Origin of the sequence: Pseudomonas sp. UYIF39, from assembly GCF_029963765.1 — a bacterium.
In the GTDB taxonomy this organism is placed as follows: Bacteria; Pseudomonadota; Gammaproteobacteria; order Pseudomonadales; family Pseudomonadaceae; genus Aquipseudomonas.
In genome coordinates this window covers 1-55939 of sequence record NZ_JALBYU010000032.1, presented here as the reverse complement: position 1 = coordinate 55939, position 55939 = coordinate 1, and the positions used below count along the sequence as shown (strand labels likewise).

Genomic DNA, 55939 nt, shown 5'->3' with positions numbered 1-55939 from the left:
GTCATTGCAAAATGACGTGGCCGTCAACGCACTCCACTGCGACAGGTTCCAGGTGGGCTCCCTTGCATGGACCATCAATGCAGTGTCCATCTTCAAAACGAAAGACCGCACTGTGGTGAGCACACATCAAATACTTGCCCCTGTAGGTGCAAAATTCATTGGGACGGTAATCGAGTGGCACTGAAAAGTGGGGACATCGATTAATGTAGACCCGTACCTCCTCACCTTGGCGTACAGCGACCAACCCCGCAGCATGGAACTGCGTGTGTTCGGGCAGCCCCAGCGCACAGCCGTCTACGATGTCTTCCAATCGACATAGCGTAATGACAGCCATCACCTCCCCCTCGACTCTGGGTTACCGAGACTCCAATTCCAGGGTCTGATTTCTATGTTGGCGAACAATCCAGCCCGTACGTAAGGATCGTCGTTAACGAATGCCTCTACTTCAACAAGGCTCGCTGCTTCAATGACAAGCAGGGTCCCATTCATAGCAACGCCAGTTTCGTCGAGAGTTGGACCACCCAGTCGCACAACTACACGATGCGCATCGGTAGCCCGTAGATGCGCGCGATGGTCCGGCCGTAGACGTTGGCGTAACGCTAAGGAGTCCGGATGGTCGGTTGCGAATACCGCAAAAAATTGGCCCATGCGTCACACGGATTCCATGACGAATTCATAACTAGCACGTCTAAACGGCAATTGGATATCCAACCCAGCAGATAGGTCGTCGTGCGTAAACCGTTCCTCGTAGATAACCTGCAATGACTGTTTAACGCCAAACACTGCGTCGGATTCGAGATACGGATCATCGTGATTGAAGAGGTGCGTGACCAGCTTCTTATAGCCCGGTACCTCGATCATGAAATGCAAGTGTGCTGGCCGCCAAGGGTGACGCTTGGCTGCATTTAGCATCCGACCGACCGGGCCGTCGGTTGGAATTGGATAGCAGACAGGAACGATGGTGCGAATAGCGAAATAACCGTTGGAATCTGTCCGATACCGACCGCGGAGATTTCCAAATGGCTGCGCCGCATCTTGACCTGAGTACATTCCATTTTCAGCCGTCTGCCAAACGTCGAGTATTGCATTGGGAAGAGCATTTCCGCGGGTGTCGACAACCCTCCCACGAACCAGTGCAGCCTCTCCAGGGGTGAACGCCATGTTCTCGCCAAAGGCGCGCTCCGGCATCCCATCGATGTAAAACGGTCCGAACACAGTCGTATCGGTCGCGTTAGCACTGTGCCGGTGGTTAATGGCATCCACCAGCATGGAGACGCCGAGCGTGTCCGATAGAAGGATGAATTCTTGCCGCACATGACCGTCACATTTGTGGCCGGTTTCAGTCAAGAACTTGATGCCCTCAAACCACTCTTTCTCCGTGAGTTCGACCTCACTAACGAAAGCATGCAAGTGATGTGTCAGGCTTTGCATGATTTGCCTGAAACGCGCGTCAGGCGCGTCGTTAAAACTCTGTATTGCCTTTTCGGAGATCAAGCGCTCCGATGCTTTTTCGTCATTGGTCATTGTTGTTATTTCCGACGGAATTGACGCGATGCGACTGAGCAACCGAAACGCAGGATCGCTTCGGTTGGCTTGGGAGGCAACGATAAATCAGCTTGGTGCGGAGCCGTTCAGAGCGCGGCGCAGCAGCTCTTCAATCGGCCCTTGCTCGAATGGCCGCGGGTTATAGTAAGGGCTTGCACAGGCAATTTTTGCCGCTTCAGCCGGCCCCGTTTCTGGAAGCCCAATTTCAGCAAGCGACAACGGAATTCCGAGCTTCTGGTTCAGTTCGTACAGCAACCCACCCACTTCACTGGCGTCGCTGCCGCCTAAGGCTCGAGCAGCTCTTTGGAGTGGTCCCGCTGCTGCTTCCCTGTTGTAATTCGCAGCATGAGGCAACACGATTGCGTGTGCCTGAGCGTGCGGTAAATTAAACGTACCGCCCAATGTATGGCAAAGCTTGTGGTGCAAAGCCATGCCAACCGAGCCCAAGCAAATTCCAGCCAACCACGCCCCATACAGAGCTTGGCTTCGTGCCTCTAAATCATTCGGATCATTGACGACGCGTGGTAACGCCTGAGCCAGCGAGCGGATCGATTCTTCAGCCATGAAACCAATGATTGGATTGGCGTCTTCGGCATATAGCGCCTCTACGGCGTGGGCCATAGCGTTCATACCAGAACAGGCGGATATCTGCGCCGGAAGGGACAAGGTTAATTCCGGGTCATATATGACGGTCTTAGGTAGGACACGAGGATCACGACCTGTCTTTTTTAGCCGGTTTTCGGTGATGCCATAAATGGGCGTCATTTCCGAACCGGCGTAGGTCGTTGGAATCGCCACAATCGGCAATCCCGAGTCCATTGCGATAGCTTTACCCAGCCCAATCGTCGAACCACCACCAACAGCGACGCAGCAGTCAGCGTGAAGCCTGGACGCTTCGCCACGCGCTGCTTGCGCCATTTCTAACGGCACATGCATCACTGCTCTTGAATAAACGTCTGCTGCTCGATCTCCGAGCAGTTGCGCTACCTGCTCCCCAAGCCCGCGCTGCTCAGGTGTGGTTAAAATCAAGGCACGCTTGGCACCGAGGCGGTCAATTTCCTCAGCCAACGTAGATAGTTTGCCTGCGCCAAACACGACGCGCGTCGGGAGACTCTGGTAAACGAAGGAATTCATGATCAGCCTCAGCGCTTGAAATGGGGAGCTATTTTGGCGTCGACGTTAACCCAAACAGATCGGGCCTCCGTGTAATCGTGGATCGCTTCGAAGCCCATCTCGCGACCATAGCCCGACTGACCAACGCCACCAAACGGACTGCCTGGGCTGACACGCTTGTAGCAATTAATCCAGCACATGCCGGCATGGATGGCGTCCGCCATCTTGTGCGCACGTGTAAGGTTCTGAGTCCACAACCCGCTACCCAAGCCGTATTCAGTGCTGTTTGCGATAGCGAGCGCTTCTTCATCATTGCTAAAACGCACAACGGTGACGAAAGGACCAAATACTTCTTCTTGGCAAACGCGGTCTTGGTAAGAGGCCTCGACTACTGTTGGCTCAACATAAAAGCCGTTAGCCAAGCGTTCGTCATCGGGAGCTTTACCGCCAGCCAGGATTTTGCCGCCCTGCTCTTTTGCAACTTCGACGTACGACAGTACCCGATCTCGGTGAAGTGCCGATGTGAGGGGGCCCATTTCGGTCTCTGGATCCATCGGGTCGCCCAACCGAATGGATTTCGCCAGCGCGATGAAACGCTCGAGAAACTGGTCGGCAATGTCCTTGTGCAAGATCAACCGAGACCCAGCAATGCACGCTTGACCTTGGTTATGGAAAATCGCCCAAGCTGCGCCATTTACGGCCGCGTCCAAATTGGCATCTTCGAACACGATATTCGCGCCCTTCCCGCCCAACTCAAGCTGGATACGCTTAAGGTTGCCTTTGGATGCTTCGACGATTCTGCGGCCTGTCGCCGTTGAGCCGGTAAATGCGATTTTACCTACGTCCAAGTGCTCGGCCAGCGCTTGTCCGGCGGTGTGACCGTAGCCTGGAACAACGTTTACGACACCTTTAGGAAAACCGACTTCTGTCATCAGCTCCACAATGCGCAGAGTGGAGAGCGGAGTGATCTCGGAAGGTTTGATAACGACAGTGTTGCCGGCCGCGAGAGCTGGACCCATTTTCCAGCTGGTGAACATCAGCGGGAAGTTCCAAGGCACGATCTGACCCACGACGCCAATTGGCTTACGTTGGACGTAATTCAGAAAGCCGGCCTCAACTGGAATAACGGATCCTTCGATCTTGTCCGCCATACCTCCAAAATAGCGAAAGCATGCCGCTGTCCGCGGGACATCAAGGCCACGCGAATCACGAATTGGGTGTCCCGTATTGAGCGACTCGAGTTGTGCCAACTCTTCGCTGCACTCTTCGATTTTGTCTGCGAGCTTAAGCAGAAGGCGCCCGCGTTCTGCGGCACCCAATGCAGCCCAAGCAGGGAAAGCGCGTTTGGCAGCGGCGACAGCGAGGTCAACATCAGCCGCTTCCGCAGCAGCAATTTTGGTGATCAATGAGCCGTCATGGGGCGACACGACGTCGATGGTTCCGCCCGCAACTGCGTCAACGAATTGGCCGTCGATATAGAGCTGATTTTGCATAATGTATTCCTCGCGCTGTGCCGATGGCGCAGCCTGGCAACTGGATTCTTTTGCGCTAAGCCCGATGCGAACCGGGCTGTTCACGCGTGTCTTAGAATTCGATTGGGTACGGCTTCAGTTCGCCGCTCTCGTACCGTTGCGGCAGGTTCGGCGTCGCGTTTTCCCACACCAAGAGCATCGAACGTTTTGTTGAGTACCCTTGGTGACGGATATCTGCCGGCATAGCGCAAATGTCGCCGGCACGCATGGTGATGCGAGCGCGCGGATTGCCATCGTCTTTATCGCCGACATCCCAAATGATTTCGTCTGACAGTTGCAAGAACCACTCAACACGGTCGTTGCCATGGAAAACGGGCAGAATGAATTCTTCAGTGGTTGGGCAAAACAGACTTGCCTTACAGACCGAGGTAACACTCGGGTTCCAGGTTACGTCGGACCGCGACAGGTACTTGAACAGGCTGAAGGCATGCAATTCGCCTTCAAATCCTTCGGCCGCGTGAACTTCCGGCTCATCTTGGGAGACATCGATGAATTGGCGATTTACCGGCAGATCGTTGCGCAGCGGCGAGTCATCCGGCAGGCCCGGCATGCGCTTTGTGGCGATGCGGAAGCGTTCGATGGCTTCAATGTTATTGCCGTTTTTTCGGCCGAACGCCGTGCCGGTTTCTTCCGGTGCTGCAAACGGGTCAAAGGTGGCGTTGACCCAGTCGCGCAGAATGGCTTTGAACGTTGCCATGATTAAAGGCGTTTCAAAATTCTCGGTGTAATTGACTCCAGCGGCTTTGAGCGTCCCATTGAACGTGCCGGCATACAGGTCAACCTTGCCATAATAGTTGCGAGTGCCGATGACGTGGTCGAAGTTGACCCAGCCGTAGAAGAACCCCCAAGCGACATCGCGCATCATGGCACGAAGAAATGCGTCGATTGGGATCAGGTGCGATCGAGTCTGCCCCTTGGCTGGCCAGGTGATGCGAGCAAAGTACTCATCTCGCGAAAGTTCGAAGGCACCGAGTTGGAACGAGCGGTAACCCGTTACGGCATGGGGTTCGCTGGCTTTGACTTCATCGTCGGCAAAGGTTGCGCCATCAGCGGCGTTTTCAAGCATGGCCATGAATGTATTCCTCTTGTTGCTTTTGTATGGAGGTGGCAGCAGAGCTGAACAGCTCAACCAAATTGGTCACTTGATGCAGATGTCTGCCCATTTCTCGATAGACAGAGGACCTTTGATTGTCTGTTGCAAGATCACGCCTGGACGATCTGCTTCAAATCGATAGGCGACACCGGCTGGCAAAATGCACTGATGGCCGCGCTTGAGCAGGACGTAGCCCATAGGCTTGCCCTCAGGAATCTCGCCCGCCAGTTGAGTGCCTTCGCCGGTGACCAGTGGCGTGCTGAGCTTCAGGAAATCGACCCGGACTTCACCGTCCATAACCACAGCGAACTCGTCGTGCGCGGCCGTGTACCAAGGCGATTGCCCTTCAGCGCGCAGAGTCTCAATCACGTAATCGAGGTTCAGTCCGACGACTACTTTTTCGTAAGGAAGGGATTTTTGCGCCACCTCGAAAATGTTCGAGAAAGCGTAATGGCTGGCTTGCCCGCTGATGAGTTCTACTGAACCTTTGCTGTAGTTCTCAAGCGAACCAAAAAACGTTTGGATTGCAGCGCTGCTCATGGTTCTCACCGTCTTGTTGTTGTAGTAACAGTGAGCCAACAGTACGACGCTGCTTGACTTGGAACAATTGGAGGTCTGACGACAACAGTGTTTGCGAAACGCAAACACTCATCCGACAATGCGCCGCTAGTGCACCCAGCCTCGTTCAAGCAATGGCTGGTCCCAACAAGGCTCCTCGCCAAATTTCCCCACTAAAAAATCGATCAAGGTTCGCACTTTGAGGGCCCTGCGCTGAGTCGCTGGGTAGACCGCGGAAAAATTGAACGACGAAAGGGCATACTCCGGCAAGACTGGAATCAGCTTGCCGCTGAGCAAGTCTTCGCTTGCCACAAGAGTCGGGAGGCAGACAATACATACGCCCGTCGACGCATAATCGCGAAGCATATGCACCGAATTTGATCGCACCTGACCAGGCAGACTCAGCTCTACCTGCTCGCCATCTTTCGTGAATATCCAACGGTTTCGCGAGGGGTAGCCTTCATACAAAGCAATCTTGTGCTGGAGAAGCTGTTGAGGGTGCGTGGGTACACCGAAATTTTCAGCGTATTCCGGCGAGATGCAGAACAATCGACGGACGCTAAAAAGCTTGCGTTCAATTAACGTCTCGGCCATTGGAGGGAACATCTGAAACGCCACGTCAAAGCCCTCCTCGATGGGATCCACCACCCGGTCGTTGACGATTACATCAACCTCAATATCGGGGTACAACCGGGTGAATTCAGCCAGCATTCTGCCGAAATGACTGATGGCGAATCCTGGGAGCATTTGCACGCGGAGTTTTCCTATCGGCTTGGCTCGCTGCTCTCTCATATGCTCAGTGAGTGAATTGAAGCTCGCCACCATATCTGCGCACTCTTTGTAGTACGTTTCGCCTACTTCAGAGAGGCGGACATGGCGAGTGCTGCGATGGAACAGCGGTGCGTTTACAAACTGTTCCAGTTGTTGGATGCGGTGGGTAATTACCGAGCGAGTTACGCCCAACTGCTGTGCAGCCCTGGCGAAATTCCCGGTTTCGGCAACTCGCACAAAAGCTTCGACACTGAGTAAACGATCCATAACGCGGGCTCTCTGGGAATCTTTGTTTTTATTGGAGTGTCGAGGTTAACGTGTCGGCATCCAGCACTCCACTGCCCGCCGATCGTTAACCGCTATGCGAAGCAGAAAGCCGTCGCTGCATCGGGAAAATTTGCCATCCGAATCGCTCATTGATCAACCCCCATACACCCTGCGGCGCTTTAAGCATCATGACCACCGCGACCAGCCCCAGAATGATCATGTACACCGCACCGTATTGCGCCAGGCATCCACGCAACACGAAGTAAATCGCCGTGCCGATCAAGGGCCCTTCCAGCGTGCCGATGCCCCCGATGATGACGATGAAAATCACCACTGCCGTCCAGTCCTGAAGATTGAACGCCGCATCCGGGGAGATACGCAGTTTTTGCAGGAAGATCAGTGCCCCGACCACACCTGTACTCCCCGCGGCCAGCACGTACACCATTAGTTTGGTGCGGAAGGTGTCGACGCCGAGGCTGCCGGATGCCGGCTCGGAATCGCGGATCGAAGCAAGTGCCAGACCCTGTCGCGAGCGCAGCAAAAAGAACACCACTGCCACCGCGGCAATGGCGATGGCCAGCGCAGTGAAGTAAATCAGCATCTCCCGCTCGTCCCGATCAGTACCGATCTGCCTCACAATTGTCGCCGGCAAGCTCTGCCCGGAACCGCCGCCAAGACTGCTCATCTGTGCGAGGCCAAGACGGAATACCTCAGCAACGACCCAAGTGCCAATGGCAAAGTAGGCCCCGCGCAGTCGGAACACAATCAATGCGGTAGGAACCGCCAGCACCGCAACCACTACGCCGGAAAGCAAAACCGCAAACAATGGCGGCACACCAAACCGGGTGGACAGCATGAACAACAGGTATCCTCCCAGGCCCACAAAAGCCTGCTGCCCGACGGACACCATGCCCGCGTAACCCGCCAACAAGTTCCACATCTGCGCCAGCGCCAGGTAATAAGCGAACTCCACCACTAGCCGCAGACTTGAACGGTCCGCCCAAAACGGCGCACTGATCAGAATCAAAACGCAGATCCCTAGCAACGACAGACCAATAAGACTGCTGGTGGTTGTACGTTGCACACGAAAGTCGAGCGCGGAATTATTTAAGACATTCATCAATCGACACTCCGGGGAAACAGGCCACGCGGGCGCACGACCAAGATCAGCAGAAACACAAGGTGACCAGCAAGGATTTGCCAGCCGGGATCGATTTTTGCCCCCAGCGCTTGGGCAACACCAAGAATTACTCCGCCGGCCAGGGTGCCCCACAGACTACCCAAGCCACCGATGATCACTGCTTCGAAGCCGTACAACAGCCGCGCCGGTCCCACCGTTGGGTCAAAGCTCGTGCGGATCGCTAAGAACACTCCGGCAATCGAAACTACGGCCATCGCGAGCGCCATTGCCAAGCCAAAAATATGTGCGTTGTTCACGCCCATTAGTCGTGCGGTGTTCTGGTCATCCGACGTTGCGCGAAATGCCCGCCCTACGGCGGTTTTGAAAAACAGTAATTGGAGTCCGCCGATGATCAGCAACGCGCTGCAAAAAACAATGAGTGGCATGACACCCACATTGAGGCTTCCGAAGCCCACGCTTGCTACTTCAAGGTCGCCCTGCGAGAGCTTTTGGCTGTCCGCGCTGAAAAATTCGAGGAGCACGTTCTGCACAATAATCGACAGCCCGAAGGTCACTAGCAGCGGTGGCAAGATGTCTTGACCGAGCGTTCTGTTGAGCAGCAGACGTTGAAGCAAATATCCGAATACGAACATGAGCGGTACGACGATGAGCAGGCTAGCGAGCGGACTGAGTCCTAGATGGTTGACAACCATGAGTGCGAGGTACGAAGCCAGCACGATGAAGTCGCCATGCGCAATATTGACTAGGCGCATGATGCCAAACATCAGGGAAAGGCCCACGGCAAACATCGCGTAAAGGCCACCGAGCAACATGCCCTGGATAAGTGTATTGAGCCATTCCATAACTAGATCCCGAAATACGCGGCTTTGATCTGAGCTTTATCCGCTTCCCCTGGACGTCCGGTCAGGGAGACGCGCCCCTCCTGGAAGCAATAGAAGCGGTCGCATACACTCAGTGCTTGATTGATATCCTGCTCGACGAGAACCAACGTAGTGCCGTCAGCTTTGATTGAGGGTAATGCTGCGTATATGTCCTTGATCGTGGTCGGGGCCAGTCCCAAGCTGATCTCGTCACACAGCAGCAGTTGCGGGTTCGCCATCAAACCTCGGCCTATTGCGACCATCTGCTGCTGGCCGCCAGAGAGTGCTGTACCAGGACGGTTGCGCATTTGATCCAATACCGGGAATAGCTGATAAATGCGTGCAAGATTCCAAGGCCCGGGACGTTTGCTGTAAGCACCAATCAGCAAATTTTCCTCAACGCTGAGCGAAGGAAACAACTTTCGGCCTTCCGGCACCAAGGCGATGCCCCGCTCTACAACCTGATTGGCAGCCATGTTGCCAATGGCCTCGCCGTTGAAGCGAATGGAGTCGAGTTGATTACTGATCAGCCCCGCCAGCGAGCGTAGGAAGGTCGACTTGCCAGCACCGTTAGAGCCGATGATGGCCACGGTTTCCCCGGCATCAAGGGTCAGACTGATGTCGAACAGCGCTTGGAAGTCGCCGTAGCCGGCACAAAGTTTTTCGATGGTTAGCATGCGTCAGCTCCCGATGCCCATGTAGATGTCCTGAACCCGAGGATCGGCCATCACGCTCCGCGGTTCGCCCTCAGCCAGCTTCGCGCCGAAGTTGATCACCGTTAGGCGACTGACCACCGCTAGCAAGGCGTGTACGATGTGCTCGACCCAGATGATGGCAACGCCCGACTTATGAATTCCCTGGATGGTCTCCACCAGCGCCAAGCATTCCGGCTCAGTCAGCCCGCCGGCGATTTCGTCGAGCAGCAACAAACGCGGCTGGGTCGACAACGCGCGGGCCATTTCCAGACGTTTGCGGTCGAGGAGAGTTAGTGAACCGGCAAGCACATTGGCCTTGCGCATCAGCCCGGTCAGCTCCAGGGTTTGTGCACACCATTGGCTGGCTTCCTTATCCGGCAACCCGGCACCGAAAGTCGCACCCACCAGCAGGTTCTCGAATACGGTCATTTTCACGAACGGATGGGGAATCTGGTGAGAGCGGCCGATGCCTTGCTGGCAGCGCTTGAAAACCGGCACGCGGGTGACGTCGCGGCCCTCGAAATGGATCGAGCCCTTGTCCGCTGCCACGCCGCCGGCGATCAGGTTGAACAGCGTACTCTTGCCCGCGCCGTTGGGGCCGATGATGCCCAGAGCTTCTCCCGGTTGCAGGTTCAGGCTCATGGCGTCTGTAACCTTCACCGAGCCGTAGCTCTTGTGCACGTCACTGATTTTCAGAAGTGGCTCTTGCATGGTGCACCCTTGTCCAGTCGCGCGATCAATAGGTAATTGCCTGCATCTCGCCGCCCAGCGGAATCGCCGGCGCGGTCGTGTTGCTGGTGATCACCAAGTCGTACTTATTGTCTTGGCCCAAACGCCACTGGCCGCTGACCAGCGGGGTCTTGGCAACGTTCTTGACCGGCCCGCCATTCCAACTGATCGGCCCGACCACGGTGTTGAGGTTGGTCTTGAGCAAGGCATCCCGAACCGCGTGGGCATCACCGACCTGTTCTGTGCGTTTGAGGATGTCCACCGCCAGTTCGAACAGTGCGTGCACAAAACCCAGCGGCTGTGTCCATTGTTTGCCGGTGGCTTGGGTGAAACCCTGGGCCAGTTGCCCCGCACTTGCGCCAGTCAACGAAGAGCTGAACGGGTGCGTCGGGCTCCACCAGATTTCCGTGGACAGGTTGTTGCCGGCCTTCCCCAGCGCCTCGACCGCAGTCGGGAACAAGAGAGCTTTACCCACCGAGACTGCCTTGGGCTTGAAGCCTTGCTGCCGAGCTTGGGTCCAGAAAGTACTGAGGTCAGGTGGAATCACCACACCGGTGACGATCTCGACTTCCGCTTTTTTAAATGCTGCAATTTGCGCGGAGAAATCGTCGGTCAGACTTTGGAAGCGACCTGGGTCGACCAGTTGAAAGCCCTTTTGTGCGAGTACCGGCGGGAAGCCCAACTTCGGATCGCCCCATGCGTTGCCGTCGCCATCATTGGGGAACAGGCCGCCGACCACCTTGTTAGTGGGCATCGCGCCCCACATGGCGGTGTAGGTGCCGATCACATCTTCCAAACCCCAGAAGAAATGGTAGGTCCACTCGAAACCCTGATCCGGTTTGCCGCCCCTGGTGAAGAACCATGGCTGCCATGGCGCCACTGTGGAAATGCACGGAATTTCGTTGATTTCGCACTGATCGGACACGGGGTTGGTGGTTTCCGGCGTCGACGACACCAACATCAGGTCGACCTGGTCCGACAGGATCAACTCGCTGGCCACCTCTGCCGCGCGATTGGGGTTGGACTGGCTGTCCTTGACGATCACTTCCAGGCGATAAGCTTTGCCGGCAACAGTGATGGTGTTTTTCAGCGTTTGCTTGAGCGATTCGATGATGTAATTGTCCGCTGCGGCAAAGGGCGCCAGCGGGCCGGTCTGCGGACTGACATAGCCGAGTTTGATCACCCGCTCGCCGCCGATGGCGAAGTTGAACGGCAGACTCGCCAGTGCCACGCCACCGGCGGCGACACCGGTACCGCGGAGGAAATCGCGCCGGGAAACGTCGCGGCCAAACAGGTTTTTATCGTTGTTGTCTGTCATGTGAAGGCTCCAGCCTGGACGAACAGGATCGCAACGTGTGGCGGGGCCATCACGCAGGGTCAGGGGAAAACCGGAAGAGTCGGGTCAGAAGAACAGCGTTACGTCGAAGGACGCCACCACCTGCGAGTCCTTTTGCCCATCGGCATAGGCATCGCGGCCGGGGCCGGAATGGAAGTCGTAACGTAGCTCCGGACGCAGGCGCACGTTGGGGGTCGGGGTCCACGCCAAGTTGGTGGTGACGCCGTAGAAACTGCCCCATGTCGGGTCGGGAATCCCGGTGTCGGGGTCGATGTTGGCCATCATCACGTGGACCGGCGCATCGGTGTAGAACCATTCGGCGCGGCTGTTCCACATCAGGTTTTCGCTGAGTTTGTGGTACCAGTTCAGGTCGGTACCGTACCAGGTGGCGTCATTCTTGTTGGCGAAGCCGGCGAAAGCCCCCTGCTCCTGCTTGCCGTAGTTCAGTTCCAAGGCCACACGGTTGTTCGGGTCGAGCACTTGCGACAAGGTCAGGTAGGAGGCCAAGCGTTTGTAGTCATCGTCCTTAGTCCCGGCCGGCAGCGGCGAGCCGCAACTGCACTCGGCAAAGCTGTCGCCGGCGCCGTTACCGTAGATGTTTTCCCAGTCAATCCAAGTGCTGAAATCAGCCGAGCGCCAGCGCACGTTGGCGATCACGTCCGGGTCGTGGTTGGGGTCTTGCAGGTTGTTCCAGCCCTGAACCACACCCAGTTCGAAGCCCAGCATGCTTTCCCCGGGCGCCGAGGGCAATTTGAAGGAATACAACGCGCCGGCATGTTTCGCCGGGCCGTGCATGAAGGAATAGGTGTGAGAGTAGAAGTCAGTTGGTGCGGGGGAAGGCAAGGCAAAGCCAATCTCATTTTCCAGTGGTGTGTGGAAAATCCCGATCATCAGATCCGAACCGCCTAGTACCGGAAAATAGAAGTCTACGTAGGCCTGAGCGATTGTGAAGGCTTCGTCTTCGGCCTTGTTGTCGCGATTAACCCCAAAGTCCTCGTCCCAGCCGTAGGTCTTGAAATAGCGCGCATCCTTGCCGTAAAGGGTCGTGACGTTAAACCCCCAGTCAGCTTCTTGCGGCATCGGACCGGGAAACGGACCTACACGACCGACCACATTGCTTTTAGCTTTCTTTTCTACGGCCAACGCGAACTGATTGAGGTTTACACCCTCGTCGGACGTAAAGAAGCTCTGTTTGCTGACGTCATCCGTGCCGTTATTGTTGTAGCTCATACCCGCCTGAGCCCAACCGTAGACCTTGATTCCATGGTCACGCTCCATACTGTCGCCGAATATCCCGCGAGCCAGTGAGCCCATTGGATCGTCGGCGGCCGAAGCCGTCGTGGGAAACAATACGCCGCCACCCATAACGGGAGCGAACAGGGTTGCCGCACAGAACCATGCACGAATGTTCATACCTGCCTTCCTCTTATTTTTATTAGATGCCATACCCCGACTGGGGCATCAGTCCGAACGCAAGGTGAAACGCGATGAACTCGCTCTTGATAAGTCTTGGCTTGGACTCCACCCGATCGTTGGCGAATCGTGGTGTTCGGCGCATTGGAGGCTACAAGCCCGCTACTGCACCAACAATTCCATTCTCGGCGACTTCAGTGTTTGCGTAATCAGAACAATCGCGCACATAGGCTCGGATTCTGGAACCCCGCGCGAAGCTGCCGCGGTAACGAAGAATACGAAAGCGTGGGTGAAAACGATGACTAAGTGGAAGGCTTCTGGCTGAATACGAGCCTGTCTCACTCTCAAGCGGTTCCTGAATACCTAGGTCCGCGAGCGAAGCAGCCGTCATTGCGACGAAGCTTCAACAGCACTGTCCGTCAGCCCGACAGTTATGACAAATTCCGCAGGTTGGGCATTTATGCTCGACTGACGGGGCAGGTCGTCATCCGTCAGAAACTCCAACACCCTTGCTGAGCTTATGAGAGTAAAGCTTCCGTCCGCGCCGGCATTTGCCTTTCTCAACGTCATATTTCCAAGGATGAAATTCATGTCTGAAGACGAAAAACACGGATCGTACAAACCGATACCAACCTCAGTTCCGCCTACCTGCAACCTCTCTATCAGGGGCATGCCCTAGGACGCCCCGTGGAGGGAGGCATTCCAAAAGGTGATTCTGCAACTGATCGTCAACTGCGGTGGATTTATGGATTTATCGCAGTTGGATGGAGTGACGATAGGCTTCGATTACGATAATGCTCTAGCTTCGGTCGACTTGGGATACGAGTTGATCAGCTAATCCAGCCACTCGGCTTCTTCGTAAATTGGGACAACCTTTGACCGGCTTCGCCGAAGCTGACCAGCGGGTTCGAGGGTGGTTGCCGATCGTTCTCATGAAAGTCGACACCCAATTACGCACCCAATTACACCCATTTCGAGCCTAAGGATGGGTGGAAATCAACCCGTGATGCTCTTCCTTAGATCTTTGAACATCGCTCTGCCCTCCTTCGCAGCTGTCCGCCCATCACGTGGACCTTCAATTTTACCCTGACCAGCCACGTCGTCTTCCATGCATGCCCCAAGGGCGCACCAAGCGGCACGTATGTTTAGTAAATCATCCAGGCTGTACAGGTCGTCGCCTTTGAGGCCGGTACGGTGCTGATGCCTCAAAATTCTTGAAGAGATTTCCAAGATCGAGCTAATGATGGACTGTGCATCTACTCCATCAATTGGCCCTTTCGGGAACGCTAGGTCACTTTTCTGGCCAGACATTGCGCTCTTGATTAAGCCCGTCTGCACTTCTATCACCGGTTTGATGATCCCGCTGAATTCGCCAACTTTGGCCGATTGATCACCGAAATCGGACCGAGTCTTCAGGACTGGCGTGCCGCCAAGTTTTCCTGATGCTGCTGCCTCGATGAATGCCTTGTGAATTCTGCTGATCTGTTTCGCTCTCCAGAACTCAAACTCAGCCGCTTGTTCTGCTGAAATTTCTGGATGCGTGATGGTCTCGAAAAGATCAAACGAGGCGATTTGCTCAGTTGAGCTTTTGCGGACGCCCTTGAGGGGTTTCTGATCCGCGTCGAACGCGACAACAGCAATTGAGACTGATTTGACAACTACAACTCTGTCACAGTTTTGAGTCATGCGAATATACATTGATTGCTACTCCTTATTATCGTTCTTATGTTTTTATTATAACATACTAAAAATTATATCTAAAGCACACTTATTAAAACGCAAATAAATCATGATACTTTTAATATTGCGTTATTTTGTGACGCCTGATTATCTCTGAAGCCTCTTTGCTTTTTTTGAAGTCAGCGAACTCATCTTCAAAGGTGCAGTAAAAAAGGCTTACCGCGTTTAACCCATTCGTCATGAAGCAGCGGGTGCCATCTTTGCGAGGTTTTTCCCAAGCGATTTCTGTACCGCGTCTTTGAAGATGAAGAGAAATGCATGACCAGATTGGTCATAAACGGCTTCGTATTTCCCCGGCTCATCTTTTTCGAATGCGCCCTTAAACTCTACCAGAATGTTTGTGCCAGAAATGGCGAATCCGGTGTATATCGGTGTTTAGGTGTGCAGTCGATTGTTACTGGTTCGTACACAAGATTCACGAGTTCTGTAAGAAACATCCGAACTTCAAGCCACCTTTAATAAGGCTCGGAGGTTTTTGGAAGCTTTACAGCATCTTCAGGTACAGGAGGGACAGAACAATTTACTCTAGTATTCATTAAAATTTTTAATAATTTTTGCCTTCTAACTGCCATCGTAAATCCCAGTAGGGCACCGCGCCCGAGAGATTTAATGTTCTTAGGATCTGGATCAATTGGTGGCAACTATTATGAATGGTTAACTTAAATGGCTATAACAAAATTAAAACTATTTGACGGCCATACTTTATCTATATATTTACGTAAAAGTATTGAATAAAGCGTTTAGTGGATTCATAATAGAAGAATGAAACGGAAGTCCTAAAATTCCATTTGGTCATGATTCTGACGGTTCGGAAAGACGAGCAAAGGACCTACTTTTCTACAGATTTCCTATGTTTCATTGGCGCATAGCTCAGCTGGTCTAGAGCACTCGGCTGATAATCGAGAGGTCACTGGCTCGAATCCAGTAGCGCCACCACATACAAGTTTTTCTCGAATATACCTGAACGCTGATAAACCCCGTTGTAACCTCTTGACTCCGGGGTTTTGTTTTATTTGGGGGCAAAGAAACCAAAAAATCAGACCCACCGATCACTATTTCCGGCTTAACAATTTCTTATAAGTCAAGCCCGAGAATCGCTTCTTTTTCACTCTCGTAACACATTTTGGCGAGGCTCGATAATTGCTTTTTGGTTTGCACTAAGACACTCTCTTCCCAGTTCTCGTCCAGAACGAACTGACCGGTCGAGTCCACCACGACTGGTGTACTTAGCCGTAAGGCTGTCTGAGGATAATCGGCGACAATTGCATCTTGGTCGAAATGCACAGCCATCCCACGAAAAAGCGTGTCCATGATGTCCTGAATAAGATTGAACATTTCAGTGAGCAATTTAGCGACGCGCTCTCTTTCGATCTCAAGCTCGACCTCACTACGTGTTTTCTTACGCGTGGTGAATGAAATACCGAAGTTAAAACCCAAAAATAGCTGAGTACGGTCATTGAAGCAGTGAATGTTTGTACACTTGGAATGCTTGCTAAGGTAGGTTTTCAAACGCTCATTCGGCTTGCTGATCTTTACGTATGCGCGGAACAACACACCATCATTACGAACGGACTGCGCGTCTGGAGATGCTGTTGGCATACCTATGCCAAGCTTTGCGTTATCACGGGAGGACAGGTACGCAACACCGTTGCGCTGTAAGGACTGAAAAGTCAGCTTCGTAGCCATAATTGTGCTGCCGCTAATCCATCGACCGTCCTGCCTATCGAGTCTGTAGCTTACCCCCTCCACAACACCGTTTTCATCACGAACACGAATTTGGATGCCACGCTCTGCGAATCTATCAACAAGTTGTGACATATTTACCGGGCGGTTGTTCGCTTTAAAGATAGCCTTTGAAATACCTCTAATGATATGAGCCTGATCCATTTCAGGGTCACCTACACAGGGTTCTTTTGTCCACCCGTCACTGACAGGTACCGCCAAGTTGTATAGTTGTTCAATCTCCCTGACGGCATCCATTCCTTTAAATCTGTCGTTGCTATCGCTCACCAGCTCGAAGTGTGCCCCAAGAGCACTGCGCGAACTCAGGGGATCAGCTTCAACCAACCGAACTCTTGAGCTAACGATATGAGCGTGCTCACAATCTGTGTCTCGATGTATGACTGCGACGTATTTTGTCGTTTCATCGTACCCAAGATCACTCATGTACTTTCTCACGGCCTCTGTCCATTCTGCTGTCGTTAATGCCTCACCTTTCGATAAAGATAAAATGTAGTGACCACAGAGTTTCTTGCTTTCACCTTTATAGAGACGAGTATAACTTTCAAATTCGTGAATGAACGGCTCAACATCAACAAAAACCTTTCTCTCTCCCTCATCCATTATCTCGTAGTAGGGATTTTTTGATATCAGGTTTCCACCGATGAACTCAACATGCTTTCGTTTGTCGAAATCCTGGGCTCGTGCCGCAAACTCATAGACAATTCGGTTCCTAAAAGTCGGAGAGAATTCTTTACCCTTGCTTATCATTTTGATGCTCCATTTATTGTTATTGTTTTTTGGATTGATTCGTTCAGTTTGATTATTTTTCTCCGAGCGGAATCAGAGAGCACAAATGCTGCTGACGGCATGCTGGGATGGCTGCACAGATCATTCAAAGCATGTATATCGCTTGCTAGACCGCTTAGATAGGCTGAAATGACAGCTGATTTTGCGTCTAGACCAATATCCTTCTGCTTAATAAGTGCTAATGCTGCAAGCCTCAAAAATTGCGAGAGATAAGCATAACCGAATTTTTTGGCTGCTCCCTTGAGTTCTGCTGCTTCTTCCGGAGTTAAATACACTTCGGAAACTATAGTTCTGGGATTATCTTTTTTAGGGCGACCACCCTTGGATTTAACCTTTTCCATTAATTCACCTTTTATTATTTTTATTGGTGTTTTTGATTTTGGCGCAGAACCCGAAGGGTTTGAGCACAAGCCCGTTTCGATACCGTGCCAGACCGAGGAACGAGGTTTGGTACGGGGGAGAAACATAGCTTGCAATTCAAATCATTGAATATATTATATCATTTTAGTGTTGAATTTTTGAGACCTCATTAATTACTTTAACTGTTTACAGGTAAGGTATCCGACTTTGAACATGCCCTAAGCATGCGAAGATTTGCAGAACATAACGCTTGCTATGTGGATGTGCGCGTTTTAACCACCTGACACTAAAACGACTCAGTTGATTGGTCCGTCAAACTCAAATACTTTTGAATAAAGAAAATTAAACGTGAAGTGCATTCCGTTAAACCTTAATTTGCATGGAATAATGTTGAGTTCATAGATGAGTTTGCATGCACTCACAGTAAAATCTCTACGTGCTGAGCAGCTCCCCATTTTTTCTTTAGCAACCTTGGAGTGATGCGACCAGGCCGGGTAACCACTTATTAATATCGCGTGCTTCAGAATGCTAATGGCAAACGTTTCCGCGACTCAAGAGACTTGCCGTTAATTCACGCTGAGTCCAAACCGCCGCGTAAGCAATTTTGCCTTCTATTCCACTTCACTAGATAAAAACGGTGAATGTCTTTTTACACAGCCTGGGCTGGAATGACGCTATCAAAACCCAGATTGACCAGATCGGGTTCGTCGACTACCCGCACAAGGTTGGTATCAGTGATGAAGTCGTCGAGGCTCTAGGAAAGTAAGGTGCTTTGACCTCAACGTTCACTTTGATTCTCGATGTTCACTTTGAATAAAGCGCTTCATAGGCGATCCCTGCGATGAAGCACTGAGAAATCATTGACTGGTTCGCGGAGGTATTTTTACACGCTTTTGATCGTTAACGGCCAGTCCTGACAGACAGCCAATATCAGTCACGCTGACGTGGGGTTACTCCGGCTTGAACAACCAGCGCCACGGCCCAGCGCTTTGCCTAATGAGGAAAGTCTCCCCCTTTACACATCGCAGCAATAGTGACCTCAGATTGTCAGAGCACCCCGCCTCGCGGGAAATGATCCATTGGCGGTAGCTATCCCTTCTAGCCCACTGAGACCAATAGATTTGAGTAACTGTCAGCATTGATGACGACATCTACAAAACCGCACTTGAGATGGTCGCCCCTGGTATGCAGGAAGCAGGCACTTTCTACGAAACCCCAAAAGTTTTTATGAGAGTGCAGACTGGCAATCGGCTGGCCGACCTTGGCGGCAAGATGCCATTTATTGAGGAAGTATCACGCAGGAGCAGCGAATCGGATTCGTAATAGGTGCCTTCTCGCTTACACAGCTGTGTAATCACGGTCTGATTCAACATCCCATCATCGCGAACGCACAACCATTACACAGCTGTGTAATCAGGGGCTGTATCAAGATCCCGTCATCGCGAAACACACAACCATTACACAGCTGTGTAATCAGGTGCTGATCCAAGCCCCCGTCATCGCGAAACGCACAACCATTACACAGCTGTGTAATCAGGCGCTTATCCAAGACCCCGTCATCGCAAAACGCACAACCATTACACAGCTGTGCAATCAGGCGCTGATCCAAGACCCCGTCATCGCGAAACGCACAACCATTGCACAGCTGTGTAATCAGGCGCTAATCCAAGACCCCGTCATCGCAAAACGAACAACGCAAGACCCCGTCATCGCGAAACGAACAACGATTACACAGCTGTGTAATCAGGCGCTAATCCAAGACCCCGTCATCGCAAAACGAACAACGATTACACAGCTGTGTAATCAGGCGCTAATCCAAGACCCCGTCATCGCAAAACGAACAACGGTTACACAGCTGTGTAACCAGGGGCCGATTCAAGACCCCGTCATCGCGATACGCACAACCATTACACCGCTGTGTAACCAGGGGCCGATTCCAGACCCCGTCTTCGCGAAACGCACAACCATTACACAGCTGCGAAATCAGGTTCAGCCCCCCCTTTTTTAACGAAAACCTGCCCTTCAAACCATCCAAATCTCAATGACACCTGGAAACTAAAATTTTTTGCCTTCCTAAGTGGTCAAATACGACCAAGCCCGCCGGGAGTTTTAGAAAAAACAATACCAAAACAACGCTTGACAAAAAAATAATTTCATTGACGGCAATATGAGAGCGGCTTATTATGGGAAACCTCAAGCAAATGAGGTGAGTCATATGCCAGTACAAAAAAGCCTTTCCAGCATCCAGCAAAACCACACTTCAAAACTCAATTTACCCAAAGACTTTTAGTCATCTTCAGTCCTTAATCGACCAAATTTTCGTGTTTACGTGAATGCGAGAATCAGGCTCTTTTCGGCTTTTTCAGCCCGCCTAGGGTATTTATAACTTGGCTCTTTCAAGGGCAGTCGCTTGTCTATAATTTAAGATCAGATTGGCATATTCCTGCAACACACTTACCTAACCAGCCACATTTAAACCACTTTAAAAAATTGCCGCTTGGCATATCCATACGACACTCCTATCAGGACATTCCATGACCATGATGACGGCTGAAGAAATTTTTGCACGTTGCAACATGCGTAAAGTGCTCAACGACGCTGACAAAAAACCCGAATGGATCATTCAAGGCCTCATTGAGCGTGGAGAGCAGTGGATAATATCCGGCGCCCCAAAGACAGGAAAATCAAGACTCGCCCTTCAACTCGCTGTAGCAGCAAGTTTGAATTCAGAGTGCATTGGATTCAAAGCAAACGGCCATCAAAAAGTGCTCTATATGGACATGGAAATGTCAGAACGTAGTTGCGGTAGCCGGGCCCTACGGCTTCATGGTAACGATCGTGAAAAAATGTCCAACAACGCCAATCTTTTCATATGTAAAGACTTCATGAACATAAACGTACTTAACTCAGATGATCTAGCCAAGGTCACCCCCTATATCAATACAATCAAGCCGGATCTGATCGTATGGGACGTACTCACCAGGTGCCACATTGCCAAAGAAAATGACAACGGCGAAATGGCCCAGGTAATGCTCGCGTTTCGAAAATTGTGCGCAGGGGTTGCACACATAGTGGTCCACCACGACAAAAAACCTCAATTTCAGGGTGGCGCCATGGGTGCTGGTGCCATGCGTGGCGCGTCCGCAATCCACGGCGAAGTAAATGGTGTTCTCTCAATCGTACGTCCAAACGAAGCAAAAAACGATTATCGGCTGAGTCTTTCCGGTCGCGATGTCAATCTGCCAGAACGAATGCATTTGGTAGGTAATGACGACTTGTCTTTTTCGGCGGTGTTGCCACCACAAAAGGTCTCTATTGAATCAAAATTGTCAGATGCTTTCGGAGCTGAGAACACGCTGACAAAGACCGTTCTGATAGATGCATTGAAAGGGAGTCAGTCGATCAAGACTGTTGAAAGGCTGCTCAAAGAAGGCGTCGAGAAAGGTCTGCTGACTAGCCAACGCGTAGGCAAAGCGGTCGAGTACACGTATCTCAAATCGAATCAGGTCTGTGCTGTTTAGGGGCGGGACAGACTGGATATTCGCCACGATCCTCTTGGCATGAATGTCGTCTGATGTTGGCTTATAAAATACTGTCAATGGACATACGACACATCTCCCCTAAAGAGCAGATTGTCTAAGGTCCCCCCTCTCTAAAACTCTCCCCCCGTTATTAATTAGGGACGGGACAAAAAAAACAAAAAAACCTTTTTATTGTTTACAAAAAAAACCGTACTTCAGGTGCCGGAACGGATCCAGATGACAGCTGTGACAGAACCCATTAGCTCAAGCAACTTATCAGTAAAGGAACCAATATAGTATTTAAACAAATCCAAATTGAAGGTCCTAAAGCCCATCACCAATAGGTGATCCCATAGAATCACCCCACTGGCTAAATTCCGGCAGAGCCGGCTCTGGCGGAGAGGGTCGAAAAAATTTGGATAGACAGAGTGCTAAAGTCAATGATGAGCGGCGAGGTGACCAAGGGAGCGGCAGCACAGACCTGCAACCCTTACACTCAAGAAAGCTCAAATCTGCGCGTTTACGCTCAGTCAAAAAACAAACCCCGACCTGTATGCGCAAATAGAGGTTTCGGAAATTAATCTTGACGATGATCGACTCTCACAAAGAGAAACTCTGCACGACCACCGACGACCAACTACCGCTCCTACAGCAGCGTACCCAACGGCTCTCGCAAGCTTGTACGCTTCTCTTTAACGCAAGCAGTGCTACTGCCCCGGCGGCACATCTGCGACGCGCTTCAAGCTCAACCACATACCGGGTTTCGATTATCCTGGTGCCTCCGTTGCGCGACGGTTTGACGCCGGCCCTGCCTCTATCGTGCGGCAACCGCGGCGTCGAATGCACGCTGAAGGTCCACTGACGAAAAAGGCTGGGGGATGTGTTCCTGATTAAAGGTGCCACGGGGCATGAAGGGCTTGTGATTGGCGCCGCGATAGGGATTCACGTTGCCATTGTGGAAACACACCTGGTAGTTGGGCTGGATCCCCTGCCCCATTTCACCGAACTGCACGGTCGCGCCTTCAACGGATCGCAGGTTTTTCATCACCTTGCGCAAAAAAATACGATCCAGCGAAGCGAGGGTGTCGACATTCCATTGGAGAGGGTTCATCGCGTGTTTCCTATTGAGGGGGGGTGAGCAAGCGTTGGATTGGCTAATTAAACGGTGAACAAGGGTGGTTAAGCCTGCGTCGACGGCGTCAGTAGCTGCGCTTCGATTTGAAACGCCTCCGCCACCGACAGGCCGTTCATGATGTTTTCGATAATGGCTTCGCGCAGAGCGCGAATGCCGCTCGGGTAAACATTCAGCGGGTCGTGGTAGTGGCCGGCCATCAGTTGTTTCGCTTGCTCACGGGGCACACGCTGAACGGGCGTGACCGCTTTTTCACTATGCTGGCCGTACCGGTCAAAGGCCTGATCGGCCGTGGACCAGTCAAAGGCAAAACAGCGTTGTTGTTCGGCAGCGCAATCGTGCTGCCACATGGCACTGCCCGGGTACTGATCGCCGGCGCTGACGATGATCAGGGTCAAACGCGGCAGGTCGCGCTCTGCCACGAAGTCATAGATCACCCAGAGAATGCGCCCCATCCGCACTGGAATTAGGTTGGCCACCCGCTGATCATCCGGGTAACGGGCTTGGGCGCGCTCGATCAGCTGGCCGTAGGTCAGGGTCTGCTGGGCGCTGGCCAGTTCGATGAGCAGCGGGTACAGCAGTCGGGCGAGCTGGACATCCAGCAATGTACGGGCCATGGCGTGTTCCTTTGAGGGTATGAGGTGGGCCGCCCGGTTCGTCCGCGCTTTAGCGTGGGCGGGCCACCTGGCTGAAAGCGACGCTGGAGTTTGTCGTGCGAGCTTGTGATGCGGGCAGATTAGCGTGTCGCACCCTGCTCCGTCAGAATCTAGGCTATGCGAACGTGGTCGCAGTCGACCCGCCGGGAGGGGCCAATCCATGACCACAAGAAAATCTACTCACAGGATCAGCCTGAACAGGAAGTAAAACTCGCTTCAATCAATTGGCATGCCGTAGCATTTCATTTGGCTTTTAGCGCGGGATCAGCAGCAAGCTCATGGATGAAAAATGCGCCCTGCTGCAAAATCGTCGGCAATCTCACGGCTGCACCTGATCCATCTCAGCGAGGAATCGTTCACGACGTGTTTGCTTGCGCTTGCCGGCGTACCCAAAGTCGGAAAAGCTCATCTGGCTCATGGGGGGCCCGGGGCAGGTGGTGAAGGCATATTTCAGCACATCTGCAAACTTGTTCGGAGATTCCCTAAGCATTGCGCCAACGTGGCCTGCATGGATGCTTGGGACTTACTTCGCTCACTTGCAACGAACGTCTCGTCAAGCCATCGCGTAGGTACATTGGGCACCCGATGCACCTGTTTCGCACCTCCGCACCGCCTGTACCGCCGGCGCCACAGCCCATGGATGAGCGGCTAGCTGTGGTGCTGGCCTTCGAGCGCGACCCGTCCAATCACATCGTCGTCCCTGACCACATCCGCCACTGGCATCCGCTGGTTTTCGCGGCGCAGCAAACGCTGAAAAAGCCGGTGATTGATCAACGCGAGATGCCTAGCACGAACTCACACAGACTCGATGCAGCCAAAATGCACAACGATTCGCGGTAGTTTTCATGTGCCCTATGTGTGCCCTAAATTCAGGCCTTCCTTCACACACAAAAAAGCCGATCCATCTGATCGGCTTAAGTGTCTGATTTTACTCAGCAAATATGGTCGGGACGGAGTGATTCGAACACTCGACCCCTAGCACCCCATGCTAGTGCGCTACCGGACTGCGCTACGCCCCGACTAGGCGTTAAATCCGTTCCTCTTCTCGAAGAACGCTCAAGAATATATCGCAAGCTTTTGAAAACTGGAAGTATTTAAAAGCAGGAATTTATTTCTTGAGTACCACCAGAACATCCTCCAGCTCGGCGATCATCTGGCGGATCATTTGCTTGTATTGGGTCGTGTCGTCTTTGGCTTCATCGCCGGACAAACGCAGACGTGCGCCGCCGATGGTGAACCCCTGATCGTAAAGAAGCGCGCGGATCTGCCGGATCATCAGCACGTCTTGTCGCTGATAATACCGGCGATTTCCGCGGCGTTTGACGGGGTTGAGTTGAGGAAACTCCTGCTCCCAGTAACGCAGCACGTGCGGTTTTACCGCACACAGCTCGCTGACTTCACCAATGGTGAAGTAGCGTTTGCCTGGGATGACGGGTAGCTCGTCGTTATGACTTGGTTCCAGCATAAGCCTCAACTCGGGCCTTCAACTTCTGCCCTGGACGAAAGGTGACCACACGGCGAGCCGTGATCGGAATTTCTTCACCCGTTTTTGGATTGCGGCCAGGCCGCTGGCGTTTGTCCCGAAGGTCGAAATTGCCGAAACCGGACAATTTGACTTGTTCGTTGTCTTCAAGAGCGTGCCTGATTTCTTCAAAAAACAGTTCGACCAATTCCTTGGCTTCCCGTTTATTCAGGCCCAGCTCCTCATACAGACGTTCCGCCATCTCAGCTTTCGTCAGAGCCCCCATACGTCACTTCCTTAACGTGGCGTTCAACCTTTGTTCGAGCGAGGTGAGGATGTTTTGCGTCGTGGTATTCACCTCATCGTCATTAAGAGTGCGCGATGGATGCTGCCAGGTCAAGCCGACTGCAAGGCTTTTTCTATCAGGATCAATGCCTTTACCCTGATACACGTCAAATAGCCTGAGGTCTGTCAGCCATTCGCCTGCATTTTCACGGATTACGTCCAGCACTGCACTGGCCGCGACGTCCTTGGACGCAATCAGTGCCAGGTCACGACGCACTTCAGGAAAACGCGATAACTCCTGGAATTTAGGCATTTTACCCAATGCCACTTCGGCCAGAACCAGCTCGAAAACGAAGACCGGACGGTCGAGACCGAGGGTTTTCGACAATTCAGGGTGGATAGCACCGACGAAACCGACCAAGCGACCTTCACGTTCGATGCGCGCGGTTTGACCCGGATGCAACGCAGGGTGTTTGCCCGGTACGAAAGTGAATGGATCCAATGCACCGGCGAAGCCCAGCACCGCTTCCACGTCGGCTTTGACGTCGAAGAAGTCCACCACATCGCGACCTTGTGCCCAGCCTTCCGGCAGACGACTACCGCAAACAACACCCGCCAGCATCGGCTCTTGCTTCAGGCCTTCCAACTGACCGACAAAACGCAGGCCGCTTTCGAACAAACGAACGCGATCCTGCTGACGGTTCAGGTTGTGCTGAAGCGCCTTGACCAGGCCTGGCCACAAGGACGAGCGCATGGCCGCCATGTCGTTCGAGATTGGGTTAGCCAGCAGCAGCGGCTCGACACCCGGATGAAACAACTCGAATTGTTTCGGATCGATGAAGCTGTAGGTAATCGCTTCCTGGTAACCACGAGCCACCAGCAGGCGACGCAGCTCAGGCAGATCGCTACGCGCTTCAGCCTTGGCCTGCGGCGCCAGACGAGCTTGCGGGTAGCGAACCGGCAGACGGTTGTAACCATACAGACGAGCCAGTTCTTCGATCAGATCGACTTCCAGGCTGATGTCGAAGCGATGGCTTGGAACTTCAACGCGCCACTGCCCTGCCCCATCGGCAGAAATCTTCAGACCCAAGCCGCTGAGCAGCTGCTCGACTTCGGCCGAATCCATTTCCATACCCAGCATCTGAGTGATGCGTTGCGCACGCAGAGTAACTGGCGCAATCGACGGCAGGTACTGCTCGCTGACGGTTTCGATGATCGGACCCGCTTCGCCGCCAGTGATTTCCAGCAGCAGGCCGGTGGCGCGCTCCATCGCTTCACGGGCCAACTGCCAGTCCACGCCACGCTCGTAGCGGTGCGAGGCGTCGGTGTGCAGGCCATAGGAACGGGCCTTGCCAGCGACAGCAATCTGATCGAAAAACGCGCTTTCCAGGAAAATATCACGAGTGGTCGCGGTGTTGACGCCACTGTGCTCGCCACCCATGACGCCAGCGATGGCCAGGGCGCGGGTGTGGTCGGCAATCACCAGCGTATCGCTACGCAGGCTGACTTCCTGACCGTCGAGCAGTACCAGCTTCTCACCCTCTTCGGCCATACGTACGCGGATACCGCCATTGATTTCGGCGAGATCAAATGCATGCAGCGGTTGACCCAGCTCCAGCATCACGTAGTTGGTGATATCGACGGCAGCGTCGATGCTGCGCACGTCGCCACGACGCAAGCGCTCGACCATCCACAGCGGCGTCGGCTTGGACAAGTCAACGTTACGGATCACACGACCCAGGTAACGCGGGCAAGCGGATGGCGCCAGCACTTCGATCGAACGCACTTCGTCGTGCACGGCTGGCACGACAGCAACCACCGGGCGGGTGACTTCGGTGGCGTACAGCGCGCCGACTTCACGGGCCAGACCGGCCAGGGACAGACAGTCGCCGCGGTTCGGGGTCAGGTCGACCTCGATGCTGGCGTCGTCCAGACTCAGGTATTCACGAATGTCCTGACCGACCGGCGCATCGGCCGGCAATTCCATCAGACCATCGTTGCCTTCGCCGACTTGCAGCTCGGCTTGCGAGCACAGCATGCCGTTGGACTCAACGCCACGCAGCTTGGCTTTCTTGATCTTGAAATCGCCTGGCAGCTCGGCACCGATCATGGCGAACGGGATCTTCAGGCCGGGGCGCACGTTGGGCGCACCGCAAACAACCTGGAAAGTCTCCGAACCATTGCTGACCTGGCAAACGCGCAACTTGTCAGCGTCCGGGTGCTGTTCGGTGCTCAGCACCTCGCCCACCACCACACCGGTAAATTCGCCGGCGGCCAGCGTAACGCTATCGACCTCAAGACCGGCCATCGACAGACGAGCAACCAGCTCGTCACGACTTACCTGCGGGCTTACCCAGCCACGCAGCCATTGTTCACTGAATTTCATCCTGCTCTCCTAAGAATTCGTTACGACTAGCGAAATTGCGCGAGGAACCGCAAGTCATTGTCGAAGAACAGACGCAAGTCGTTCACGCCGTAACGCAGCATGGCCAGACGTTCAACACCCATGCCGAAGGCAAAGCCCGAAAACTCTTCCGGGTCGATCCCGGACATGCGCAGCACATTCGGGTGAACCATGCCGCAGCCCATCACTTCCAGCCAGCCAGTCTGCTTGCAGACACGGCAGCCTTTACCGCTGCACATCACGCATTCCATGTCGACTTCAGCGGACGGCTCGGTGAACGGGAAATACGAAGGGCGGAAACGCACGGCCAGTTCTTTTTCGAAGAACACGCGCAGGAACTCTTCGATGGTGCCTTTCAGGTCGGCGAAGTTGATATCACGGTCGACCAGCAGGCCTTCGACCTGGTGGAACATCGGCGAGTGGGTGATATCGGAGTCGCTACGGTACACACGGCCAGGGCAGACGATGCGGATCGGCGGCTGTTTCGATTCCATGGTGCGGACCTGTACCGGCGAGGTATGGGTGCGCAGCAACATGTTGGCATTGAAATAGAAGGTGTCATGCATCGACCGGGCCGGGTGATGGCCTGGGATGTTGAGAGCTTCGAAGTTGTGATAGTCGTCTTCGACCTCAGGGCCTTCGGCAATGCCGTAGCCGATGTGAGTGAAGAACTGTTCGATACGTTCCAGAGTGCGAGTAACCGGATGCAGACCACCCGAGGCCTGGCCACGGCCAGGCAGGGTCACGTCAATGGACTCGGCGGACAGTTTAGCGGCCAGGTCGGCCTCTTCAAACAGTGCCTTGCGCGCATTGAGAACCTCTGTGACACGCTCCTTGGCAACGTTGATAAGGGCACCGACTTGCGGACGCTCTTCTGCCGGCAAATTCCCCAGGGTCTTCATCACCTGAGTCAATTCACCCTTTTTGCCAAGGTAGTGAACCCGGATTTGCTCCAGGGCATTGATATCTTCAGCGCTTTGCACAGCCTCTAGTGCTTGAGAGACGAGCGCATCCAGGTTTTCCATGTACAGACTCCAGATACAAAATAGGGGAAGAGCTTGAAGGCTCTTCCCCTATTTATGACGTTTAACACCTGACCGCACAGAGGTGAGGCCGGGTGACTGTCGGGGGTACTTAAGCCAAGGTGGCTTTAGCTTTCTCGACAATCGCAGCAAACGCCGCTTTTTCGTTCACTGCCAGATCAGCCAGAACCTTACGGTCGATCTCGATGGACGCTTTTTTCAGGCCGGCGATGAAACGGCTGTAGGACAGACCGTTGATACGTGCACCAGCGTTGATACGAGCGATCCACAGAGCGCGGAACTGACGTTTTTTCTGACGACGGTCACGGTAGGCGTATTGGCCTGCCTTGATTACCGCTTGCTTGGCAACACGGAATACGCGCGAGCGAGCGCCGTAGTAGCCTTTAGCAAGTTTCAGAATTTTTTTGTGACGCTTACGGGCAATGACGCCACGCTTTACACGAGCCATGAGTTACTTCCTCTATTCTTGACTAAATTAACGAAGGCGCAGCATGCGCTCGACTTTTGCCACGTCACACGGTGCCAGCAAGCTGCTACCGCGCAGTTGACGCTTACGCTTGGTCGACATTTTAGTCAGGATGTGGCTCTTGAAAGCGTGCTTGTGCTTGATACCGTTAGCAGTTTTCAGAAACCGCTTAGCAGCACCACTTTTAGTTTTCATTTTTGGCATGTTCGGATACTCCGCATTCAGTTGATAAACATAATCAGAAGGCCTGCCGTGCCCTATTGATTACTTCTTCTTTTTCGGGGCGATGACCATGATCAGTTGGCGTCCTTCCATCTTAGGATGCTGTTCGACCGAACCGTACTCGAGCAAGTCACCTTCAACTCGCTTGAGGAGTTCCATCCCCAGCTCCTGGTGGGCCATCTCACGGCCGCGGAATCGCAAGGATACCTTGGCCCTGTCCCCATCACTCAGGAAACGTACCAGGTTGCGCAGTTTTACCTGGTAATCCCCTTCCTCCGTCCCTGGACGAAACTTGATTTCTTTAACCTGAATCTGCTTCTGGTTTTTCTTGGCCGCGGCAATCTGTTTCTTCTTTTCGAAGATCGATTTGCCGTAGTCCATCAGTTTGCAAACAGGGGGTACTGCATCGGCGGAAATTTCCACCAGATCCAGTTTGGCCTCTTCAGCCTTAAGAAGCGCGTCTTCAATTGACACAATCCCAAGCTGTTCACCTTCAGCCCCAATTAACCGAACCTCGCGTGCCGAGATATTCTCGTTGATCGGGGCCTTCGGTGCAGCTCGTTTATCTTGTCTCATTTCACGCTTAATAGTAATTACTCCGAATCTGGGCGACCACGCCGGGAAACCGCTTGAGCGAGGAACTCGGCGAACTGGGCGACGGGCATCGAGCCCAGGTCAGCACCTTCACGAGTACGCACAGCGACAGTCTGCATCTCGACTTCCCGATCTCCGATAACCAAGAGATAAGGAACCTTGAGCAAAGTATGCTCGCGGATTTTAAAGCCGATCTTTTCATTTCTCAAGTCAGACTTGGCACGAAATCCGCTTTCGTTGAGAGTTTTTTCAACCTCAGCGGCGAAATCAGCCTGTTTATCAGTGATATTCATGATCACTGCCTGGGTCGGAGCCAGCCACGCGGGGAATGCACCCTCGTAGTGCTCGATCAGGATTCCGACGAAACGTTCGAAGGACCCCAGGATCGCCCGGTGCAACATAACCGGGTGCTTGCGACTGTTGTCTTCAGAGACGTATTCGGCTCCCAAACGGACAGGCAGGTTAAAATCGAGCTGAAGGGTACCACACTGCCAGACGCGGCCAAGGCAATCTTTCAGCGAGAACTCGATCTTCGGACCGTAGAACGCACCCTCGCCCGGCTGCAGATCGTACGGCAGGCCAGCGCTATCAAGGGCTGCAGCCAGGGCCGCTTCGGCGCGATCCCACAGCTCGTCGGAACCGACGCGTTTTTCCGGACGAGTGGACAGCTTCATCTCGACGTCTTTGAAGCCGAAATCGGCATAAACGTCCATGGTCAGTTTGATGAACGCAGCGGATTCGGCCTGCATCTGCTCTTCAGTGCAGAAGATGTGGGCATCGTCCTGAGTGAACGCACGCACACGCATGATGCCGTGCAGTGCACCCGATGGCTCATTACGATGGCAAGCACCGAACTCGGCCAAGCGCATTGGCAACTCACGGTAGCTTTTCAGGCCTTGGTTGAACACTTGCACGTGGCAAGGGCAGTTCATCGGCTTGATGGCGTAGTCGCGGTTTTCCGACTGCGTGGTGAACATGTTGTCGGCGTAGTTGGCCCAGTGCCCGGATTTCTCCCACAGGCTGCGGTCAACGACCTGGGGAGTTTTGATCTCCAGGTAACCGTTGTCGCGCTGAACCTTGCGCATGTATTGCTCGAGCACCTGGTACAGAGTCCAGCCGTTCGGGTGCCAGAACACCATACCCGGCGACTCTTCCTGGGTGTGGAACAGGCCCAGGCGCTTGCCGATCTTGCGGTGATCGCGCTTCTCAGCTTCTTCGATGCGCTGGATGTAAGCTGCCAGCTGCTTTTTGTCTGCCCACGCCGTGCCGTAAACGCGCTGCAATTGCTCGTTCTTGGCATCGCCACGCCAGTAGGCGCCCGACAACTTGGTCAGCTTGAAGGATTTCAGGAAGCGCGTGTTCGGCACGTGCGGACCGCGGCACATGTCGACGTATTCTTCGTGATAGTACAGGCCCATGGCCTGCTCGTTCGGCATGTCTTCAACCAGGCGCAGTTTGTAGTCTTCGCCGCGAGCCTTGAACACTTCGATCACTTCGGCGCGCGGAGTGACTTTCTTGATCACGTCGTAATCTTTTTCGATCAGCTGCTGCATGCGCTGCTCGATCGCGGCCAGGTCGTCCGGAGTGAAAGGACGTTCGAAAGCGATGTCGTAATAGAAGCCTTCGTCGATGACCGGACCGATAACCATTTTGGCCGTCGGGTACAGCTGCTTGACCGCATGGCCAACCAGGTGCGCGCAAGAGTGGCGAATGATCTCCAGCCCCTCTTCATCCTTTGGCGTAATGATTTGCAGCGTGGAATCGCTGTCGATGATGTCGCTGGCGTCGACCAGCTTGCCATTGACCTTGCCGGCTACGGTGGCCTTGGCCAGACCGGCACCAATGGATGCGGCGACCTCGGCTACGGAAACCGGGTGATCGAATGAACGTTGACTGCCGTCGGGAAGAGTAATAGTTGGCATGGCGCCTCCTCTCCTAGTGGTGACCCCTACCAAAGGTCACGTGGGTTGGGATGAGCCAGTACAAGATCCGATCCAGGCCATTCAATGACGAACGCCTGCCTTACAGCGGCAGGAGCCTTGCGGCCAACCGGAAAACCGAACCAGAGTGACTGGGATTCAAATCAGGGTTATTCGCACACTTGCCGCTACCGGGACTGAAGGTCATCCGGAGCCTGCAAACGCCCGAGCGAGGCATGCTAGCACAGATGAACGGTCGTCGACGCACAGAGGCTTTGTACTGGGGCAAATCGGGCAATTTTATGCCAAAGTGCTGAACTAGAACCCTGCTTTACCCCTCATAACAAGACATTGACCCACAAGGAGCATCCCAGCATGCGTCTGAAAAATTTGTTCGCAGTAGTCGCCCCCATCGCTCTGCTGCTGCCACTGGCCGCCCACGCCGATTGGCCTAAGGGCGAGCGCGAGAAATACATGGCTCAGTGCACAGAGGCGGCCACTCCGCAGATCGGTGCTGCAGCAGCGAAGGCTCACTGCGCTTGCGGCGCCGATTCCATCAAATCGTACCCTGCCAAAGACATCCAGTCCCTGATGGACAACACCGCCAGTGATGCCCTGAAACAAAAAGCACTGACCCAAATCTCGTCGTGCAAAGCCGATAACAAAGCGAAAAAATAAGCCCGACAGAGCGCTTTTTGTGCCTGCAACGACAGTAAAAAGCCTCTGAAAACCGCTTTTTCGTACAATTTATGCAGGTTTTTCAGGTTTTTTTATTGTCTTTACTTTTGGCTGAAAGCCTTTTAAAACGGGGCTTGCAGCCGAACAGAGCAGCAAACAGAACGCGACTGCAGGGCAAACAGCACGTCCGGGGGGCTCCCAAAGCGAACATTTCGACTATGATACCCCGGTGTGCCCAGTTGGCCTGAGCAGCACAGCACTACTGAAAATATATGTTTCTTGGAGATACACCATGTCTAATCGCCAAACCGGCACCGTTAAATGGTTCAACGATGAAAAAGGCTTCGGCTTCATCACTCCTCAAGGTGGCGGTGACGACCTGTTCGTACACTTCAAAGCTATCGAAAGCGACGGTTTCAAAAGCCTGAAAGAAGGCCAGACCGTTTCCTTCGTGGCTGAGAAAGGCCAAAAGGGTATGCAAGCTGCACAAGTCCGCGCTGAGTAATTTTCAGCCGCACTAAAAAAACCCCGTCCATGTGACGGGGTTTTTTATGGGCGAAACAAAAGCCCGAAGCGATCAGCCGCAGTTGACGCGGGTGACGACCCGATTGGCATCGGTATTCAGATTCAGGCGATCGGAGCGGTACTCCAGGGTCACCATATCGGCAGGCAAGAGGAACCGTGCATTCTGCGCGCCTGCGCGAGTACGCGCCTGCTCCAGCAGTTCAGGCGAAGCCTTTTTGCCAATCGTGAATTCGGCAGCCTTTGCCTCACAACGGCTGTGACCCGTGTCAGTCGTCGTGACAGGATCTGTTGTCGACTCGGTGGAGGTAGTACTGCAACCGGCCAGCATGGCAACGGCCAACAAAGTACCCAATGACGCGAGCTTCCAAGGCATGAAGCCTCCTTATTCAATAGTTAAGCTGAGATCGTGCAACCGCCAATTTGGCGCTTGGTTTCACAGGGAGTACTAGAACCCTGCCCTCTATTCGAACACGCGGCGAGTTTGCCTGAGCATCGCCCTGCCGTTTACCACTCAATCGTGACTGAATATGAACAGCGCTCAATAGACGTCAATGTAGTCGAACGGCGGATTCGGCCAGTTCTCTTTCAGCGCATTAAAAATTTGCATGACCCAGACCTCGTCACTGGCCGCGACCAATCCTACATAACCGGAACCCTTGGCCCACGTCTCCAGACGAAACAACAGCCCGCTGATATCAGTGCCGCCCACAATGCCTGAAGAAATGTAGGCGATGCCGCCCTTGGTGACTCGCAATTGAGTGTGCTCATCATCGCTGGCAGAGGCCAGCAGCTGACGTACCGCCTCAAGGGTCAAGCCGTCAGGAGTGTTCAAATCGATCTGCACAGCACAGTCCTTGAAAAATCGTCAAAGACCAAGTGTCGCATAGCCCTCCCCTTATGCCTAAGTCGGAGTGCCAAAAGCCGCGCAAAATGGTTAACTCGACACACAGACTTTCCCGACTTCACGAGCGCCATCATGACCACCGTAAGCATCGACGCCGACATCAAAGCCAAGTGGCCACAGGGCCACAGCTCTTACAGCCCGGGCAGCCCGGAAGAGTTGGCAATCATTGGTATCGATCTATTGGTCAAGGAGCTGGGTACGCAAGCCGCCCAGACATTCATCGCGCAGATATTCGAGAAATACCCCACCGACTATATGGGCCTGATAGATAGCGAGTGAAAGCAAAACCCGCAGACTGGCAACTGCGGGTCTATGGCTTACTTCAGACGAGCCAGACGCTCGGTCAGCAGGTCAAAGAAGCCCTGGGCGTCGCCGCTTTCTACCCAGAAAGCGTTCTTCGGCGCTTTCAGGCCGTCATACCAGTCGACGATGGTTTGGCCGAACGTCGGGCCTTCGCGGCTATCAACCACCACATTGACCGAGCGACCAGTGAACAACTCAGGCTTGAGCAGGTAGGCGATGACCGTCGCGTCATGCACCGGGCCACCCGGAATACCGTAGTGCTCCATGTCGCCTTTGACGTATTCATTGAGAATATCGCCGACCAGCTTACTGGCATTGTTGTTGATCGCTGCGATCTGCTTAAGACGCGCTTCGCTGGTGAGGATCTTGTGGGTCACGTCCAGCGGCAGGTAGGTCAACTTCACCCCACTTTTCAGCACCACTTCAGCAGCCTGTGGGTCAGCGAACAGGTTGAACTCAGCCACCGGGGTAATGTTGCCACCGTTGAAGTGTGCCCCGCCCATGATCACCACCTCCTTGATACCCTGAACGATCTCAGGTTCCTGGATCAGCGCCAGGGCCAGATTGGTCTGTGGCCCCAGCATGGCGATGGTGATGCTGTGGGGCTTGGCGGCTTTCAAGGTGTCGATCAGGTAGTTGACCGCATTGCCCTGGGCCAGTCCTTTTTTCGGCTCATGTACGGTGACACCCGACAGGCCTTCCTTGCCATGGATGTTCTCGGCATAGATCGGCGTGCGCATCAGCGGCTTCGGAGCGCCCGCGTAGACCGGCACCTCCTCGCGCCCTGCCCACTCGCGGGCCAGCCGCGCATTACGCGAAGTCTTGTCCAGACGCACATTGCCGGCGACGGTGGTCAGCGCACGAATGTTCAGCTCTTGCGGCGATGCCAGAGCAAACAGCAAGGCAACCACGTCATCGGCACCCGGGTCGGTGTCGATGATCAAGTCGATCTTTTCCGCCGCCTGGGCACTTGTTGCGGTAATCAGGGACAAAAGCAGCAGACTCCGGAGCAGATGGTGCAGTTTGTGAGCATAGCGGTGCATAGCGCACTCCTTGTGCGTGGAACAACAGAAAGACAACAGCGAGTTAGAACGTAACCCCTGCCACCAGCACGATGTTGCAATACGGCTGACATTCGCCTGTACGAACAATCGCCCGTGCCTGTCGGCTGAGGACTTTGAATTGGTCATGACTGAGCAGCTCACGCCGACCCAACGCACCTTCGGCATTCAGCTCATCGAGCGTCGCCAATGCCGAAGGCTTTTTGTCCAGGATCTCCTGGGCCAAAACATGGCTCTCGACCTGCATTTCGCTGAGCACAACCTTCAAAGTGCTGACGAAATCCGGGATACCGTGGGTCAGGGCCAGGTCAATCAGTTCAATGCCTGGAGGCACCGGCAAACCTGCATCGCCGATCACCACGGTGTCGCCATGGCCCAGGGATGCGATCAGCCGCGACAGCGCGACATTGAGCAAAGGTGTCTTTTTCATGGTGCTTTAAAGGCCTGTACGTCGGACAAGGTGGGAATCGAGGGTTGCGCGCCAGCGCGGGTCACCGATAGCGCCGCGGCAACCTGGCCGAAACGGATCGCGTCGGCTTCGCTTATGCCGGCCGCCAGCGCGGCGGCGAAACCACCAACGAAGGTGTCGCCAGCCGCCGTGGTATCGACAGCCTTCACCTTCGGCGCAGGGAAATGCTCAAAGCCTTTGCCGTTGGCAAACAGCGAACCTTGAGCACCAAGGGTGATGATGACCTTGCCGGCACCCATAGCGATCAACCGGGATGCAGCGGTTTCGGCAGATGCCAGAGAATCCACTGGCAAACCACTCAGCGCAGAGGCCTCGCTTTCATTGGGTATCAGGTAATCGATGGACGCGTACCAGTCCGCCGGCAGCGGGCGACTGGCCGGCGCAGGATTGAGGATCACGGTCTTACCCAATTCACGGCCGCGCTTGAGCGCATGACCGACAGTGGCATCCGGGACTTCCAGCTGACAGATGATCACGTCCGACGCCCGCAATACGGCGCCGAAACGATCAATCACCTCTGGAGTCAGCGCTCCGTTGGCGCCGGCAACGATCACGATTGCGTTCTGGCTATTATCATCGACCACGATCAACGCTACGCCGCTGGAATCGTCGACGGTGCTGACTGCCTGGCAATCGATCTGCTCGGCCAACAGCGCCCCGCGCAGCTCTTCGCCGTAGGCATCGCTGCCCACGCAACCGACCATCGACACCTGCGCCCCCAGCCTCGCCGCTGCGACCGCCTGATTCGCGCCCTTGCCACCGGAAACCGTGGCAAACGACTCGCCGATCAGCGTTTCACCGCCTCGAGGCAGCCGTGGCGCCCGGGTGACCAGGTCCATGTTCAGGCTGCCTATAACCACTACTTTTGCTGGCATACGTCACTACTCATCAATTCTGTTTCAGCGGTGCTTTTGATTTAGCGGCTTTCTATTTCAACGGAATTGGGAAAACACGCCGGCAAGCGGCGCAGTCGACTCCCGCAAGACAATACTGGGCGTCACGATCCGTTGATCGGTGGCCATATCGGGTGTGGCGATTCTTCTTAAAAGCACTTCGGCCGCCATCTCGCCGAGTTGCAGGATCGACTGCCCCACGGTGGTCAGCGCCGGGTACACATAGCGGCTCATCTGAATATCGTCGAAGCCGATCACCGACAGCTCCGTCGGCACGCGAATATTGCGCTCGGCCGCCGCTCGCAGCACACCGATGCCAATCATGTCGTTACCGGCGAAGATCGCGCTCGGCGGGTGCTTTTCCAGCAGCATCGCGGCGGCGTTGTAACCGCCGGTGCTGGTGAAGTCGCTTTCCAGCATGCGCTCGCGGGATACTTCGACACCCGCCTCTTGCAGGGCACGGCAATAACCGGCCAGGCGCATCTGCGCCACGCTGGTACTCGCCGGGCCGCCAATAGTGGCAATGTCCCGGTGCCCCAACTCCAGAAGGTGGCGGGTCGCCAGGTAGGCGCCGTATTCGTGATCGATCCGCACCATGTCGGCATTCACACCTTCCAGTCCACGGTCGACGATCACCATCGGCGTACGCACGCCTGCCAAGCCTTCTGCCAGCCCCGCGTCACCACCAGCCGAAGCGACGATCAGCCCGTCGATGCGTTTTTCCAGCAGTACGCGCAGGTAGCTGCGTTGCTTGTCCGGGTTGTCATCGGAGTTACAGAGAATCACGCAGTAGCCATTACGCTCGCAGTAATCCTCGATGCCGCGCGCCAGTTCGGCGAAGTATGGGTTGAGGCTGTTGGGCACCAGCAGACCGATGGTCGCCGTGGTTTTGGCTTTGAGAGACCGGGCCACGGCACTGGGCACGTAATCGAGAGTTTTGATTGCTGCCTCAACCTTGACCCGCACCTCTTCGCTCACCGGCCGGGTCTTGTTCACTACGTGGGAAACCGTGGTGTAGGAAATTCCCGCGAGCGCTGCCACATCCTTGATTGTTGCCATGACTCAGGTCCGCCGGCTTGCGCGCTGACTGCGATAAGTATCAAGCACCACCGCCACCACGATCACTGCGCCGGTGATGATGCGTTTGGTGGGTTCAGTTGCGCCGATCTGCGCGAGACCGGCCGCCAATACGGAAATGATCAGAACCCCGAAGAATGTACTGATGACCGAACCGCGACCGCCCATCAAGCTGGTGCCGCCGATCACGACCGCGGCGATCACTTGCAGCTCCAGCCCGGAGCCGGCATTCGGATCCGCCGCTTCCAGACGGGAAATCTGGAACAGCGCAGCAATACCGGCCAGCAGCCCCATCAGACTGAAGACCAGGATCTTGTAGGGCTTCGGATTGATCCCTGCCAGACGCACCGCCTCTTCGTTGGTGCCGATGCCGATCAGGTAACGACCGAACACGGTACGCGTCAGCACTGCCTGGGCAATGAAGATGATCAGCAAGGCAATGATGAACGACGGCGAGATGCCGAAGGCGATCGGGTTGGACAACCAGGCGAAGGCATCACCGATGTAGGCCGTGCGCGATCCGGTCATCTGGTACGCCACACCACGGGCCATTTCCAGCACGCCGAGGGACACGATGAACGACGGGATCCGCCACGCCACAGTAATCGAACCCGTGATGGTCCCGGCCAGTGCTGCCGCCGCCATTCCGAGCAGCGCGGCAGGCAACACGCTCCAGCCCCAACCAAGAATTGCCACGCTGACCGTTGACGCCGCGAGCGCGAGCACCGAGCCCACCGACAGGTCGATACCGCCGATGATCAACACGAACGTCATGCCGACCGCCAGCACCATCAAGTCCGGAATCTGGTTGGCCAGGGTACTGAAGGTGTCATAAGACAGGAAATGGCTGCTCAGAACCGAGAACAGCGCGACCATTGCCAGCAAGGCGCCGGCCAGTCCCAGATAGGTACCGAGGCCGTAAAAGTTGCCACTCCGTTTGCCGGCAGTCACTGCAGTATTCATGCGAGATCCCTAGGCGCTGCTTCGTTGAGCAACGCATCACGTTTTTGGTAGCCGGCGAACGCGGCGGCAAGCAAATCATCCTGGGTCCAGCTGTCACGCTCAAAGGTGTCGATCAGACGTCCTGCCGAGAGCACCCCGATGCGGTCGCAGATCAACATCAATTCACGCAAGTCGCTGGACACCACCACGAGCGCTTTGCCTTGACGGGTCAACTCACCGAGCAAGGCATAAATGTCAAATTTGGCGCCGACGTCGATGCCACGCGTTGGCTCGTCGAACAGCATCACCGAGCAATCACGCTCAAGCCACCGGCCGATCACGACTTTCTGCTGGTTGCCGCCGGACAGTTCCGACACAAGTTGCGTCGGGCTGGAACTGCGGATGCGCATGGCGTCGATCTGACGCTGGGCCAGCGCCATCTCGTCACCATTGTTGACGAAGCCACCGCTGGAAATCACAGGCATATTGCCCAAGGCAATATTCGCGCTGATCGATTGGGTCAGCAGCAGGCCTTCGCCCTTGCGGTCTTCGGTGATCAGCGCGATGCCATGACCGACCGCGTCAGCCGGTGACCGGATACTGACAACCTGTGCTGGCGAACCGAGTGCAACCGTGCCGCTGTCCGCTGTATCAGCACCGAAGATCAAGCGCAGCAACTCGGTGCGCCCTGCCCCGATCAAACCGGAAATCCCGTAGATTTCGCCGGCGCGCACTTCGAAGGACACGTCGCGAACCTTGTCGGAACGGGTCAGCCCTTTGACCGTCAAGGCTGGAGCGCCGATCTTGCGCGGCCCCATGTCGATGTGTTCGCCGAGTTCACGTCCGACCATCAGCGTCACCAGTTGCTCGCTGTTGTAATTGGCCATCGGCTCGACGCAAACCAGGTTGCCATCGCGCAGTACCGCAATACGCTGGGCGACCCGCGCCAGTTCTTCGAGACGGTGCGAGATATAGATGATCGACACGCCGCGAGCTTGCAGACGAGTGATCTGCTCGAACAGCATCTCGACTTCACGGTTCGTCAACATCGCGGTCGGTTCGTCGAGGATCAGCACGTGACAATCGCCGATCAGGTTGCGGGCGATCTCCACCATTTGCTGGTGACCGATGCCCAATTCGCCCACCAGCGTGTCCGGGTCAATCGCGTCAAGGCCGACCTGGGCCATGGCTTCGATCGCGGCCTTACGCAATTGCCTGCGACTGATCCAGCCACCCTTGCTGGGCAGGTTGTCGAGAAACAGGTTTTCCGCCACCGACAGGGTCGGCAACAGATTGAGCTCTTGCATCACCATGCGGATGCCGAGGTCTTCGGCCTGAGTGCGGCTTGCGGGGCAGTAATCCTGCCCTTGGAATTGCATGTGACCGGTGGTCGGTGTGACCAGCCCGCCGATAATCTTCGACAGCGTGCTTTTTCCGGCGCCGTTTTCGCCGGTCAGCGCCAGCACTTCACCGCGCATCAGCGTCAGGTCGATGCCGGTCAGGACCGGTTGGGCGTAGGTCTTACCGATACCGCTGACCGAGAGGACAGCGTTCGGGGCGGAAACTGACATAAAAACTCTCCATGCGCTCGCCCCGACGGGCGAGCACCGTTGTGTCGCCAGAAGGACTACTTGGTGACCAGCTCTACTGGAGTTTCGATCACACCATTGGTGCCGCTGTCGACTTTCTCACCTTTGATGATCTTCAGCGCTGTCTCGATGCCGAATACAGCTTGCTTGGCTGCAAACTGGTCAGCGGTGGCCAGAACGCGGCCATCCTTGAGCATTGGCTTGATGGCGTTGATGTTGTCGTAACCGACCACTTGCACCTTGCCGGCCTTGCCCGCTGCACGCACGGCGGATACTGCGCCGACGGCCATGCTGTCGTTGCCGGCCAGCAGGGCTTTGACTTGCGGGTATTCGCTGAGGATCGAGGCAGCAACCTTGTTACCTTTGTCGATTTCCCAGTCACCCGACTGCAAAGAAACGACCTTGATCTGCGCCGCTTCCATCGCATCCTTGAAGCCTGCGGTTCTTTGCTGTGCGTTGGTGGTGGTTGAAACGCCTTCGATGATGCCGACTTCGTCGCCGGCCTTCAATTGCTTGGCCAGGTACTCGCCCACCAGACGCGCGCCTTTGCGGTTATCCGGGCCTACGAACGGTACAGTGATGTTTTTGCTTTTGACCACAGCCGGGTCCAGCTGATTGTCGATGTTGATCACGGTGATACCGGCATCGATAGCTTTCTTGATTACAGGAACCATGGCCTTGGAGTCAGCGGGCGCGATGACCAGCGCATTGACCTTGGCCAGAATCATTTGCTCGACGATGCGTGTCTGGCCAGCCGTGTCGGTTTCGTCTTTGATGCCGTTGGAGATCAGCTCGAAATCGCCGGAGTGGTCTTTCTGATAGGCCTTGGCGCCGTCTTCCATGGTCAGGAAGAATTCATTGGCCAGGGATTTCATGACCAGCGCGACTTTGGGTTTTTCAGGCGTCTCGGCGAAGGCCGAAGAGACAGGTAACGCGACGGATGCGGCAGCCAGCATAGCGACAGCGAGAAGACGTCCAGCGAATGGCAGCTTCATGGGTTCACTCCGATCTTATGATTATTGTGAGCAACGCTTGCGCTGGCGTAGGCTTCATTGCGCTCACGGATGGATAACCACCGGGAGCACCGCGCAAACGTTTGCGGAGACCGAACTATGCGAACCCTGTCGCCATTTGTCAACGAGCAGAAACGACCATTTATTTGAACTGGCTGGCAAAAGCCGGGCATTCAAGTCATGCCGTAGTGTTGACCACTGTTCCGGTGCTGGAACCCTTGGCCAGTTCCTTGACCAGGGCCGCGGACACTTCCAGCAACGCACCATTGGTGTCGGCAATCTGCCCTTGAATTGCCATGACCACAGTGGCCTTGGCTTCCGGTGTCGGATAAGACGCCGCCTGAGCTGCGGCTAATTGTTGCTGTTGCTCGCGCAGTTGCTGTTGTAGCTCTTGCATGCGTTTGAGCAGGACTTTCACCGCCACACTCTGGTTGCTTTCGTCTGGGGTTTCGGTCTGCGCGCCCGCGCTTTTATCCAATCCCAAAGGGCCAGTCTTGACTTGGTTGCCGTCGCCTTCTTTCGTGCCCAGCGTCTTATCGGCAGCCTCTGCGGTGGCGTCGTTCAACGCTTGAATCGTAGCGGCGGATTTGCCGCCGATGGTGACGCCTGCGGCGTTTGGGATACCAATGGATAACGACATGTGAACTCCTGAGCAGAAAGATCCTTTAAAGGAACATCGACTGGAGCGCGGGTTTCTTTAGCACTGATTCGCAATCTTGCAAGGCGTTTTGCTCTACAGAGGTCGTAGTACTTTTCGGAGAGCCGAACAAAAACGCTCAACGCGTTCGGAAACCCGGACAACAGATTGTGTAATCACTCTGGCGACTCAGATAAATACTGATACAAATCATCAAGTTAAAAGTTTTCATCATTCAAAGTACGACTGGTACAGATCCTGCTCTTCTCATTCACCCCAAGCGTTCAGATCGGCCTGGGGGGCATCTAGATGAACCTGCATCAGCACCGTCTCACTACTAGAGAGAAAAATAATGACATCTGCTTTCAAGACCTTCGTTCCGGGCGCTTTGGCCCTCTTGCTACTCCTGCCTACTGCCCTTCAGGCAAAAGAAGTCGAAACCCAACAGAAACTGGCGAACGTGGTGATCCTGGCCACCGGCGGCACCATTGCCGGCGCGGGCGCCAGCGCCGCCAATAGCGCGACCTATCAAGCGGCAAAAGTCGGCATCGAACAATTGATCGCCGGGGTTCCGGAACTCAGCCAGCTGGCTAACGTTCGTGGCGAACAGGTCATGCAGATCGCGTCCGAAAGCATCACCAACGACAACCTGCTGCAACTGGGTCGTCGCGTGGCTGAACTGGCCGACAGCAAGGACGTCGACGGCATCGTCATCACCCACGGCACCGACACTCTGGAAGAAACCGCCTACTTCCTGAACCTGGTGGAAAAAACCGACAAGCCAATCATCGTTGTCGGCTCCATGCGCCCAGGCACCGCTATGTCGGCCGATGGCATGCTGAACCTGTACAACGCAGTGGCCGTGGCCAGCAGCAAAGAGGCACGCGGCAAAGGCGTACTGGTGACCATGAACGACGAAATCCAGTCGGGTCGCGATGTAAGCAAAATGATCAACATCAAGACCGAGGCGTTTAAAAGTGCCTGGGGCCCACTCGGCATGGTGGTCGAGGGCAAATCCTACTGGTTCCGTCTGCCGGCCAAGCGTCACACCATGGACTCGGAATTCGACATCAAAACCATCAAGAGCCTGCCTGACGTCGAAATCGCCTATTCCTACGGCAATGTCAGCGATACCGCTTACAAAGCGTTGGCTCAGTCTGGTGCCAAAGCCATCATTCACGCCGGTACCGGCAATGGTTCAGTCTCGTCCCGTGTAGTCCCATCGCTGCAAGCCCTGCGCAAGGACGGCGTGCAAATCATTCGTTCGTCCCACGTCAACGCAGGCGGTTTCGTACTGCGTAACGCTGAACAGCCAGACGACAAGTACGACTGGGTTGTGGCGCATGACCTGAACCCGCAAAAGGCTCGCATCCTGGCCATGGTCGCACTGACCAAGACCAACGACAGCAAAGAGCTGCAACGGATGTTCTGGGAATACTGATTCGCCCTCGCCCGACCGGTTCCGGTCGGGCACTGCTTTCACCACTCGCCAACCCAGGCGAGTGGCTCACACCCCCTTCCGATATTTCGATAAAAAACTTCCCTTCGTCCTACACCAAACGGAAAAAATTGCTGTCAGCGGATTTTCTTTAATTTTAAGCAGTTGCGAAAATGCTTACAGTTAAATACTGTATGCACGTACAGCCAAATAAGGATAATTCCGTGGCCACCACCTCCGCCTCTCCTGACTCCTATGAACGCATGGGTATGCGCGTTCAAAAAATTATCAATTCCCCCACCGCCCAAAAAGCCAAAGCAGCCTTGATCTTCCGTCTACCGGACGAACCCGTGGATGAGTGGGAACAATTGCTCGAAGAAATCGACGAGAACGACAACGTCACCCTCGCCTATCGCGACGATGGCGGTGTGCAGATTTTTTGGGTTGTGCCGAAGGAAGATTGAGGCAATGAGTGTCCGCTGGTTTGCTTTGCTGTTTTTGTTCATCACCCTCGGCGCCCAGGCTGGCGCCCCACGCACTTTCAACGAAGCCAAGAAAGTTGCCTGGAAGCTCTACGCACCGCAATCCACAGAGTTCTATTGCGGGTGCAAATACACCGGCAACAAGGTCAACCTCGCGGCCTGCGGTTATGTACCGCGCAAAGACGCCAAGCGCGCTTCCCGCATCGAGTGGGAGCACATTGTTCCGGCGTGGCAGATCGGCCATCAGCGTCAGTGCTGGCAAGAAGGTGGGCGCAAGAACTGCACGCGTTACGATCCGACCTACCAGAAGGCCGAAGCCGACCTGCACAACCTGGTGCCGAGCATTGGTGAAGTGAATGGCGATCGCAGCAACTTCAGTTTCGGCTGGTTGCCGGTGCAGTCGGGCCAATATGGCTCCTGCCTGACCCAGGTCGACTTCAAGGCGAAGAAGGTCATGCCCCGCCCGTCCATACGCGGCATGATCGCTCGAACGTATTTCTACATGAGCAAGCAATATGGTTTGCGCCTGTCGAAACAGGATCGACAACTGTACGAAGCCTGGAACAAAACCTATCCGGTAGAGGCCTGGGAACGACAGCGCAACCAGAGCGTGGCGTGCGTCATGGGACGCGGCAACGAGTTTGTCGGCCCGGTCGACATGAAAGCCTGTGGTTAAGCGCTCGCTGAAAACACAAAGGCCTCGGGTTTAACACCCGAGGCCTTTGTTCGTTTCTAACCGTCCACAGCCGGAAAGAACAGCTTCACGCGCTGGTCCGGCTCCCAGGTCGCCATATCGGTAACCATCGGACCGGCCAGAGTGACGCGCATCAAATGAGGACTCAGCGTCTTTTTGTGCCGCAGGACTGCATCGAATATTTTGTAAGGGGTGGCAGGCCAAGGAGGGAACTCCTACTGGGATTCGACAGTGACTACGTCTAGAAACGAGTCAATGTGGATCCACTTTAAGGCGTTCAGTCGAAAGCTCCCAGGAAAAAACCGTTACTGGGTCACTGGATGTTCGACAACCAGCAATTCGATGTTCTGTTTCTTCGCCCGGGTAAGCGCCGCACGCACTTCTGTCTGTTTGGCCTCAGCCTCGGCTTTCGAACTGAATGGCCCGAGCAAAATCCGGGTCTTTCCATTTTCCTTGACGATATTGGAAACGAAACTGTGCTCAATCAACCAGCCGCTCAAATCGCTGACCGCCTGAGGCGTTTCACCTCGAACTTCGAGATCCCATTGTGGCGCGGATGCCGTCGAAGGAGCAGTCGCAGCTGCCGGTTGCGGCTTTTGCGCGTCAACACTCTTGCCCTCACCGCATCCCGCCAGCGCCAATACAGCGATTACCAAGACCATTTTGCGCACAACGCTTCCCTCAGAATGCTTAAAGTGGCGATTTTAGCATCCATGAATACTTCCCGAGTGCCGCAAAATGGGCTCAAAACAACGAGAATGATGGTTACGGCCTCTGTATAGTTACGCCTTGGGAATTAATGCAGCATCTGCGCGTCAGAAAGAGGCACCCAAACCATGAGACTTCGCACTAATCTATACATACCACCGACCTCTGCACTGTCCGAATCAGGTGCCCTACAAAGCAATCAAGGAGAAGACCATGCTGATACTCACCCGCAAAGTCGGTGAAAGCATAAACATTGGCGATGACATTACGATCACCATTCTGGGCGTTAGCGGCCAGCAAGTCAGGATTGGCATCAATGCCCCGAAAGACGTTGCGGTTCATCGCGAAGAAATCTATCAGCGCATTCAGGCTGGCCTCACCGCTCCAGACAAACCGCAGACTCCCTGAATCCTGTTGCGGTCAGTAGCCAGCCCGTTCGTTACAGCGCAATGGCTGGCTAAAGATTCATGCTCGGCATTTTGCTGAGCACTCGCCTCCCCCCCATTACGTGAAGCCGATGCTACCGGCTTCGGCCACGCCGTGACTGTCAGATTATTCTCTTTAACCCCGACGAATCGTGCCGTTATTAGCCGAAGGTCACACCGCGCGCCACGCCGGTGGCCGCAATCACCATCAACATCAACAACAGCGCTTCGATATGGCTGATGCGTGCAAACAGCCTGGCTCGACCCTGGTCAATCGAAGCGCCCCTGCCCAAGGCGATCCGCCACTTGATCAAGGTGATCATTGGTGCCACTTCAAGCAACAGAATGATCACGAACAGCATCATCTTCAGATGGAATAACGGCTGATGAAGGTAATAGTCGGTGCCTTTTTCGTACCCACCGAAGACCCGCATCAAACCTGTGATCAGTAAAATACCCGCACAGATGCCCCATACGTTATCGGCAACCAGCACGCTGCGAACCTGCGCCGTACCGACGACCAGGCGGCTTAACGCCGTCCCTCGGGTGAGCACCGCCCAGAGGCCCAAGGCAACAGCCAATAGGTGGATCGCCGCAAGAAACCAGTGAGACAGCATTGGGATGCTCCTGACAGGGTTAAGAAAATGAGCTTGTGAGTAGTAGTCCAAAATCTGGAAATCTGCCTTCCAGGCACCCACAGGCTGAAAGCGATTTTTTCGAAGCATGACTGCCTGACATGACTGGCGAACAGCCAGCTATCTCCCTATCATGCCGCCCACTGGCCCTTGCGTAAGGAGCCAGAGGACAATCACTCAAAAGGGAATAGACGTGAAAGAGTTCGTAATTGGTGTAAACAACGTAGTTCTGTACGTCGCACTGGCCGTTATCTGGATCGCCGCAGTGGTCATGATCTTCGTTCAGGGCTTCTGGTCCGGGGCAGGTGTTTTCATTACCGGCACCCTGACGTGGTGCATCATCTCCGGCTTCTGGTTTGTACAGTCGGCGACTTATGAAGAACTGAAGAAGTTGAACGCCAGGTAAGATTGGTTTTAGTTGGTTGGACCTAACACGCAGGTCCGACGTTGTTGAGATGAACCACGCCAGCAGTGATTCATGCTCTTCATGCAACATTGTAACGAGGGGGCAATCCCCTCGTTACAGTGCCTGGCGACTACCCAGGCTTGTGCGAACCCACGCCCCTACATTGCCTGAAAGCAAGCCCCGAGCAACATAACGTTACATCCCGTCTAGACTCCAACCACAAGTGCCGAAGGCCCCTGGAAGCACTTCCCCCCCAACAGCAAGTCATTCCCATCAACCGACCCGAGTACACAAGATCATGTGTAAATCATGTGATTCAAACCCTATTCAAAACGCGATTGGTCGTCGTAGATTTCTTCAGTTTGCCGGACTAGGAGCAGGCGCTCTGATACTTGCCGGTGCACTGCCCGACAAATTCGTTCAGGCTGCCGAGAAAACCGCTGCTGCGCCAAAACCACAAAACTCCATCAGCCCTGACATGGCACTTCAAAGGCTTATGGAGGGAAATGAACGGTATATTTCCGGCAACTCCAAGACACATGACTTCAAGTCAGAGCGGGAAGCCTTGGTCTCAGGCCAGAACCCGTTCGTGTCGGTACTCGGTTGCTCTGACTCCCGTATCGCTCCTGAGTATGCTTTTGACACTGCTCGAGGCGATCTTTTCGCCATACGCGTCGCGGGCAATTTCGTTACCGATGAGGGTTTGGCAAGCCTTGAATACTCTGTCGCGGTACTCGGCGCACCACTGATCCTCGTCCTGGGGCATGAGAGCTGCGGCGCCATCAGTGCAGGTATAAAGGCAGTAAAAGATCACACTGTTTTCCCTGGTCACATCCCGAAATTGACTGACGCACTTAAACCTTCCATCGAGAAAGTGCTCAATAATCCCGGAAGCCTTATCGACAACGCTACAGCGCAGAATGTCAAAGATTCGGTTAACCGCCTCAAAAATGCCTCACCACTGCTGACTGATGCGCTCAGCAAGGGCACGTTGAAGATAGTGGGAGGCGTCTATCGCCTCGCTAGCGGCAAAGTAGACTTGATCGCCTGATCCAATAGCGCTGCACCGCTGCCGAGATACAGATGTGAAGAGCCCAGCGCGATGGCTGGGCTCTGGTTATTTTCTGTTTTCCATCATCTTGTCGGCGAGAGCTTTGGCCCTTTCAATCAACAGGTTCTGCCTGTCTTCATGAGTAGCCCCTCCTACAACCGGTGCCGTCAGATTGCTTTCCGCAATCAACGCAGCGCAGAAGTATTGATCCCAAACAGCTCTGTCCTCAGATACCGGCTTGTTCATTTGGGCGGCGATCATATGCGGCTCCTTTTGATGAGGTAGCACCGCTATCTTACGCCTGAATCACTGGCAACCCGCGCCGCTGAAGACAAGCGCATTCAGTCGCCTCTATCGTCACGATCACGATCACGGCCGTGATTGCGTTCATACCCCTGATCATTGTCACGACGATCATATCTGCGGTCATCCCTTCGATCATCGTCATAACCTCGGTCGTATCCACGACGGTAATCATGACCTCGATCACGATCTCGACCGTACCTTTCTCCGTCGTCCCAGTGAGGCCCACAGCCTCCCAACAGGAGAGAGCCTGAAATGGCCATGAACATTATTACTGCACGCTTCATTTGAACGTCCTAAATGCAAAGGTCAGCGGTATGACCGTAAGGCAGCTTAATGATTCACTGATCAGATACAGCAAGCCAAATCCAAAGCCTGAATTAACAACGTGCTGATCGGCAAGGAGGCACTAGTAAGCGCGGCTCGCTTCGGCTAGAACGCCTATCACGTCATCAAGCGGACCACCGGCAAAGTGAAGGCACGACGAAAAGAAGGTCGAGTATCTGGAGGTGGGTGCCGAACTGGCTTTTTGAGTGGGGGTTTTGCAAAAGTTTTGCAAATCGCAGGCAACAAAAAAAGGCCCACCTTTCGGTGAGCCCTTCTAGACCGCCCAGCAGAGCGGATTTTGTTTGGTAGGCGCGATTGGACTCGAACCAACGACCCCCACCATGTCAATGTCTGCTTGAGCAAGCTGCAAGCCCTGCTGCTCTTGGATTTCACAGAACGCCCATTCACATCATGAGGCGTTAAAAATGGCTAATTTCCGCTTACTCCCGTCCGGCAACTGGAACGCTCAGATACGGGTTAAGGGTAAATCTCCCCAGTCGAAAACCTTCAGCACGAAGTCCGAAGCAGAGACATGGGCGAAACAGATTGAAGCCGTGACGGTGGATCGCAAGCATCACACTATATATACGTTGGGCATGACCTACTGCGAGACGATGCTAAAGGGTAAGGGCAGCTACGACCACGCCCTGAAGATCGTGGAACATCTAGGCAGGCACTTCACTCAGCCCATCCACGAAATCACCCCGCAGATGATCAATGACTTCAAGATCATGCGATTGAAAAAGGTGAAGCCGTCCACGTGCAGGACGCAGCTCGCATTCATGTCCCGCTTCTACAGGTTTGCCAAACGCGGGCTCCTGATCGACATACACAACCCTGTCAGTGATATCGCACTCCCAAAGCCTGGTCGGTCTTCAGACAAGGTGATTAGTGCAAGCGAGCTTGAGCGGTTACTGGCAAAGCTGTCACCCATCATGAAACCCATTGTCGAATTGGCATATGAGACTGCCATGCGCCGCTCTGAGATCCTAAAGCTGACCAAAGACTGCCTGCACCTCAAAGAGCGGATTGCCGATGTAATTGATGGGAAGAACGGCACACGATCAGTTCCCCTCACCCACCGTGCAGTGGAAATTCTCCAAATCGCTCAAGTGTGCGCCACAGTAGAACCTCACCCGAACAACCTGATCTTCCCGGTCACCCCACATGCAGTTTCTCAGGCAGTGCGATTGGCACGAGTCAAGGCAGGCTTGGACAGTAGTGTTCGACTACACCAGCTCAGGCACACCAGAATAACGAACGTCGCCAAAAAGGGGTTCAACAACGCCCAGATAATGATCGTGTCGGGCCACCGGGATACACGATCCGTAGCGCGATACTCCCACCTCAACGTTAGGGACGTTTTGCACCTAATCGACTGATCGATTCGGACGGTGGGTAATTGCAGAGACTTACCCACCCATTTTGCATTCGACCTGACCAATCATTTCCAACGGATTTGACCATCAAGCTGCGGGCTGAGACCGGCAGAAAACGACCCAGGCTGTGTGAAAACGCCAGTGATTGTCTAACCTTCTGATCGTCGAGATCGTAGCAGGGGCGATCATGAAGCGATTTATTGAAGGTGAGGCTCGGACGCAAGTCACCTTGCTGCCGGAGTGTCTGGACGATTACGTAGCCGAGGAAAATCCAGTGCGCGTGGTCGATGTTTTCGTCGATGAACTCGACTTGGGCGCACTTGGTTTTGAGGGTGTCGCTCCTGCCGCAACTGGTCGTCCGGCCTACCACCCAGGGGTGTTGCTGAAGATATATATCTACGGCTACCTCAATCGGATTCAGTCCAGCCGCCGGCTTGAGCGTGAGACCGAGCGCAACGTCGAGTTGATGTGGCTAACGGGGCGTTTGGCTCCGGACTTCAAGACCATCGCCAACTTCCGAAAAGACAACAGCAAAGCCATTCGCGGTGTCTGCCGCCAGTTCGTTGTGCTCTGCCAGCAGTTGGGGTTGTTTAGCGAAAACATGGTTGCCATCGACGGCAGTAAATTCAAAGCGGTGAACAACCGCGACCGGAACTTCACCAGCGCCAAACTGAAGCGGCGCATGGAAGAAATCGAGGCGAGCATCAGCCGTTATTTGGCCTCGCTCGATGCGGCTGATCGCCTGATCCCTAGCGCCTCCAAGCCAGACACGGCGAGCTTGGAAGATAAAATCGCCAAGCTCAAAACACAGATGAAAGAGCTTCAGGGGATTGAGTCTCAGCTCAACGAATCCCCAGATAAACAGGTTTCGCTGACCGACCCGGATGCCCGTTCGATGATGACGCGCGGCAGCGGGATCGTTGGCTACAACGTGCAGACGGCTGTCGATACGCAGCACCATTTAATCGTTGCTCACGAGGTCACCAAAAAAGGTTCTGACCGTGACCAACTCAGTTCAATGGCGAAGCAGGCTCGTGAAGCCATCGGCGTAGAAACGTTGTCGGTAGTTGCCGACCGAGGCTACTTCAAAGGCGAAGAAATCCTGGCCTGTCACGACGCAAACATCACCGCCTACGTGCCGAAGCCGATGACTTCAAGCGCCAAAGCTGATGGCCGATTCAACAAAGATGCCTTCGTGTATGACGCGATAAATAACGAATACATCTGCCCGGCAGGAGAGGCACTGATCTGGCGATTCTCCAGTATTGAGAAAGGCATGAATATGCACTGCTACTGGAGTTCAAAGTACCAGAGTTGCACGTTGAAAACCCAGTGCACGCCAAGCACAAATCGTCGAGTAAGGCGTTGGGAGCATGAAGCTGTGCTGGAGGAAATGCAGCGTCGGTTGAACCAAGCACCAGAGATGATGAAGGTTCGAAAACGGACTGTTGAGCATCCCTTCGGGACGCTCAAGCAATGGATGGGGGCAACGCACTTCCTGACTCGAAAACTGAACGGGGTGAGTGCGGAAATGAGCTTGAATGTGCTCGCCTATAACTTGAAGCGGGTTATGAAAATCATCGGTACAGAAGGCTTGCTGAAGGCGATGGCGGCGTAAAAGCCTCAGCTTTTACTGCTCCAAGAGGTGCCAAAGCGCTTCATACACGCTATGACGCGCTATCGGCGCTGATCTTGGCAAATGTTCGGGAAATCGCTTCGCCCAAGGGCGCGGGCTTAGGCATCCAACATACGAAAAGTGTTTTTACACACTCTGGGCCGTTCTCTGCCGATCATGGTCACAAAGTGTGCCTAGCAAATCCGGTGCAATCAGTGGTCAGCACGAATGCAAATGACTGTCTAAGTCGAATGCATACGGGTGGTCAATTGAAGTGCAATTTCGCAGACGGGCAGCCAGGTTGGCTGTGTTAAAAATTGTTTGAAAGCCTTTCGTGTTGTTAGCTGCCGCACCTGGGGCGAGCTACTGGAGCACGGCTGGAAGAGCTCTACCAACTGCGGGTGGAGGACTTCATCGAACATCAGGGCATCCAGTGCATCCGTATCGATGACAGCCGGGAAGGCCAGAACCTGAAGAACTCCAGCAGCCGACGCATTCTCGCCTTGCACCCTGCCCTGATCGACCTAGGCCTGTTGCAGTACGTTGAGTCAGTAAGGACCACCGGAGCGGATCGCCTGTTCCCTGAGCTGGAAGCGGTTCGAGTGAAGCTGGGGCACGCACCGTCGAAGTGGTTCGGTCGGTATAAGACGAAGCTTGGTATCACTGACCCAAGGAAGACGTTTCACAGCTTCCGACACACGCTCATTGATGACCTGCGGGATGCTGGTGTGCAGGACTCGCTCATCAAGCAAATCGCGGGACACGAGGACGGAGCGGTGACGTTCAGTATTTATGGTAGCCGCAGCCCACTGAAGGCAATGGCGGACGCCCTTCGTCACATCAGCATCCACGACCCAGCCTGACCTCAATACATCCAACAGCCGCAGCATGGAAGGCGGATGCTTGTATATACACTTACGCATTTGCGTGCTTACGTGAGTGAGCGATTACTTATCTATACATCTGGGTACTTACCCATTTACCCATTCACTTGGTCACCCACTCAGGTGTTCGGGTATTCAGGTAGGTGCTCAGACAAATATTCCGGTAGGTGTTCAGGTATTCAGGTAGGTGCTCAGACAAATATTCCGGTAGGTGTTTAGGTATTCAGGTAGGTGCTCAGACAAATATTCCGGTAGGTGTTTAGGTATTCAGGTAGGTGCTCAGACAAATATTCCGGTAGGTGTTTAGGTACGCAATCAATTAAGCGAGCAACCAAATGACCAACCAACCAAATAACCAAGCAACCAAGCAACCAAGCAACCAAACAACCAACCAAGCCATTGAATTATCAGTTAACGTGCATAACAATAATTTTTCAAAAAAGTATTGACAGGGAACCCTTAAGCCATAAAACTTGATCCAACTGGAGCGGCAACTCAGACGCCACAGCAAAAAATCTCCACTCCAAATCTAAAGAAGTCACAAGAGAGCCAGATAGCACTTAACAACAAGTTCAACCCCCTACCCATCACTGGCAAACATCGCACATATAAATTAGCATGCGACGATAACTATTCTTAGTGATATCGGCGCACTAACCCACCCAAAACTTTAATGGCCATTCCACACAACATGAATATTGCTAAATCCCAAGAGAACAGTAACCGTACTGATTGTGATCCAGAAAAATTGGCAGCAATTCTTAACGCGTTTCTCTCGCCCTACTGTGGAATTGCTACAGAGGCTGAGCCTTACAAGGTCCATCAAATGTATTTCCTGATGACAAACGAAATGGAAATTACTGGATTTACCTATGAGCCTTCTATTCATGAGGGACAGCACTGCGTAGCTGCGAGCGAAGCCGAATGTGATTTCATTGTGCAATTCCAGATCAACTGGCCGGACTCCAACCTACATTACTGGCAGCTTGAGACTTATCGGGCATATCACAAAGCTCGAAAAGCCCTTTTTGATATCAAGCAAAGTTACCCAAAGAAAAAGCGTCGCGAGCATATGGCCAAGATTGAACAACTGAGAAACTTTACCTAACTTTCCAGAGTCGTAGCCAAGACCAAGAGCAAGGATTTATCTATCTAATCCTGGCAGGCTTTTCAATCAATTAGAAAAAACCTACTCCAAGACTAATTAGAGTCTATATACGCACATACTGAATAAGCCGTCCAAGACTCCCTTTAACAACATCCATTACCCCCCTCTCACTTCAAGTACGAGCACGAAGTACTGTGAGAGACTGACAGGTATTGCCTCATGACCAACAAAACGCCATTCCCCACAGCAAACCACAAAGACCATTTCATCTATGACAACCAGCCATTCATTAACCCTGAACACGGAGAGCTCCACCCAATTGAGTGGGCCTTCGTAATTGACACTAACCTAATCCCCCCCTCCGATGAGGATTACGATGACTTTATTATCCCTCCAGAATATTATCTGCAGATCACGGCCAGCGGAGAAATACGAGGCGTAACACATGAGTACGATGAACATGAAGAGTATTTTTCGGTAACTGCAGGTGATAGCGACGTCAGACTTCTTAAAGCATTCTCCACTCAATACCCTAATATTACGCCCACGTTATCAGACCTACTAGATTATCGTAAATACTGCACGACCAAATGGAAAGAGCAGCTAAACCAAGAAAAAGAAAACACCTCAAATGATGATTAGTATCATCCCACACTAACATTCAGCGAACGGTCGCTAACCGCCAGCCCTATCTGTAAAAGGTCGCTGAATCGGGAAACCTTGGTTTACGATTATTCCCCAGCGACAAGCTTCATCAAAAGCTGCCAGTGCGTTGTTGAGACTTCACATACCTTTAACCAGAGACTCATAGCTCTGGCAGTGCATTGCTACACCCTGAAATCAGTTAATCACTTTAAATCCGAACTATTTATGAAAGTTATACACGCATTAATTGCACCGCCAGGAGCAGGAAAAACATCTTGGCTAATTAACCAGCTCACCAAGCTAGACGACCAATGCTCTGTACTTGTATTTCCAACAAAAATTCTTTCAGCAGAAGTGCAAAACCGAATGCAGGACCTGAAGATGGATTTCAATGCCATCGATAGCAATACTGTAGAAGGCTCTGTTGTACAGTGCCTAGAGGAAAGCCTTCTCAACCGAACTAACAGGATTCTCATCTGTACCCACGAGTCACTGAGGCTTATCAACCCTGAGACCCTGCATGGATGGAGACTGTACGTAGATGAGATCCCGACAACCTGGGATTGTTTAACACACAACTTTAGCGACCTCTCCTACCGTAAAGCGTTTGGCGGCATCACCGATGTGACCAAAGTAGGCGATAAGAACAGAGTGAGTGCGAAAGACGATTACCGTACGCTAATTGAAGGACTGGCCAACGGAGACGATTCAACTTTTACATCTGATGCACGCAGCATACTCAAGGCATTACTTGACCGCAGGTATGTTGTTGAAGTCGAAGAACTCGATTACAAGCTGCAGCGAACCATCAGAGTCATTGGGATCAAACATTACATCCCGGCATTCTACGCAGCAGAGGAAGCGGTGATCATGGGGGCTGAAGTAGAGAAAACGCTTCTTGGAATCACCCTGAAAGGAGCAGGCTGGTGCATTCGCCCCATCGAGGCAAACATAGATTTTTCTGGGTATGGAAACAAGGTAGAGATTCACCCTTTCTTCAGGAACAGGCCTTACTCAAAGAGTGCAGCACTTATGAAGGCAGGTAAACTTTATCCAGACTATCAAGAAGATTGCTTGCTAGATGCATGGCTGAAAGTCGATGTATTTAGAATCATCGGAAACAGGAAGGCGATTCTAGTGGCACATCAGTGGTGCAAACCTGAACTACCAGTTCCGCAAGGCCACGACGAAAGCAATATAAAATTCATCGCCATCGATAACAGAGGCATCAACGAGTACTCCGAATATAATATTGCAATTTGTCTACAGCACGGAAACATAACCCCAATAGAAAGCAGGAGCTTGAATACACTCGCAGAACTACTATCTATCGAGAACACAGTAACCTCCAATGAAATCAGGGATGCCGTGAAGTATGAACGGTTCTACGAGTCAACCCTTCAATCTGTTTGCAGAACTGCTCTGAGATCGAGAACAAGCCTATCCAATATCTTGCTATTTGTGCAAGACCTTGATATAGCAAACTTTCTCGCAGTAAAGATAGGTAATTGCGAAATTAACGAAGCTCTCTCTGAAGATTACGTAGCACCAGAGTCAGCATCAAAAATAAAGAGGGAGAGTCTAAAACAGAAGGCCATCAGCCTATGGGATCAGAAGTACAGCATTGAGAACATCGCCAAAGAGATCGGGAAGACAACAAGAACGGTAAGTAGCTGGCTCAGTCCGCATCGACAGCTGCAGCAAACAGACCAGTCGGAAATTTCTTCTTAAAGATTCTTTAAGAGATTTTTTCCACGATTATAAGCAGTACCACCTGTGCTGAGCACTGTAGAGACTATTATCACGTGACGGCACGTCACATTACATCACACAGTTAAAATCAAAAGCTTGTGGGGCTTTTCTGCCCCTCCCCCAATGATCACATGTTAGCCGTGAGGCAAGATAACACTTCTATTCTAGGGTGGAGTGGTGCTGCACCACCCGTGACCTTGATGTTAACCATGCAGAACCGCATAAGGAGCATCAATAAACTCATCGCTAACGTGCAAGGTTTCTCCATCGGTAAGCCATATAAGTAGCTAACCAGATGGGCTAGGGGTCGCTCACTAGAAGTTTCTTAGTATGCAGCCGCTGCACTGAAGCGTTGGTCAGTCAGACTTATCGGACATACGGAGATTGTTTTGCCAAGCACCAACCTTGTGCCCCTCCTTCTTAATTTTCGTTTATCGGTACGGCTAATTGACTAGTATCAACCTCCATGGGATTACCTGATGTCTACCAAGAGAAAAATTGCCTACGCTCATCATCTGCTCGACTGGAAATACGATGGCGGTTGCAGAGAGGCTTTATGTAGTGGTCTAATGATTCCGGACACCCATTTAGGCGAGAATGCTCGCCAGAC

At 53.7% G+C, this 55939-nt stretch carries 58 protein-coding genes, 2 tRNA genes and 2 pseudogenes; 19 read left to right on the top strand and 43 right to left on the bottom strand.

Annotated elements, in window-relative coordinates; genetic code table 11:
* Position 1: 1 nt before the first annotated feature.
* The 15 genes from MO767_RS27995 to MO767_RS27925 form a co-directional block, all read right to left on the bottom strand.
* Positions 2 to 334, bottom strand: a complete 333-nt coding sequence (locus MO767_RS27995) for a Rieske 2Fe-2S domain-containing protein (protein WP_205894079.1) — start codon at positions 332 to 334, stop codon at positions 2 to 4.
* On the bottom strand, positions 334 to 648 hold the full coding sequence (locus MO767_RS27990) for a YciI family protein (RefSeq protein WP_205894078.1): 315 nt from the start codon (positions 646 to 648) through the stop codon (positions 334 to 336). Before MO767_RS27990 ends, MO767_RS27995 begins: the two co-directional genes overlap by 1 nt.
* Positions 649 to 651: 3 nt before the next feature.
* Positions 652 to 1524 carry a dioxygenase gene (locus MO767_RS27985; protein WP_282483160.1) on the bottom strand — a complete coding sequence of 291 codons (873 nt, stop codon included), beginning with the start codon at positions 1522 to 1524 and terminating at the stop codon, positions 652 to 654.
* 87 nt (positions 1525 to 1611) lie between these two features.
* On the bottom strand, positions 1612 to 2679 hold the full coding sequence (locus MO767_RS27980) for a maleylacetate reductase (protein ID WP_205894076.1): 1068 nt from the start codon (positions 2677 to 2679) through the stop codon (positions 1612 to 1614).
* A gap of 8 nt (positions 2680 to 2687) precedes the next feature.
* Positions 2688 to 4151 (bottom strand): aldehyde dehydrogenase family protein, encoded by a 1464-nt coding sequence (locus tag MO767_RS27975; protein ID WP_205894075.1) that lies wholly within the window; start codon positions 4149 to 4151, stop codon positions 2688 to 2690.
* A 91-nt stretch (positions 4152 to 4242) separates the two neighbouring features.
* Positions 4243 to 5262: a hydroxyquinol 1,2-dioxygenase gene (locus MO767_RS27970; RefSeq protein ID WP_205894074.1), complete on the bottom strand. Its 1020-nt coding sequence runs from the start codon at positions 5260 to 5262 to the stop codon at positions 4243 to 4245.
* A gap of 66 nt (positions 5263 to 5328) precedes the next feature.
* Positions 5329 to 5823, bottom strand: a complete 495-nt coding sequence (locus MO767_RS27965) for a hydroxyquinol 1,2-dioxygenase (RefSeq protein WP_205894073.1) — start codon at positions 5821 to 5823, stop codon at positions 5329 to 5331.
* Positions 5824 to 5949: 126 nt separating this feature from the next.
* Positions 5950 to 6879 carry a LysR family transcriptional regulator gene (locus MO767_RS27960; protein WP_205894072.1) on the bottom strand — a complete coding sequence of 310 codons (930 nt, stop codon included), beginning with the start codon at positions 6877 to 6879 and terminating at the stop codon, positions 5950 to 5952.
* A gap of 85 nt (positions 6880 to 6964) precedes the next feature.
* Positions 6965 to 7999, bottom strand: coding sequence for a branched-chain amino acid ABC transporter permease (locus MO767_RS27955; RefSeq protein ID WP_205894071.1), 1035 nt, complete (start codon positions 7997 to 7999; stop codon positions 6965 to 6967).
* Entirely contained in the window at positions 7999 to 8862 is an 864-nt protein-coding gene (locus tag MO767_RS27950) for a branched-chain amino acid ABC transporter permease (RefSeq protein WP_282483159.1), read from the bottom strand. The genes MO767_RS27955 and MO767_RS27950 overlap by 1 nt, the downstream gene beginning before the upstream one ends.
* A 2-nt stretch (positions 8863 to 8864) precedes the next feature.
* Positions 8865 to 9557, bottom strand: coding sequence for an ABC transporter ATP-binding protein (locus MO767_RS27945; protein ID WP_205894069.1), 693 nt, complete (start codon positions 9555 to 9557; stop codon positions 8865 to 8867).
* A gap of 3 nt (positions 9558 to 9560) precedes the next feature.
* On the bottom strand, positions 9561 to 10286 hold the full coding sequence (locus MO767_RS27940; protein WP_282483158.1) for an ABC transporter ATP-binding protein: 726 nt from the start codon (positions 10284 to 10286) through the stop codon (positions 9561 to 9563).
* A gap of 25 nt (positions 10287 to 10311) precedes the next feature.
* The gene (locus tag MO767_RS27935) at positions 10312 to 11622 is read right to left on the bottom strand and encodes an ABC transporter substrate-binding protein (protein WP_205894067.1); all 1311 of its coding nucleotides are present in this window, start codon (positions 11620 to 11622) and stop codon (positions 10312 to 10314) included.
* A gap of 84 nt (positions 11623 to 11706) precedes the next feature.
* Positions 11707 to 13053, bottom strand: coding sequence for an outer membrane beta-barrel protein (locus tag MO767_RS27930; RefSeq protein ID WP_282483157.1), 1347 nt, complete (start codon positions 13051 to 13053; stop codon positions 11707 to 11709).
* Positions 13054 to 14049: 996 nt separating this feature from the next.
* Positions 14050 to 14751 carry a hypothetical protein gene (locus MO767_RS27925; protein ID WP_282483156.1) on the bottom strand — a complete coding sequence of 234 codons (702 nt, stop codon included), beginning with the start codon at positions 14749 to 14751 and terminating at the stop codon, positions 14050 to 14052.
* A gap of 902 nt (positions 14752 to 15653) precedes the next feature.
* Between MO767_RS27925 and MO767_RS27920 the strand changes: the two genes are divergently transcribed.
* Positions 15654 to 15729 (top strand) — tRNA-Ile (locus MO767_RS27920).
* A 138-nt stretch (positions 15730 to 15867) separates the two neighbouring features.
* On the opposite strand, the gene MO767_RS27915 is transcribed toward MO767_RS27920, so the two are convergent.
* Positions 15868 to 17283, bottom strand: coding sequence for a relaxase/mobilization nuclease domain-containing protein (locus MO767_RS27915; RefSeq protein WP_282483155.1), 1416 nt, complete (start codon positions 17281 to 17283; stop codon positions 15868 to 15870).
* Positions 17280 to 17663: a hypothetical protein gene (locus MO767_RS27910; protein ID WP_282483154.1), complete on the bottom strand. Its 384-nt coding sequence runs from the start codon at positions 17661 to 17663 to the stop codon at positions 17280 to 17282. Before MO767_RS27910 ends, MO767_RS27915 begins: the two co-directional genes overlap by 4 nt.
* A 656-nt stretch (positions 17664 to 18319) precedes the next feature.
* Here MO767_RS27910 and MO767_RS27905 point away from each other — a divergent pair.
* Together MO767_RS27905 and MO767_RS27900 are read left to right on the top strand one after the other, a co-directional pair.
* Positions 18320 to 18448 (top strand): hypothetical protein, encoded by a 129-nt coding sequence (locus tag MO767_RS27905; RefSeq protein ID WP_282483162.1) that lies wholly within the window; start codon positions 18320 to 18322, stop codon positions 18446 to 18448.
* A gap of 1768 nt (positions 18449 to 20216) precedes the next feature.
* Positions 20217 to 21203, top strand: a complete 987-nt coding sequence (locus MO767_RS27900) for an AAA family ATPase (RefSeq protein ID WP_205893181.1) — start codon at positions 20217 to 20219, stop codon at positions 21201 to 21203.
* Between the two features lie 814 nt (positions 21204 to 22017).
* Here MO767_RS27900 and MO767_RS27895 read toward each other — a convergent pair.
* Together MO767_RS27895 and MO767_RS27890 are read right to left on the bottom strand one after the other, a co-directional pair.
* Positions 22018 to 22314: a hypothetical protein gene (locus tag MO767_RS27895; protein WP_282483153.1), complete on the bottom strand. Its 297-nt coding sequence runs from the start codon at positions 22312 to 22314 to the stop codon at positions 22018 to 22020.
* A 68-nt stretch (positions 22315 to 22382) separates the two neighbouring features.
* The gene (locus MO767_RS27890; protein ID WP_282483152.1) at positions 22383 to 22952 is read right to left on the bottom strand and encodes a hypothetical protein; all 570 of its coding nucleotides are present in this window, start codon (positions 22950 to 22952) and stop codon (positions 22383 to 22385) included.
* Between the two features lie 675 nt (positions 22953 to 23627).
* On the opposite strand from MO767_RS27890, the gene MO767_RS27885 reads away from it, so the two are divergent.
* A complete protein-coding gene (locus MO767_RS27885) occupies positions 23628 to 23831 on the top strand; it encodes a hypothetical protein (RefSeq protein WP_205893184.1) in 204 nt (67 codons plus the stop codon).
* A gap of 102 nt (positions 23832 to 23933) precedes the next feature.
* Here the strand turns inward: MO767_RS27885 and MO767_RS27880 are convergent.
* From MO767_RS27880 to thrS, 9 genes are all read right to left on the bottom strand, one after another.
* Positions 23934 to 24010 (bottom strand) — tRNA-Pro (locus MO767_RS27880).
* Positions 24011 to 24099: 89 nt separating this feature from the next.
* Entirely contained in the window at positions 24100 to 24456 is a 357-nt protein-coding gene (locus tag MO767_RS27875) for a MerR family transcriptional regulator (RefSeq protein WP_003179985.1), read from the bottom strand.
* Complete coding sequence (gene ihfA, locus MO767_RS27870) at positions 24437 to 24739, bottom strand: integration host factor subunit alpha (protein WP_002553164.1); 303 nt, start codon at positions 24737 to 24739, stop codon at positions 24437 to 24439. Before ihfA ends, MO767_RS27875 begins: the two co-directional genes overlap by 20 nt.
* A 3-nt stretch (positions 24740 to 24742) precedes the next feature.
* Entirely contained in the window at positions 24743 to 27124 is a 2382-nt protein-coding gene (gene pheT, locus MO767_RS27865) for a phenylalanine--tRNA ligase subunit beta (protein ID WP_282483151.1), read from the bottom strand.
* A 26-nt stretch (positions 27125 to 27150) separates the two neighbouring features.
* Entirely contained in the window at positions 27151 to 28167 is a 1017-nt protein-coding gene (gene pheS, locus MO767_RS27860) for a phenylalanine--tRNA ligase subunit alpha (RefSeq protein WP_282483150.1), read from the bottom strand.
* 109 nt (positions 28168 to 28276) lie between these two features.
* Positions 28277 to 28633: a 50S ribosomal protein L20 gene (gene rplT / locus MO767_RS27855; RefSeq protein ID WP_007905879.1), complete on the bottom strand. Its 357-nt coding sequence runs from the start codon at positions 28631 to 28633 to the stop codon at positions 28277 to 28279.
* A gap of 27 nt (positions 28634 to 28660) precedes the next feature.
* Positions 28661 to 28855 carry a 50S ribosomal protein L35 gene (rpmI, locus tag MO767_RS27850; RefSeq protein WP_008145659.1) on the bottom strand — a complete coding sequence of 65 codons (195 nt, stop codon included), beginning with the start codon at positions 28853 to 28855 and terminating at the stop codon, positions 28661 to 28663.
* Positions 28856 to 28915: 60 nt separating this feature from the next.
* A complete protein-coding gene (infC, locus tag MO767_RS27845; RefSeq protein WP_169857083.1) occupies positions 28916 to 29467 on the bottom strand; it encodes a translation initiation factor IF-3 in 552 nt (183 codons plus the stop codon).
* Positions 29467 to 31389 carry a threonine--tRNA ligase gene (gene thrS / locus MO767_RS27840; RefSeq protein ID WP_010455934.1) on the bottom strand — a complete coding sequence of 641 codons (1923 nt, stop codon included), beginning with the start codon at positions 31387 to 31389 and terminating at the stop codon, positions 29467 to 29469. Before thrS ends, infC begins: the two co-directional genes overlap by 1 nt.
* A 372-nt stretch (positions 31390 to 31761) precedes the next feature.
* On the opposite strand from thrS, the gene MO767_RS27835 reads away from it, so the two are divergent.
* Positions 31762 to 32064 carry a hypothetical protein gene (locus MO767_RS27835; protein ID WP_282483149.1) on the top strand — a complete coding sequence of 101 codons (303 nt, stop codon included), beginning with the start codon at positions 31762 to 31764 and terminating at the stop codon, positions 32062 to 32064.
* Between the two features lie 292 nt (positions 32065 to 32356).
* Positions 32357 to 32569 carry a cold-shock protein gene (locus MO767_RS27830; RefSeq protein WP_007905882.1) on the top strand — a complete coding sequence of 71 codons (213 nt, stop codon included), beginning with the start codon at positions 32357 to 32359 and terminating at the stop codon, positions 32567 to 32569.
* Positions 32570 to 32641: 72 nt separating this feature from the next.
* Here MO767_RS27830 and MO767_RS27825 read toward each other — a convergent pair whose 3' ends face one another.
* Both MO767_RS27825 and MO767_RS27820 read right to left on the bottom strand, forming a co-directional pair.
* Positions 32642 to 32962, bottom strand: a complete 321-nt coding sequence (locus MO767_RS27825; protein ID WP_282483148.1) for an I78 family peptidase inhibitor — start codon at positions 32960 to 32962, stop codon at positions 32642 to 32644.
* 165 nt (positions 32963 to 33127) lie between these two features.
* Positions 33128 to 33433 (bottom strand): hypothetical protein, encoded by a 306-nt coding sequence (locus MO767_RS27820; protein WP_282483147.1) that lies wholly within the window; start codon positions 33431 to 33433, stop codon positions 33128 to 33130.
* A 132-nt stretch (positions 33434 to 33565) separates the two neighbouring features.
* On the opposite strand from MO767_RS27820, the gene MO767_RS27815 reads away from it, so the two are divergent.
* Positions 33566 to 33772: a hypothetical protein gene (locus MO767_RS27815; protein ID WP_282483146.1), complete on the top strand. Its 207-nt coding sequence runs from the start codon at positions 33566 to 33568 to the stop codon at positions 33770 to 33772.
* Positions 33773 to 33810: 38 nt separating this feature from the next.
* On the opposite strand, the gene MO767_RS27810 is transcribed toward MO767_RS27815, so the two are convergent.
* The 8 genes from MO767_RS27810 to MO767_RS27775 form a co-directional block, all read right to left on the bottom strand.
* Positions 33811 to 34839 (bottom strand): nucleoside hydrolase, encoded by a 1029-nt coding sequence (locus MO767_RS27810; RefSeq protein ID WP_282483145.1) that lies wholly within the window; start codon positions 34837 to 34839, stop codon positions 33811 to 33813.
* A 43-nt stretch (positions 34840 to 34882) separates the two neighbouring features.
* Complete coding sequence (gene rbsD / locus MO767_RS27805) at positions 34883 to 35287, bottom strand: D-ribose pyranase (protein ID WP_282483144.1); 405 nt, start codon at positions 35285 to 35287, stop codon at positions 34883 to 34885.
* Positions 35284 to 36201, bottom strand: coding sequence for a ribokinase (gene rbsK, locus MO767_RS27800; RefSeq protein WP_282483143.1), 918 nt, complete (start codon positions 36199 to 36201; stop codon positions 35284 to 35286). The genes rbsD and rbsK overlap by 4 nt, the downstream gene beginning before the upstream one ends.
* Positions 36202 to 36258: 57 nt before the next feature.
* Positions 36259 to 37278, bottom strand: coding sequence for a LacI family DNA-binding transcriptional regulator (locus MO767_RS27795; RefSeq protein WP_282483142.1), 1020 nt, complete (start codon positions 37276 to 37278; stop codon positions 36259 to 36261).
* A 3-nt stretch (positions 37279 to 37281) separates the two neighbouring features.
* A complete protein-coding gene (locus MO767_RS27790) occupies positions 37282 to 38259 on the bottom strand; it encodes an ABC transporter permease (protein WP_008145645.1) in 978 nt (325 codons plus the stop codon).
* A complete protein-coding gene (locus MO767_RS27785; protein WP_282483141.1) occupies positions 38256 to 39809 on the bottom strand; it encodes a sugar ABC transporter ATP-binding protein in 1554 nt (517 codons plus the stop codon). Before MO767_RS27785 ends, MO767_RS27790 begins: the two co-directional genes overlap by 4 nt.
* Before the next feature lie 56 nt (positions 39810 to 39865).
* The gene (locus MO767_RS27780; protein ID WP_282483140.1) at positions 39866 to 40822 is read right to left on the bottom strand and encodes a sugar ABC transporter substrate-binding protein; all 957 of its coding nucleotides are present in this window, start codon (positions 40820 to 40822) and stop codon (positions 39866 to 39868) included.
* 196 nt (positions 40823 to 41018) lie between these two features.
* Entirely contained in the window at positions 41019 to 41480 is a 462-nt protein-coding gene (locus MO767_RS27775; protein ID WP_095128570.1) for a hypothetical protein, read from the bottom strand.
* Between the two features lie 349 nt (positions 41481 to 41829).
* On the opposite strand from MO767_RS27775, the gene MO767_RS27770 reads away from it, so the two are divergent.
* The 3 genes from MO767_RS27770 (at position 41830) to MO767_RS27760 (ending at position 44073) form a co-directional block, all read left to right on the top strand.
* Positions 41830 to 42918, top strand: coding sequence for an asparaginase (locus MO767_RS27770; RefSeq protein WP_046047713.1), 1089 nt, complete (start codon positions 41830 to 41832; stop codon positions 42916 to 42918).
* Between the two features lie 170 nt (positions 42919 to 43088).
* Entirely contained in the window at positions 43089 to 43379 is a 291-nt protein-coding gene (locus MO767_RS27765) for a DUF1654 domain-containing protein (RefSeq protein ID WP_282483139.1), read from the top strand.
* Positions 43380 to 43383: 4 nt separating this feature from the next.
* Positions 43384 to 44073: an endonuclease I family protein gene (locus tag MO767_RS27760; protein WP_282483138.1), complete on the top strand. Its 690-nt coding sequence runs from the start codon at positions 43384 to 43386 to the stop codon at positions 44071 to 44073.
* A 59-nt stretch (positions 44074 to 44132) separates the two neighbouring features.
* On the opposite strand, the pseudogene MO767_RS27755 reads toward MO767_RS27760, so the two are convergent.
* Both MO767_RS27755 and MO767_RS27750 read right to left on the bottom strand, forming a co-directional pair.
* Positions 44133 to 44273: pseudogene (locus MO767_RS27755) on the bottom strand (siderophore-interacting protein); the annotation flags it as partial.
* Positions 44274 to 44396: 123 nt separating this feature from the next.
* Positions 44397 to 44762, bottom strand: coding sequence for an SPOR domain-containing protein (locus MO767_RS27750; RefSeq protein WP_282483137.1), 366 nt, complete (start codon positions 44760 to 44762; stop codon positions 44397 to 44399).
* Between the two features lie 250 nt (positions 44763 to 45012).
* Between MO767_RS27750 and csrA the strand changes: the two genes are divergently transcribed.
* The gene (gene csrA / locus MO767_RS27745) at positions 45013 to 45207 is read left to right on the top strand and encodes a carbon storage regulator CsrA (RefSeq protein WP_007938114.1); all 195 of its coding nucleotides are present in this window, start codon (positions 45013 to 45015) and stop codon (positions 45205 to 45207) included.
* A 178-nt stretch (positions 45208 to 45385) separates the two neighbouring features.
* Here csrA and MO767_RS27740 read toward each other — a convergent pair whose 3' ends face one another.
* Entirely contained in the window at positions 45386 to 45841 is a 456-nt protein-coding gene (locus MO767_RS27740) for a DUF2214 family protein (RefSeq protein ID WP_282483136.1), read from the bottom strand.
* A gap of 211 nt (positions 45842 to 46052) precedes the next feature.
* Here MO767_RS27740 and MO767_RS27735 point away from each other — a divergent pair, with 211 nt between their 5' ends.
* Both MO767_RS27735 and MO767_RS27730 read left to right on the top strand, forming a co-directional pair.
* Positions 46053 to 46265 (top strand): hypothetical protein, encoded by a 213-nt coding sequence (locus MO767_RS27735; protein WP_033061943.1) that lies wholly within the window; start codon positions 46053 to 46055, stop codon positions 46263 to 46265.
* A 298-nt stretch (positions 46266 to 46563) separates the two neighbouring features.
* A complete protein-coding gene (locus tag MO767_RS27730) occupies positions 46564 to 47316 on the top strand; it encodes a carbonic anhydrase (protein ID WP_282483135.1) in 753 nt (250 codons plus the stop codon).
* A 66-nt stretch (positions 47317 to 47382) separates the two neighbouring features.
* Here MO767_RS27730 and MO767_RS27725 read toward each other — a convergent pair whose 3' ends face one another.
* Positions 47383 to 47577, bottom strand: a complete 195-nt coding sequence (locus MO767_RS27725) for a hypothetical protein (RefSeq protein ID WP_282483134.1) — start codon at positions 47575 to 47577, stop codon at positions 47383 to 47385.
* Between the two features lie 34 nt (positions 47578 to 47611).
* Positions 47612 to 47806: a hypothetical protein gene (locus tag MO767_RS27720; RefSeq protein WP_161990834.1), complete on the bottom strand. Its 195-nt coding sequence runs from the start codon at positions 47804 to 47806 to the stop codon at positions 47612 to 47614.
* A 565-nt stretch (positions 47807 to 48371) separates the two neighbouring features.
* Here MO767_RS27720 and MO767_RS27715 point away from each other — a divergent pair.
* The 6 genes and pseudogenes from MO767_RS27715 to MO767_RS27690 all read left to right on the top strand — a co-directional run bounded on the left by MO767_RS27715 (position 48372) and on the right by MO767_RS27690 (position 55308).
* Positions 48372 to 49328: a site-specific integrase gene (locus MO767_RS27715; RefSeq protein WP_282483133.1), complete on the top strand. Its 957-nt coding sequence runs from the start codon at positions 48372 to 48374 to the stop codon at positions 49326 to 49328.
* 184 nt (positions 49329 to 49512) lie between these two features.
* The gene (locus tag MO767_RS27710) at positions 49513 to 50943 is read left to right on the top strand and encodes an IS1182 family transposase (RefSeq protein ID WP_282483132.1); all 1431 of its coding nucleotides are present in this window, start codon (positions 49513 to 49515) and stop codon (positions 50941 to 50943) included.
* A 341-nt stretch (positions 50944 to 51284) separates the two neighbouring features.
* Positions 51285 to 51803, top strand: a pseudogene (locus MO767_RS27705) (site-specific integrase); the annotation flags it as partial.
* A 712-nt stretch (positions 51804 to 52515) separates the two neighbouring features.
* Positions 52516 to 52932, top strand: coding sequence for a hypothetical protein (locus MO767_RS27700; RefSeq protein WP_282483131.1), 417 nt, complete (start codon positions 52516 to 52518; stop codon positions 52930 to 52932).
* 219 nt (positions 52933 to 53151) lie between these two features.
* Positions 53152 to 53574 (top strand): hypothetical protein, encoded by a 423-nt coding sequence (locus tag MO767_RS27695; protein ID WP_282483130.1) that lies wholly within the window; start codon positions 53152 to 53154, stop codon positions 53572 to 53574.
* A gap of 228 nt (positions 53575 to 53802) precedes the next feature.
* On the top strand, positions 53803 to 55308 hold the full coding sequence (locus tag MO767_RS27690) for a hypothetical protein (protein ID WP_282483129.1): 1506 nt from the start codon (positions 53803 to 53805) through the stop codon (positions 55306 to 55308).
* Positions 55309 to 55939: the final 631 nt, after the last annotated feature.

What these genes read in the sequence shown, in the direction of transcription:
- MO767_RS27995 (WP_205894079.1), bottom strand. Translation starts at nt 334, where the DNA reads ATGGCTGTCATTACGCTATGTCGATTGGAAGACATCGTAGACGGCTGT.
- MO767_RS27990 (WP_205894078.1), bottom strand. Translation starts at nt 648, where the DNA reads ATGGGCCAATTTTTTGCGGTATTCGCAACCGACCATCCGGACTCCTTA.
- MO767_RS27985 (WP_282483160.1), bottom strand. Translation starts at nt 1,524, where the DNA reads ATGACCAATGACGAAAAAGCATCGGAGCGCTTGATCTCCGAAAAGGCA.
- MO767_RS27980 (WP_205894076.1), bottom strand. Translation starts at nt 2,679, where the DNA reads ATGAATTCCTTCGTTTACCAGAGTCTCCCGACGCGCGTCGTGTTTGGC.
- MO767_RS27975 (WP_205894075.1), bottom strand. Translation starts at nt 4,151, where the DNA reads ATGCAAAATCAGCTCTATATCGACGGCCAATTCGTTGACGCAGTTGCG.
- MO767_RS27970 (WP_205894074.1), bottom strand. Translation starts at nt 5,262, where the DNA reads ATGGCCATGCTTGAAAACGCCGCTGATGGCGCAACCTTTGCCGACGAT.
- MO767_RS27965 (WP_205894073.1), bottom strand. Translation starts at nt 5,823, where the DNA reads ATGAGCAGCGCTGCAATCCAAACGTTTTTTGGTTCGCTTGAGAACTAC.
- MO767_RS27960 (WP_205894072.1), bottom strand. Translation starts at nt 6,879, where the DNA reads ATGGATCGTTTACTCAGTGTCGAAGCTTTTGTGCGAGTTGCCGAAACC.
- MO767_RS27955 (WP_205894071.1), bottom strand. Translation starts at nt 7,999, where the DNA reads ATGAATGTCTTAAATAATTCCGCGCTCGACTTTCGTGTGCAACGTACA.
- MO767_RS27950 (WP_282483159.1), bottom strand. Translation starts at nt 8,862, where the DNA reads ATGGAATGGCTCAATACACTTATCCAGGGCATGTTGCTCGGTGGCCTT.
- MO767_RS27945 (WP_205894069.1), bottom strand. Translation starts at nt 9,557, where the DNA reads ATGCTAACCATCGAAAAACTTTGTGCCGGCTACGGCGACTTCCAAGCG.
- MO767_RS27940 (WP_282483158.1), bottom strand. Translation starts at nt 10,286, where the DNA reads ATGCAAGAGCCACTTCTGAAAATCAGTGACGTGCACAAGAGCTACGGC.
- MO767_RS27935 (WP_205894067.1), bottom strand. Translation starts at nt 11,622, where the DNA reads ATGACAGACAACAACGATAAAAACCTGTTTGGCCGCGACGTTTCCCGG.
- MO767_RS27930 (WP_282483157.1), bottom strand. Translation starts at nt 13,053, where the DNA reads ATGAACATTCGTGCATGGTTCTGTGCGGCAACCCTGTTCGCTCCCGTT.
- MO767_RS27925 (WP_282483156.1), bottom strand. Translation starts at nt 14,751, where the DNA reads ATGTATATTCGCATGACTCAAAACTGTGACAGAGTTGTAGTTGTCAAA.
- MO767_RS27915 (WP_282483155.1), bottom strand. Translation starts at nt 17,283, where the DNA reads ATGATAAGCAAGGGTAAAGAATTCTCTCCGACTTTTAGGAACCGAATT.
- MO767_RS27910 (WP_282483154.1), bottom strand. Translation starts at nt 17,663, where the DNA reads ATGGAAAAGGTTAAATCCAAGGGTGGTCGCCCTAAAAAAGATAATCCC.
- MO767_RS27900 (WP_205893181.1), top strand. Translation starts at nt 20,217, where the DNA reads ATGACCATGATGACGGCTGAAGAAATTTTTGCACGTTGCAACATGCGT.
- MO767_RS27895 (WP_282483153.1), bottom strand. Translation starts at nt 22,314, where the DNA reads ATGAACCCTCTCCAATGGAATGTCGACACCCTCGCTTCGCTGGATCGT.
- MO767_RS27890 (WP_282483152.1), bottom strand. Translation starts at nt 22,952, where the DNA reads ATGGCCCGTACATTGCTGGATGTCCAGCTCGCCCGACTGCTGTACCCG.
- MO767_RS27885 (WP_205893184.1), top strand. Translation starts at nt 23,628, where the DNA reads ATGGATGAGCGGCTAGCTGTGGTGCTGGCCTTCGAGCGCGACCCGTCC.
- MO767_RS27875 (WP_003179985.1), bottom strand. Translation starts at nt 24,456, where the DNA reads ATGCTGGAACCAAGTCATAACGACGAGCTACCCGTCATCCCAGGCAAA.
- ihfA (WP_002553164.1), bottom strand. Translation starts at nt 24,739, where the DNA reads ATGGGGGCTCTGACGAAAGCTGAGATGGCGGAACGTCTGTATGAGGAG.
- pheT (WP_282483151.1), bottom strand. Translation starts at nt 27,124, where the DNA reads ATGAAATTCAGTGAACAATGGCTGCGTGGCTGGGTAAGCCCGCAGGTA.
- pheS (WP_282483150.1), bottom strand. Translation starts at nt 28,167, where the DNA reads ATGGAAAACCTGGATGCGCTCGTCTCTCAAGCACTAGAGGCTGTGCAA.
- rplT (WP_007905879.1), bottom strand. Translation starts at nt 28,633, where the DNA reads ATGGCTCGTGTAAAGCGTGGCGTCATTGCCCGTAAGCGTCACAAAAAA.
- rpmI (WP_008145659.1), bottom strand. Translation starts at nt 28,855, where the DNA reads ATGCCAAAAATGAAAACTAAAAGTGGTGCTGCTAAGCGGTTTCTGAAA.
- thrS (WP_010455934.1), bottom strand. Translation starts at nt 31,389, where the DNA reads ATGCCAACTATTACTCTTCCCGACGGCAGTCAACGTTCATTCGATCAC.
- MO767_RS27835 (WP_282483149.1), top strand. Translation starts at nt 31,762, where the DNA reads ATGCGTCTGAAAAATTTGTTCGCAGTAGTCGCCCCCATCGCTCTGCTG.
- MO767_RS27830 (WP_007905882.1), top strand. Translation starts at nt 32,357, where the DNA reads ATGTCTAATCGCCAAACCGGCACCGTTAAATGGTTCAACGATGAAAAA.
- MO767_RS27825 (WP_282483148.1), bottom strand. Translation starts at nt 32,962, where the DNA reads ATGCCTTGGAAGCTCGCGTCATTGGGTACTTTGTTGGCCGTTGCCATG.
- MO767_RS27815 (WP_282483146.1), top strand. Translation starts at nt 33,566, where the DNA reads ATGACCACCGTAAGCATCGACGCCGACATCAAAGCCAAGTGGCCACAG.
- MO767_RS27810 (WP_282483145.1), bottom strand. Translation starts at nt 34,839, where the DNA reads ATGCACCGCTATGCTCACAAACTGCACCATCTGCTCCGGAGTCTGCTG.
- rbsD (WP_282483144.1), bottom strand. Translation starts at nt 35,287, where the DNA reads ATGAAAAAGACACCTTTGCTCAATGTCGCGCTGTCGCGGCTGATCGCA.
- rbsK (WP_282483143.1), bottom strand. Translation starts at nt 36,201, where the DNA reads ATGCCAGCAAAAGTAGTGGTTATAGGCAGCCTGAACATGGACCTGGTC.
- MO767_RS27795 (WP_282483142.1), bottom strand. Translation starts at nt 37,278, where the DNA reads ATGGCAACAATCAAGGATGTGGCAGCGCTCGCGGGAATTTCCTACACC.
- MO767_RS27790 (WP_008145645.1), bottom strand. Translation starts at nt 38,259, where the DNA reads ATGAATACTGCAGTGACTGCCGGCAAACGGAGTGGCAACTTTTACGGC.
- MO767_RS27785 (WP_282483141.1), bottom strand. Translation starts at nt 39,809, where the DNA reads ATGTCAGTTTCCGCCCCGAACGCTGTCCTCTCGGTCAGCGGTATCGGT.
- MO767_RS27780 (WP_282483140.1), bottom strand. Translation starts at nt 40,822, where the DNA reads ATGAAGCTGCCATTCGCTGGACGTCTTCTCGCTGTCGCTATGCTGGCT.
- MO767_RS27775 (WP_095128570.1), bottom strand. Translation starts at nt 41,480, where the DNA reads ATGTCGTTATCCATTGGTATCCCAAACGCCGCAGGCGTCACCATCGGC.
- MO767_RS27770 (WP_046047713.1), top strand. Translation starts at nt 41,830, where the DNA reads ATGACATCTGCTTTCAAGACCTTCGTTCCGGGCGCTTTGGCCCTCTTG.
- MO767_RS27765 (WP_282483139.1), top strand. Translation starts at nt 43,089, where the DNA reads ATGCTTACAGTTAAATACTGTATGCACGTACAGCCAAATAAGGATAAT.
- MO767_RS27760 (WP_282483138.1), top strand. Translation starts at nt 43,384, where the DNA reads ATGAGTGTCCGCTGGTTTGCTTTGCTGTTTTTGTTCATCACCCTCGGC.
- csrA (WP_007938114.1), top strand. Translation starts at nt 45,013, where the DNA reads ATGCTGATACTCACCCGCAAAGTCGGTGAAAGCATAAACATTGGCGAT.
- MO767_RS27740 (WP_282483136.1), bottom strand. Translation starts at nt 45,841, where the DNA reads ATGCTGTCTCACTGGTTTCTTGCGGCGATCCACCTATTGGCTGTTGCC.
- MO767_RS27730 (WP_282483135.1), top strand. Translation starts at nt 46,564, where the DNA reads ATGTGTAAATCATGTGATTCAAACCCTATTCAAAACGCGATTGGTCGT.
- MO767_RS27725 (WP_282483134.1), bottom strand. Translation starts at nt 47,577, where the DNA reads ATGATCGCCGCCCAAATGAACAAGCCGGTATCTGAGGACAGAGCTGTT.
- MO767_RS27715 (WP_282483133.1), top strand. Translation starts at nt 48,372, where the DNA reads ATGGCTAATTTCCGCTTACTCCCGTCCGGCAACTGGAACGCTCAGATA.
- MO767_RS27710 (WP_282483132.1), top strand. Translation starts at nt 49,513, where the DNA reads ATGAAGCGATTTATTGAAGGTGAGGCTCGGACGCAAGTCACCTTGCTG.
- MO767_RS27700 (WP_282483131.1), top strand. Translation starts at nt 52,516, where the DNA reads ATGAATATTGCTAAATCCCAAGAGAACAGTAACCGTACTGATTGTGAT.
- MO767_RS27695 (WP_282483130.1), top strand. Translation starts at nt 53,152, where the DNA reads ATGACCAACAAAACGCCATTCCCCACAGCAAACCACAAAGACCATTTC.
- MO767_RS27690 (WP_282483129.1), top strand. Translation starts at nt 53,803, where the DNA reads ATGAAAGTTATACACGCATTAATTGCACCGCCAGGAGCAGGAAAAACA.